This is a genomic window from bacterium (genome assembly GCA_041649255.1).
Lineage (GTDB): Bacteria > Hydrothermota > UBA3073 > JACQXS01 > JAQTXJ01 > JAQTXJ01.
Window position 1 is genome coordinate 57,672 of sequence record JBAZNK010000013.1, and the last position, 57,671, is coordinate 115,342.

Annotated in this window: 53 protein-coding genes and 3 tRNA genes (2 of these 56 cut by a window edge); 28 read left to right on the forward strand and 28 right to left on the reverse strand. The window is 35.3% G+C overall.

The window, feature by feature from the left end; translation table 11 throughout:
- Positions 1 to 1,883: the 5' portion of a DUF3160 domain-containing protein gene (locus WC614_09645; protein ID MFA5033272.1), read on the reverse strand. 112 nt of this gene lie to the left of the window's left edge; 1,883 of the gene's 1,995 nt are visible here — the first part of the coding sequence; it begins with the start codon at positions 1,881 to 1,883; its stop codon lies off the left edge, out of view.
- Between the two features lie 260 nt (positions 1,884 to 2,143).
- Between WC614_09645 and WC614_09650 the strand changes: the two genes are divergently transcribed.
- From WC614_09650 to lpdA, 3 genes are all read left to right on the forward strand, one after another.
- A complete protein-coding gene (locus tag WC614_09650; protein MFA5033273.1) occupies positions 2,144 to 3,361 on the forward strand; it encodes an OFA family MFS transporter in 1,218 nt (405 codons plus the stop codon).
- 86 nt (positions 3,362 to 3,447) lie between these two features.
- The gene (locus WC614_09655; GenBank protein ID MFA5033274.1) at positions 3,448 to 3,633 is read left to right on the forward strand and encodes a ferredoxin; all 186 of its coding nucleotides are present in this window, start codon (positions 3,448 to 3,450) and stop codon (positions 3,631 to 3,633) included.
- 76 nt (positions 3,634 to 3,709) lie between these two features.
- Positions 3,710 to 5,059 carry a dihydrolipoyl dehydrogenase gene (lpdA, locus tag WC614_09660; GenBank protein MFA5033275.1) on the forward strand — a complete coding sequence of 450 codons (1,350 nt, stop codon included), beginning with the start codon at positions 3,710 to 3,712 and terminating at the stop codon, positions 5,057 to 5,059.
- Between the two features lie 66 nt (positions 5,060 to 5,125).
- Here lpdA and WC614_09665 read toward each other — a convergent pair whose 3' ends face one another.
- The 6 genes from WC614_09665 to WC614_09690 are packed head-to-tail and all read right to left on the reverse strand — an operon-like array spanning position 5,126 to position 12,788.
- The gene (locus WC614_09665) at positions 5,126 to 6,529 is read right to left on the reverse strand and encodes a capsule assembly Wzi family protein (GenBank protein MFA5033276.1); all 1,404 of its coding nucleotides are present in this window, start codon (positions 6,527 to 6,529) and stop codon (positions 5,126 to 5,128) included.
- A gap of 43 nt (positions 6,530 to 6,572) precedes the next feature.
- A complete protein-coding gene (locus WC614_09670; protein ID MFA5033277.1) occupies positions 6,573 to 7,637 on the reverse strand; it encodes a zinc-dependent dehydrogenase in 1,065 nt (354 codons plus the stop codon).
- Between the two features lie 56 nt (positions 7,638 to 7,693).
- The gene (locus tag WC614_09675; protein ID MFA5033278.1) at positions 7,694 to 8,665 is read right to left on the reverse strand and encodes a glycosyltransferase family 2 protein; all 972 of its coding nucleotides are present in this window, start codon (positions 8,663 to 8,665) and stop codon (positions 7,694 to 7,696) included.
- Positions 8,641 to 10,197, reverse strand: coding sequence for an oligosaccharide flippase family protein (locus tag WC614_09680; GenBank protein MFA5033279.1), 1,557 nt, complete (start codon positions 10,195 to 10,197; stop codon positions 8,641 to 8,643). The genes WC614_09675 and WC614_09680 overlap by 25 nt, the downstream gene beginning before the upstream one ends.
- A 60-nt stretch (positions 10,198 to 10,257) precedes the next feature.
- Positions 10,258 to 11,319, reverse strand: coding sequence for a glycosyltransferase family 4 protein (locus tag WC614_09685; protein MFA5033280.1), 1,062 nt, complete (start codon positions 11,317 to 11,319; stop codon positions 10,258 to 10,260).
- Complete coding sequence (locus WC614_09690) at positions 11,316 to 12,788, reverse strand: oligosaccharide flippase family protein (protein MFA5033281.1); 1,473 nt, start codon at positions 12,786 to 12,788, stop codon at positions 11,316 to 11,318. Before WC614_09690 ends, WC614_09685 begins: the two co-directional genes overlap by 4 nt.
- 362 nt (positions 12,789 to 13,150) lie before the next feature.
- On the opposite strand from WC614_09690, the gene WC614_09695 reads away from it, so the two are divergent.
- Positions 13,151 to 14,920 carry an asparagine synthase-related protein gene (locus WC614_09695; GenBank protein MFA5033282.1) on the forward strand — a complete coding sequence of 590 codons (1,770 nt, stop codon included), beginning with the start codon at positions 13,151 to 13,153 and terminating at the stop codon, positions 14,918 to 14,920.
- Positions 14,921 to 15,027: 107 nt separating this feature from the next.
- On the opposite strand, the gene WC614_09700 is transcribed toward WC614_09695, so the two are convergent.
- The 8 genes from WC614_09700 to WC614_09735 all read right to left on the reverse strand — a co-directional run bounded on the left by WC614_09700 (position 15,028) and on the right by WC614_09735 (position 24,376).
- Entirely contained in the window at positions 15,028 to 16,767 is a 1,740-nt protein-coding gene (locus WC614_09700; protein MFA5033283.1) for a formate--tetrahydrofolate ligase, read from the reverse strand.
- Between the two features lie 47 nt (positions 16,768 to 16,814).
- Positions 16,815 to 17,702, reverse strand: coding sequence for a tetrahydrofolate dehydrogenase/cyclohydrolase catalytic domain-containing protein (locus tag WC614_09705; GenBank protein MFA5033284.1), 888 nt, complete (start codon positions 17,700 to 17,702; stop codon positions 16,815 to 16,817).
- A 170-nt stretch (positions 17,703 to 17,872) separates the two neighbouring features.
- A complete protein-coding gene (gene rodA / locus WC614_09710) occupies positions 17,873 to 19,075 on the reverse strand; it encodes a rod shape-determining protein RodA (protein ID MFA5033285.1) in 1,203 nt (400 codons plus the stop codon).
- 79 nt (positions 19,076 to 19,154) lie between these two features.
- Positions 19,155 to 20,096 (reverse strand): UDP-glucuronic acid decarboxylase family protein, encoded by a 942-nt coding sequence (locus tag WC614_09715; GenBank protein ID MFA5033286.1) that lies wholly within the window; start codon positions 20,094 to 20,096, stop codon positions 19,155 to 19,157.
- A complete protein-coding gene (locus tag WC614_09720; protein MFA5033287.1) occupies positions 20,093 to 20,845 on the reverse strand; it encodes an MBL fold metallo-hydrolase in 753 nt (250 codons plus the stop codon). Before WC614_09720 ends, WC614_09715 begins: the two co-directional genes overlap by 4 nt.
- A gap of 2 nt (positions 20,846 to 20,847) precedes the next feature.
- Positions 20,848 to 21,057 carry a membrane protein insertion efficiency factor YidD gene (yidD, locus tag WC614_09725; GenBank protein ID MFA5033288.1) on the reverse strand — a complete coding sequence of 70 codons (210 nt, stop codon included), beginning with the start codon at positions 21,055 to 21,057 and terminating at the stop codon, positions 20,848 to 20,850.
- A gap of 125 nt (positions 21,058 to 21,182) precedes the next feature.
- Positions 21,183 to 23,039: a tRNA uridine-5-carboxymethylaminomethyl(34) synthesis enzyme MnmG gene (gene mnmG, locus WC614_09730; GenBank protein MFA5033289.1), complete on the reverse strand. Its 1,857-nt coding sequence runs from the start codon at positions 23,037 to 23,039 to the stop codon at positions 21,183 to 21,185.
- 152 nt (positions 23,040 to 23,191) lie between these two features.
- Positions 23,192 to 24,376 carry a 2,3-bisphosphoglycerate-independent phosphoglycerate mutase gene (locus tag WC614_09735; GenBank protein MFA5033290.1) on the reverse strand — a complete coding sequence of 395 codons (1,185 nt, stop codon included), beginning with the start codon at positions 24,374 to 24,376 and terminating at the stop codon, positions 23,192 to 23,194.
- Positions 24,377 to 24,547: 171 nt separating this feature from the next.
- Between WC614_09735 and WC614_09740 the strand changes: the two genes are divergently transcribed.
- The gene (locus WC614_09740) at positions 24,548 to 26,038 is read left to right on the forward strand and encodes a T9SS type A sorting domain-containing protein (protein MFA5033291.1); all 1,491 of its coding nucleotides are present in this window, start codon (positions 24,548 to 24,550) and stop codon (positions 26,036 to 26,038) included.
- A gap of 122 nt (positions 26,039 to 26,160) precedes the next feature.
- Positions 26,161 to 26,232 (forward strand) — tRNA-Thr (locus WC614_09745).
- 1 nt (position 26,233) lies between these two features.
- On the opposite strand, the gene WC614_09750 is transcribed toward WC614_09745, so the two are convergent.
- Both WC614_09750 and WC614_09755 read right to left on the reverse strand, forming a co-directional pair.
- On the reverse strand, positions 26,234 to 27,010 hold the full coding sequence (locus tag WC614_09750) for a TatD family hydrolase (protein MFA5033292.1): 777 nt from the start codon (positions 27,008 to 27,010) through the stop codon (positions 26,234 to 26,236).
- Positions 27,010 to 27,684, reverse strand: a complete 675-nt coding sequence (locus tag WC614_09755) for an HAD family phosphatase (GenBank protein MFA5033293.1) — start codon at positions 27,682 to 27,684, stop codon at positions 27,010 to 27,012. The genes WC614_09750 and WC614_09755 overlap by 1 nt, the downstream gene beginning before the upstream one ends.
- Positions 27,685 to 27,799: 115 nt before the next feature.
- Here WC614_09755 and WC614_09760 point away from each other — a divergent pair, with 115 nt between their 5' ends.
- Genes WC614_09760 through purD form a run of 8 tightly spaced genes read left to right on the forward strand, consistent with a single transcriptional unit; the run spans position 27,800 to position 33,856 of the window.
- Positions 27,800 to 28,381, forward strand: coding sequence for a riboflavin synthase (locus WC614_09760; GenBank protein ID MFA5033294.1), 582 nt, complete (start codon positions 27,800 to 27,802; stop codon positions 28,379 to 28,381).
- Entirely contained in the window at positions 28,371 to 29,636 is a 1,266-nt protein-coding gene (locus WC614_09765; protein MFA5033295.1) for a bifunctional 3,4-dihydroxy-2-butanone-4-phosphate synthase/GTP cyclohydrolase II, read from the forward strand. The genes WC614_09760 and WC614_09765 overlap by 11 nt, the downstream gene beginning before the upstream one ends.
- The gene (gene ribH / locus WC614_09770; protein MFA5033296.1) at positions 29,633 to 30,097 is read left to right on the forward strand and encodes a 6,7-dimethyl-8-ribityllumazine synthase; all 465 of its coding nucleotides are present in this window, start codon (positions 29,633 to 29,635) and stop codon (positions 30,095 to 30,097) included. The genes WC614_09765 and ribH overlap by 4 nt, the downstream gene beginning before the upstream one ends.
- A complete protein-coding gene (nusB, locus tag WC614_09775) occupies positions 30,098 to 30,511 on the forward strand; it encodes a transcription antitermination factor NusB (GenBank protein MFA5033297.1) in 414 nt (137 codons plus the stop codon). It abuts the gene before it with no gap.
- A 6-nt stretch (positions 30,512 to 30,517) separates the two neighbouring features.
- Positions 30,518 to 31,240 (forward strand): metallophosphoesterase family protein, encoded by a 723-nt coding sequence (locus WC614_09780; protein MFA5033298.1) that lies wholly within the window; start codon positions 30,518 to 30,520, stop codon positions 31,238 to 31,240.
- 43 nt (positions 31,241 to 31,283) lie between these two features.
- Positions 31,284 to 32,237, forward strand: a complete 954-nt coding sequence (locus WC614_09785) for a GDP-mannose 4,6-dehydratase (GenBank protein MFA5033299.1) — start codon at positions 31,284 to 31,286, stop codon at positions 32,235 to 32,237.
- Between the two features lie 9 nt (positions 32,238 to 32,246).
- Positions 32,247 to 32,606, forward strand: a complete 360-nt coding sequence (locus WC614_09790; GenBank protein MFA5033300.1) for a sulfite exporter TauE/SafE family protein — start codon at positions 32,247 to 32,249, stop codon at positions 32,604 to 32,606.
- Positions 32,603 to 33,856: a phosphoribosylamine--glycine ligase gene (purD, locus tag WC614_09795; protein MFA5033301.1), complete on the forward strand. Its 1,254-nt coding sequence runs from the start codon at positions 32,603 to 32,605 to the stop codon at positions 33,854 to 33,856. Before WC614_09790 ends, purD begins: the two co-directional genes overlap by 4 nt.
- Positions 33,857 to 33,860: 4 nt before the next feature.
- Here purD and WC614_09800 read toward each other — a convergent pair whose 3' ends face one another.
- Genes WC614_09800 through WC614_09815 form a run of 4 tightly spaced genes read right to left on the reverse strand, consistent with a single transcriptional unit; the run spans position 33,861 to position 37,454 of the window.
- Positions 33,861 to 34,622, reverse strand: a complete 762-nt coding sequence (locus WC614_09800; GenBank protein MFA5033302.1) for a PASTA domain-containing protein — start codon at positions 34,620 to 34,622, stop codon at positions 33,861 to 33,863.
- The gene (locus WC614_09805) at positions 34,598 to 35,611 is read right to left on the reverse strand and encodes a glycosyltransferase family 9 protein (GenBank protein MFA5033303.1); all 1,014 of its coding nucleotides are present in this window, start codon (positions 35,609 to 35,611) and stop codon (positions 34,598 to 34,600) included. Before WC614_09805 ends, WC614_09800 begins: the two co-directional genes overlap by 25 nt.
- Positions 35,586 to 36,014, reverse strand: coding sequence for a dUTP diphosphatase (dut, locus tag WC614_09810; GenBank protein ID MFA5033304.1), 429 nt, complete (start codon positions 36,012 to 36,014; stop codon positions 35,586 to 35,588). Before dut ends, WC614_09805 begins: the two co-directional genes overlap by 26 nt.
- Positions 36,015 to 37,454, reverse strand: a complete 1,440-nt coding sequence (locus tag WC614_09815; protein ID MFA5033305.1) for a carboxypeptidase-like regulatory domain-containing protein — start codon at positions 37,452 to 37,454, stop codon at positions 36,015 to 36,017.
- A gap of 193 nt (positions 37,455 to 37,647) precedes the next feature.
- Here WC614_09815 and WC614_09820 point away from each other — a divergent pair, with 193 nt between their 5' ends.
- The 10 genes from WC614_09820 to WC614_09865 all read left to right on the forward strand — a co-directional run bounded on the left by WC614_09820 (position 37,648) and on the right by WC614_09865 (position 49,740).
- The gene (locus tag WC614_09820; protein ID MFA5033306.1) at positions 37,648 to 38,265 is read left to right on the forward strand and encodes a hypothetical protein; all 618 of its coding nucleotides are present in this window, start codon (positions 37,648 to 37,650) and stop codon (positions 38,263 to 38,265) included.
- Positions 38,262 to 39,239 (forward strand): tRNA (adenosine(37)-N6)-threonylcarbamoyltransferase complex transferase subunit TsaD, encoded by a 978-nt coding sequence (gene tsaD / locus WC614_09825; GenBank protein ID MFA5033307.1) that lies wholly within the window; start codon positions 38,262 to 38,264, stop codon positions 39,237 to 39,239. The genes WC614_09820 and tsaD overlap by 4 nt, the downstream gene beginning before the upstream one ends.
- Before the next feature lie 15 nt (positions 39,240 to 39,254).
- Positions 39,255 to 42,059, forward strand: coding sequence for a T9SS type A sorting domain-containing protein (locus WC614_09830; GenBank protein MFA5033308.1), 2,805 nt, complete (start codon positions 39,255 to 39,257; stop codon positions 42,057 to 42,059).
- 50 nt (positions 42,060 to 42,109) lie between these two features.
- Entirely contained in the window at positions 42,110 to 42,868 is a 759-nt protein-coding gene (locus WC614_09835; protein MFA5033309.1) for a polysaccharide deacetylase family protein, read from the forward strand.
- A 27-nt stretch (positions 42,869 to 42,895) separates the two neighbouring features.
- A complete protein-coding gene (locus WC614_09840; GenBank protein MFA5033310.1) occupies positions 42,896 to 43,351 on the forward strand; it encodes an Hsp20/alpha crystallin family protein in 456 nt (151 codons plus the stop codon).
- A gap of 111 nt (positions 43,352 to 43,462) precedes the next feature.
- Complete coding sequence (locus WC614_09845; protein ID MFA5033311.1) at positions 43,463 to 44,155, forward strand: class I SAM-dependent methyltransferase; 693 nt, start codon at positions 43,463 to 43,465, stop codon at positions 44,153 to 44,155.
- 490 nt (positions 44,156 to 44,645) lie between these two features.
- Positions 44,646 to 45,629: a class I SAM-dependent methyltransferase gene (locus WC614_09850; protein ID MFA5033312.1), complete on the forward strand. Its 984-nt coding sequence runs from the start codon at positions 44,646 to 44,648 to the stop codon at positions 45,627 to 45,629.
- A gap of 6 nt (positions 45,630 to 45,635) precedes the next feature.
- Positions 45,636 to 47,126 (forward strand): glycosyltransferase family 39 protein, encoded by a 1,491-nt coding sequence (locus tag WC614_09855; GenBank protein MFA5033313.1) that lies wholly within the window; start codon positions 45,636 to 45,638, stop codon positions 47,124 to 47,126.
- Complete coding sequence (locus WC614_09860; GenBank protein MFA5033314.1) at positions 47,127 to 48,257, forward strand: glycosyltransferase; 1,131 nt, start codon at positions 47,127 to 47,129, stop codon at positions 48,255 to 48,257.
- Entirely contained in the window at positions 48,226 to 49,740 is a 1,515-nt protein-coding gene (locus WC614_09865; GenBank protein MFA5033315.1) for a hypothetical protein, read from the forward strand. The genes WC614_09860 and WC614_09865 overlap by 32 nt, the downstream gene beginning before the upstream one ends.
- Here WC614_09865 and rplA read toward each other — a convergent pair.
- The 7 genes from rplA to WC614_09900 all read right to left on the reverse strand — a co-directional run bounded on the left by rplA (position 49,737) and on the right by WC614_09900 (position 52,892).
- Entirely contained in the window at positions 49,737 to 50,423 is a 687-nt protein-coding gene (gene rplA / locus WC614_09870; GenBank protein MFA5033316.1) for a 50S ribosomal protein L1, read from the reverse strand. The two genes, WC614_09865 and rplA, sit on opposite strands and share 4 nt — an antisense overlap.
- Entirely contained in the window at positions 50,420 to 50,848 is a 429-nt protein-coding gene (gene rplK, locus WC614_09875; GenBank protein MFA5033317.1) for a 50S ribosomal protein L11, read from the reverse strand. The genes rplA and rplK overlap by 4 nt, the downstream gene beginning before the upstream one ends.
- A gap of 4 nt (positions 50,849 to 50,852) precedes the next feature.
- Positions 50,853 to 51,374, reverse strand: coding sequence for a transcription termination/antitermination protein NusG (gene nusG / locus WC614_09880; protein ID MFA5033318.1), 522 nt, complete (start codon positions 51,372 to 51,374; stop codon positions 50,853 to 50,855).
- Positions 51,371 to 51,553, reverse strand: coding sequence for a preprotein translocase subunit SecE (secE, locus tag WC614_09885; protein MFA5033319.1), 183 nt, complete (start codon positions 51,551 to 51,553; stop codon positions 51,371 to 51,373). Before secE ends, nusG begins: the two co-directional genes overlap by 4 nt.
- A 134-nt stretch (positions 51,554 to 51,687) precedes the next feature.
- On the reverse strand, positions 51,688 to 52,701 hold the full coding sequence (locus tag WC614_09890) for a GNAT family N-acetyltransferase (GenBank protein MFA5033320.1): 1,014 nt from the start codon (positions 52,699 to 52,701) through the stop codon (positions 51,688 to 51,690).
- Between the two features lie 30 nt (positions 52,702 to 52,731).
- A tRNA-Gly gene (locus WC614_09895) sits at positions 52,732 to 52,804 on the reverse strand.
- Between the two features lie 6 nt (positions 52,805 to 52,810).
- A tRNA-Tyr gene (locus WC614_09900) sits at positions 52,811 to 52,892 on the reverse strand.
- A gap of 206 nt (positions 52,893 to 53,098) precedes the next feature.
- Between WC614_09900 and WC614_09905 the strand changes: the two genes are divergently transcribed.
- The 4 genes in view from WC614_09905 to metG are tightly spaced (at most 18 nt apart) and all read left to right on the forward strand, a layout consistent with a single transcriptional unit that may run on beyond the window.
- Entirely contained in the window at positions 53,099 to 54,169 is a 1,071-nt protein-coding gene (locus WC614_09905; protein MFA5033321.1) for a peptidoglycan DD-metalloendopeptidase family protein, read from the forward strand.
- Positions 54,166 to 55,110 carry a DNA polymerase III subunit delta' gene (holB, locus tag WC614_09910; GenBank protein MFA5033322.1) on the forward strand — a complete coding sequence of 315 codons (945 nt, stop codon included), beginning with the start codon at positions 54,166 to 54,168 and terminating at the stop codon, positions 55,108 to 55,110. Before WC614_09905 ends, holB begins: the two co-directional genes overlap by 4 nt.
- Positions 55,111 to 55,128: 18 nt before the next feature.
- Positions 55,129 to 55,875 carry a regulatory iron-sulfur-containing complex subunit RicT gene (gene ricT, locus WC614_09915; protein MFA5033323.1) on the forward strand — a complete coding sequence of 249 codons (747 nt, stop codon included), beginning with the start codon at positions 55,129 to 55,131 and terminating at the stop codon, positions 55,873 to 55,875.
- Positions 55,872 to 57,671, forward strand: partial view of a methionine--tRNA ligase gene (metG, locus tag WC614_09920; protein ID MFA5033324.1) — the 5' portion only. The gene runs 189 nt beyond the window's last position; only the first 1,800 of its 1,989 coding nucleotides appear in the window; the start codon lies at positions 55,872 to 55,874; its stop codon lies off the right edge, out of view. The genes ricT and metG overlap by 4 nt, the downstream gene beginning before the upstream one ends.

Below are 57,671 nucleotides of genomic sequence, written 5' to 3' on the forward strand. Positions count from 1 at the left end.
TCATAATAAGAGAACACTCCACCCATAAGCGTGGATTCATCTGCTTTATCCGGAGCCGAAGCAGGTAATCTAACATAAATGGTATTTGCATACCCGACTGCTTCCTCGAGAACCTGTCTCGAGTTCGGGTCAGTATGCACATCCGCAATTATAGCCATTTCATCATCTGTTCCGGAAGTAATTTGTTTCATAATTTCATCGGGAAATATCGTCATGCCTTTGAGCGTACTTCCAATATTCCATATAAGGTCAGACTCTTTTTTCGTTAATGGTTTTCCGGTCAATTCTTTTTCTGAAATTTCGGATAATTGTGTTAATATATCGGCGTAATTGGTTAGTTTATTTTTTATTTTCGTCGGATAATCCGTTATAGTTGAAAGTTTGGTTATCATATCCGAAAGTTCTTTATAAACTTCGGGATAAGGTTCAACCCAGCCTTTAGTAAATTCAGGAGTCCTTGGCATTGAGGTAGTCATCAAAGTATAACTTTCTTTTGCATAAAGTATTGCATCATGTTTAAGTTCCGCCCAACTGCCGAGAACAGAATTGAGTTCTTTTAATTCCCATTCATTAGAAAGCATAAATGACGGACAATTAGAGTGTTTATCATTTAAAAGCAACCTGATAGAGTATAACCATTGGGAATACAGGTTTGATTTCCATTCCGGCACGGAAAGATAATCAAAGTAATTCTTCATCTTTACGGATTGTTCTTTATAATTTTCATAGTTTGCATCACCACTATTGTAAATTATGCTTGCTGCAGTTTTGCTACCAAATACAGACATTAAATCAAGCCCTCTCGGGAAACATCTCGTTATTCCGACAGGTGTTTTTTCGGCAGTAAAAGGAAGAATCGTATCCGTTGCCTTTTTTTGTTTATTTGGAAGATATTTGCATACTTTAGGATAGACAAGATTCTGGAATGCATACGTATCAAAAATAAATCTTTGTCCCATTAACCTGAAGTTTTTCAACTCCAGAGAATCGTCACTCTCCGTTACAATCGAGACAATTTTAGGAGAAGCAAGTTTGTTTGCTTTTGCTATAAATAGGAGTATGGATTTATCTTGCGGGATATTAACATCTTTTATGAGTTTAGAATAATCTTCAATGGTAAGGTCATCTGCTTTCCCAACAAAGGATATGGTAGGTTTATAAATTTCTTTCCATAATCTCGTCAGGTTGCTTGATGCTTTAATTGTTTTTGTTATAAGGATAGCACTTCTTGTAAGCTTAATGCCTTCTTTTACCGGGTCTATAAGCATATCATCAGGATACATAGAGGGATGCGGTTTCAGATAGAATCCGATTCTACCGTACCACATCATTGTTTTGAAATAGTTTTCAAATTTATAATTTCTTGTATAATGGCCCCGTGGAACATATTGAGTATAGTCTTCTTTGTATCCGAAAATGGGAGATTCCCTTATACCCCTGTGTTCTTTGATTAATTTTAATTCGCTATTTATTTTTTCTTTTACTTCATCCGGAATATTATCGGGTATTTCTAATTCCAACAATTTTGCCGCTACTCCAAAGAATGCTACATTATCGCTGAGAGCCGATTTCATTATCTCGTTTTTTGCCTGTTTTAGTTGATTGAGATTGGCATTTAACATTCCAAGGGTAAGAGTATCGAGTTTAGGGAGCAAAGATGTTATTTCTGCTGTTCTTAAAGAGTAATCGTAAGCTAAATGTGTAGTATGGAATATAATGTCAGTAGTAACAACAACAGGCTGATTAGCTTTTTTACAATGTTCATAAATATCGTAAATATTTCTTTCACTGCTGGGCACTATAACAAAACCCGACGAATCAAGTTTGGCTTCAAGCTGCGGAGACAATCTAAGTACAATTGAAAATATTAATAAATTTAACATATATCCCTCCTAAACAAATATAGGTTTTGAATCGTTATTACATCTTTGTATAAAATCTTATACCTTAATTGTCAATGAATTTTGCTAAATTTGTTTGTTTCGTACCGAACCTCCAATAGAATAGTTAATACGAAGTTGTTACCGATTTATTTAGTTAACTTCGTTGGAATTATTCCTTGACAGATAACATTTAAAGTATAATTTCAGGATAATTATTTTAAAGTTTTTGTCGGTACAAAATTTAGCAAGGGAGGAGAAAGATGAATAGCGATAAAAAAACGAATCGCTGGTCGGTAGTTGTAGGTGGAATTTTAATTCAAATGTGCCTTGGAGCAATATACACGTGGAGTGTATTCCGCAAACCGTTACAGGCGGAACCTTTTAATTTTTCTTTAACACAGGCAAGTTTACCATTTGCATTAGTACTTGTATTTTTTGCCCTTTCTACAATCGTCGGGGGAAGGTGGCAGGATAAAAAAGGACCGAAAGTCGTTGCTACGACGGGAGGTATTTTATTAGGTATTGGTCTTATTTTAGCAGGTTTATCCAAAACCATCGTTGGCATTGCCATTTCTTATGGAGTAATTGGCGGTATTGGTGTAGGTCTTGCTTATGGGTGCCCAATAGCTACCGGTGTAAAATGGTTTCCCGATATGCGAGGTTTAATTACCGGGATATCGGTATTTGGTTTTGGCGCAGCATCTCTTGTTTTTGCGCCTATCGCAAAGTCTCTTATTGCATCTCAAGGAGTCGGCTTTACATTTATTACACTCGGCATAATTTTTCTTATAATTGTTATTATCGGGGCTCAATTCTTAAAGAATCCTCCTGTTGGTTGGCTTCCGGAAGGGTTCAAACCATCTGCAAAAACCGGTGTAACAAAGCACGATTTTTCTTTCCAGGAAATGTTAAAAACAAAAGAATTTTATCTTATCTGGATAATGTATTTCATAGGTTGCGCAGCAGGACTTATGATTATAGGACAAGCTTCACCGATTGGCCAGGATATAGGAAAACTTTCGGTAAGCCTTGCTACGGTTGGAGTAATGGTACTTGGAATATTTAATGCCGTCGGTAGAATATTCTGGGGAAAAATATCTGATTCTATCGGAAGAATTAAGGCTTTGTTTTTAATATTCATTATTTGCGGGATAACAATACTTTTATTAAATATCATTCCCGTATTTCCTGCTTACTTCTGGATTGGTATTTCATTGGTTGGTTTATGTTTTGGCGGGTACTTAGCTATTTTCCCTGCAATTACTGCCGACTATTATGGGACAAAAAATTCGGGAGTAAATTATGGCTTTGTATTCACTGCTTATGGTTTCGGCGGATTGCTTAGCAATCTTTTTGCACCAAAAGTTTTGCAGTCAACAAACAATAATTACTCGTTAATATTTGTTGTCGTAGGAGTTCTATGTCTGGTAATCGCAATGTTAACTTTTTTGGTAAAGCCACCTGTGTTAAAAAAATAAGAAAGATGGTATATAAATAAAACTTGACACTTATAATTCTTAATGCTAACTAAATGCAATTAAGTTTAGAAAAATAGGGAGGAAAGATGCGTATAGGAATAGATAAGGAAACCTGTACAGGATGTGGAGTATGTGAGTCTTTATGTCCGGACGTTTTCCAGATACAGGAAGATGAAAAAGCACACGTAATCAATTTGGAAGCTTGTAACGAAACCAACTGCAAAGAAGCCGCTGATTCATGCCCGACACAAGCTATCATAATAGAAGATTAAATACCTTCTAAAAAGATTAACAGGCTTTAGTTTTACATAATAACCCCGATATAGTCGGGACAAAAACATCAATTTTATGCAAGAGTTTGATATTGCTATATTGGGTAGTGGTCCCGCAGGTTATGTCGCCGCACTTAAAGGCGCTCGACTTGGTAAAACAGTCTGTCTTATAGAAAAAAAAGACATTGGTGGGGTTTGCCTTAATCAGGGATGTATCCCAACTAAAGCAATTATCGCTTCCGTAGATGCATTACGAACGGTAAAAAATGCTCAAAGATTTGGCATAGAATCCGGAACGGGAAATTTCGACTTTCTTAAAATAATACAACGGAAAGCAGGAGTTGTAAAAAAATTGGTTTCCGGAGTCAATTTTTTACTGAAGCAATATAAAGTAGAAGTCATACAGGGGACCGGAATAATAAAAGAGCCGGGATGTATTACGATTGGAGACAACGAACTTAAAGCAAAATCTACAATAATCTGCACAGGGTCAAACCCTTTTCTTCCATTTAGTATAGACCACATAAACACACTGGACTCCGAAGACACATTAAATTTACAAGCCTTGCCGCAAAGTATAGCGATTATAGGGGGCGGTGTAATAGGAATAGAATTGGCAAACATTTTTTGCGGGCTTGGAACAAAAGTCACGATAATAGAAATGCTGCCTAAAATACTACCTGAAGTAAAGGACAATGATATAACTATGTTAGTAAAGAAAAAATTAGAATCCCAGGGAGTAAAAATATTTGAAGCCACGAAAGTAGAAAGCATTTCTCAAAACGATAAAGAACAGGTTTGCATTCTTTCGAACGGAGAAAAGGTAAATGCAGAAAAGGTATTTGTAGTTTGCGGAAGAACCCCAAATACGGAACAATTACAAAACATAGGACTAACATTTAACAGAAAGAGTGTAAGTGTTGACGAGTATATGAGAACAAATATTCCCGGAATTTATGCAGCGGGAGACGTTGCAGGACAGCCTTTACTTGCGCACAAAGCATCGCAGGAAGCCGTCATTGCGGTAGAAAACATATGCGGAGAAAACAAAAAGATGGATTACAGCGCAGTTCCCAATTGCATATTTTGCAGTCCTGAAATAGCATGCGTAGGGAAATTTGAAGCTGAAGTAGAAGGCGGAAAAACGGGTAAATACAATTTCCAGGGAGTAGGAAAAGCATTATGCAGTGATGATACTGAAGGTTTCACCAAAATAGTATCTGATAAAGACGGGATAGTAAAAGGAATGCAGGTCATCGGGCCGCATGCATCGGACCTCATTATGCTTGGAGTAATAGCAGTGCAAAAACAATTAAAAGCAGCTGAATTGGGAGAACTAATATATCCGCATCCTACTTTGTCGGAATGTTTAAAAGAAGCCTTTGAAGATGTTTCTCAAAAAGCAGTTCATAAGTTCTACAGATAAACAAGCTTATCCTTTGTTCTTCTTCAAATAATACTCCAAATTTAGACAAGCCTTTTGAATTAGATACTACCGTTTATTAAATGATGCATTAATGTTTCCGCCAAAGATTGTTTCTTTGTTAGTTCTAAGCTCGCAAATTTCCGTATCTACTTTCAACTGCCATTTGTGAATGTTTCTTATAACGGTTGTTCCCGTTTTTATATTTAAGCATTTACTTATGGGACTTAGCATAAAGTTATTACTCGGGAATTTTTCATTTTCTACTCTTGGAGCTTCAGTAATAGGCCAAGTATCGTTTATTGAAGCGGCTCCTTTTGTCGTATACGTTACGCTTGTATATAAGTCAAGGGATGGTTTTGCATGGAATGTGAATTTCGCAAACAGTTCTTCAATGTCCGGGCCCGAGGGATAGCCTAACGGGTAGCCCCGGTATTCATATCTTTGCCAGGGGTGAAAGTGATTATATGCCCATCTACTTATCTTTACGTATTCTAACTGGAAAAATGTTTTCTTCATTTTCAGAGGGTCGACTCCCCTGACTCCAACAAGTCCACCGATATGATTTGGTTCGCCCTGTTCATCTTTCCCATACTGAAAATCATCCATTAGAAATTCACCGTATACGGCAAAAGAGTTGAGATTTATCTTCATATCTATATCCCATAATATATTGTGGTCCATTTCCGTGTGAATAAATTCGTAAGGATAGCTTAAAGCCACCGGATTAAGGTAATATAAGTCAGGGATTGCATTTTCACCACCATATATAACTGCTTCCGTAAACCCAATTTGCACTCTTCTAAACGGAGCGTATTCCAACCTTCGCATTGACATAAAGCGTCTTGCATTCAAAGTATCACTGTGAATGGTATCCCCCATAAAACTCAAATTTTCATCAATAATATTATCAAGTCTTGAAAACAGAAAGGAGAGTTTAAATCTGCCGCCGTTATAAGCCATAAAAAAAGCATCTAAAGAAGGTGCATTTCCTGATAACAACAAATTATATCTTGTAGATGGTCCCATCGCAAATCTTTCCCTGCCGAATGTAGCTTCAAAAACAGAGTTATCAAATTTTATAAAAGCCCTTTCATAATCTGCCGCAAATTTATCTTTGAATTTTGCCGTAGGCCAGATATTTTCATTCCCAAGTTTTATGATAGGCTGGACAATCATACTGAAGGGTGGTTTCTCATAGGGGATGAATAACCTTATCTTTGTATAGTTTATACTATCTTTAGTAGATTTAATCGTAAACAGAGGCTGAGTTATTCTTGATTTCAGCCAATCGGGAGCTTTATCCATTGCGGATTTTTGTATGAAGTAATTTTTTATATCCGATGAAGAGATTAAATTAAACCCCCTGAGTTTCAATTCTTCAACGGTCTCTACGGTAGATTCCTCTACTGGAACATATATTCCGAATGCCGAAGACACATTTATCAATAATACTATGATGAAAATCGTCATTTTATTCACTGCTCCTCCTTATCAATTTTCTTATACAGCAAACTTACGGTTTGATAATTACTTTTATTGATTTTCTTGCATTATTTACCAACTGAAATCCTTTTAGCGTTTGCTCTAATGGTAATATGTGAGTTATCATATCTTTAACATTAATTTTATTATTTTTAATGATTTCTATTGATTCTTTAAAATCCTGTTCTACTGCGGCATAAGTGCTAACCATAGTTACATCTTTATTCCATAAATCAAAAAGCGGAAATGGGATTTGTACACCGGGCTCGGGAGGCGCAAAGAATAGAATCCATCCCTGTTTTTCAACACATTGAAGTCCCTGAACAAAAGCGGAAACACTTCCTGCGCAAATAATAACCCTGTCGGCAAAGTTATTATTATTTTCTTTAAGTAATATCTGAGGAACATTTTTCTTCGCATTTATTACTACGTCTGCACCAAATTTTTTTGCCATTTTCAACCTGTATTCGTCTACATCCGTTGCGATAATTCTTTTAGCGCCTTTTAGTTTTGCCAGTTGAATATGGAGCAACCCTGAGATTCCGCTACCTATGACAATAACGGTATTTCCTTTTTGAACATTTGCCATACGCTGGCCTCGCATAACACAGGCTAACGGCTCGATAAAAGTTGCATCTTCAAAGGTCATTTTATCGGGTATAACATATACTCCTTTGCATTTGATATTTATCTGCGGAACTCGTATGTATTCGGAAAACCCACCCGGATCAAAATTTGTAGTTCTGAGAGTTTCACACAGCGTATGATGTCCGCTGAGACAATATTTGCATTTATAACAGGGAATATGATGGGATACAAAAACTCTATCCCCCTTTTTGAATTTTTGAACCCTCTTCCCCACCTCAGTTACGATTCCTGATATTTCGTGTCCTAATACTCTCGGGGCTTTTTTGATTCTATACCATTCCATAACATCGCTTCCACAGATGCCACTAGCGATTATCTTTACGAGAAGCTCATTTTCGGTTATTTTTGGGATAGGTAGTTTTTCTATTCGAACATCGTTATTGTTATAATACATTGCTACACGCATGGAACATCCCACCCCGGCGGTGATAGTTGTTTGTTTATCCATATTTATTATACTAATTAACTAGCATTAAATGTCAAAGAAAAAACAGGAGAGAATTTTCATGATAGGAGTCCGTCTCTAAATGCCCGCATATAAGCGTATATTATATTAGATTTTAATTTCCTATCCCGTAGAAGCTCGTAAACCCTAATTGGAAATAACCTGAAAATATATGTACCAAAAACCTTAAAGAAAACTTTTTTTTCAAAATGTTTTCTTAAAACCCAAAGCCAATTTCTATGCCAGTAATAGATTAAATCCGTATTACTCTCGGAATATTCATTTATCTTTTCCGTAAGCAAACGGAAACTTGTTGATATTTTGTGCCAGATAACGGATTCAGGCGAGACACAAACTTTGTAGCCTGCTTCTCTTGCGCTTAGGCAATAATCATCATCCTCGTGTATCAGGAAGAAAGATTCATCCATAAGCCCGATTTTTCTTATTACTTCCGTCCGTATTAACATACAACATCCGGGGATACTTTCTACTTCTTTTAGATCATCGTATTGCTCATTATCCATCTCATTACATCCTATAAGTTCCGTACCGCAATAAGGGACTTTTGCTTCCCGTATTATTCCTGCAACAAATCTTATTCCTATTGCCCATATTTTCTTTAATGAATTGAAATAATATATTTTAGGGCCGACAATGCCTATCTTTGAGTCTGATTCGGCTAAATCTACCAGTTTATTTAAGAAATTTTTATTTACTATTATATCCTGGTTAAGCAATAGGACATATTTTGAATTATCTTTAATTGCTTCTTTTATTCCAATATTCATTCCACCTGCAAATCCAAGATTAGTTTTGTTCTCAATTATTTGTACGGAAGGGAATTTTTCAACAATAAGCCGCAATGAATTGTCAGTAGAGGCATTATCTACAACAAGAATTTTGCCCCACGTTTCGCCCCGGGATATGTAATCCGGGGATGATGCCAAAGTAGAATTGAGTGAATTCAAGCACTCAATAGTATCATTCTTCCCGTTCCAGTTTAAGATTATGATGAAAACTTTCGTAGCCATATATTTTTAAGGAAAGTTATTTCTGATTTGTTAAAATAATTACTTCTTAATACGATATACAAATAAACGCCCATAAAAACAATGCCGGATACTATAAATATTTCAAACCCTTTCAAACGGGAAAAAAATTCCAAATAGAAGAGAAGCGTTCCCATACGACCAAGATAAGTAACCAATCCCGCAACTATAGTAGCAATTAGTGGTATTGCTATCGTATGTTTAAAGAAGAAAAAATTACTAATGTTCAGCCATTTATTAAAAAGGGCAATAAATACTATAGAGCCGATAAAAACAGCAATAGCGCCTCCAACTATTGTTCCCCAGAATCCGTATTTTATTATCAAGGGGATAGACAATCCGATATTTAAGGTTAACATAACAAGTCCGGATTTCAACGGGATATCAGGTTTCCCGACACCGATAGCAATATTATATCCCATAGCAGTAATAAAATTAACGGTCATACCTGCTATCAGGATACGCATTACACCAATAGGGATACGGTGATTAGGTCCAAGTGAATATCCCATCCACAAAAACATAAACATTCCTGCGGTAAGGAACAAAAAAAGCATACAGGGAAAAATTATAAAATTAAAATATCTTGTTCCTTTAATGTAAAAATTAACCAATTCTTCTTTTTTATGCGAGGTAGAAATTTCCGAAGTGGCTGGCATAATTGGTGCAATAAGACAAAATAACAAGCTTCTGAATTTATTAACTGCCCTTTGTCCAATTTCAAAAAAACCTACCATGTTTATAGAAAGGAAATGACCAATCAATAATTTATCAATAGAGTCGTTTATAAAACCTGCTAATTCCGTTATTCTAACAACGATACCAAAACTTAATATTTTTTTGAAAACATCTTTATTTAAAGAGCAGGAAAACAATTTTAAGGGAGGATAAATTTTTATAGAAACAATTAAGACTATCAAACTGTCAATTATGGTAATTATTAAAGCGTTTAGCATAATTCCTTGGAGTCCATAACCCTTTTCTAGGAACAGTATAGTTCCTGCAATATTTAATATCGATACATAAATATTAATCTTATTAATTATGCCAAATCTTTGTAACCCAACCAATAAAGTATGAAAAACACTAAATAAATTTTTTATACCAAAAGCAATTAGCCCTAATTTAAACGCGAAAAAGGCATTAGCTTTAAGTTCCGGGGTAATTTTGAAAAAACCAAGAATAGGATTTACAAGTAAAAGCCCGACAACAAGAATAAGTATTGATAAAAGCAAACAGATAAGAAAAACAACATTTATTATTTTATTTATTTCGTAATGTTCTTTTTTTGCGTGAAATTCGGCAATATATTTAATAAGAGGCTGGTGAACGGCAACATCAGCCAAACTAAAATAGGATATTACTGCTCCGATAATTGCCCATATACCAAAATTTGCTACTCCAATATTAATAATAATATACGGCGTAAGGAAAAAACTAACAAGAAGACTCCAGAAATATCCGACAGTATTAAAAGCAGTATTTTTTACGAGTTTTCTTATTATTTGAGTCATAGTATGAAGTTTTTCATCACTGTCAAGGTTACCAGCAGATTTATGCAATGGTCCATTTTTTCATTTATTTTTATACTTCTTTATTATGTCAAGGAATGCTGATTCTACTATTCCCATATTTTCATATCTATCACCATATCTTCTTATAATTTCAGTATTTTTAAGAGATGCTTTTTCCATTAACAAGGGATTAGAAAGCGCTTTAATAATCTTGCCTGCGAGTTTTATCGGATCATTTAGAGGTGTCAGGTAACCATTAACGCCATCTTTAATCCATTCTTTATTACCTATAATATCCGTTACAACCGGGAAAGCGCCACAAGACATAGCTTCCAATAAAGTAACGGAAGTAGAATCCGAAAAAGAAGTAGATACGTATACGGAAGCCTCTCCTAACAGCTTTGCGAGTCTTTGTTCTGAAAGAAAGGGCACAAATTCTATTTTAGATTCAATCCCTAATTTTTTAACAAGAGAAAATATTTTATCTCGATAGGATCCCATATCAAGCATTACGGGTTTAACGTTGCACTGAGAGATCACGGCAGGAAGCGCATTAACAAAGAGTTCTGGGTTGCAGACATATTCAAGCCTTCGCATATATACGACTTTAGGAGGCAATGTTTTTTTAAGTGGCTTAAAAACAGGCGTATCTATACCAATAGGGACATTTAAGATGCGGCTATACGGAATACCAAATTTATTGACAGCATCTTTGAGAATTTTCCCATCAGTAGTAACAAGGTCGGCCTTATTCAGTGTGTATTTTATTCTTGCTTTTCTAAAAATTCCCTTACGAGGCGGCTCAAGAACATCCGAGCCAAAGCAGGAAACAACAAGGGGTCTATATCCAATAATAGCGGATACGAAACCATAATTGGGAACAAAGTGAGCATTTATAATATCCGGGTTAATAGATTTAATAAGAGAAGCAATTTTACCAATTGATAAAGGGTATTTAAGAAATCCGGGTAATTGTTTTGATGGGATAGTATGCTCTATTCCGGATGTCCCGATACTTTTTTGCAAGGAAATCAGATAAACTTCTGCCCCACGACTCTTAAAATAATTCACCCAATTCCCGGCGTGAGGATAACTTGCATCTCCAAGAACACATAGTTTCATGGCAAAAAGCTTTTGAACAAAGAGCGCATTTGTTGTTTTTCCAAAGAAGAGAATAGTGAGGGATTAAGAAGAAATAACCCGTAGGATACGGTTACAAAAGCGCTTAGCATAATAAGTTCTATTTTATGGTCACTAAAATAAGGCACTCTGAAAGTAAAATAGGTTATTAACCCGATAATAACGCCAGTCCCTATTATTTTATAGAAAAATAGGGGATTAAATTTCAACGAAGTATGGAGTTGAGCTACCCATACAATATTATATATTAAAGTAGCAAAAGTAGCTATCAAGTAAGCCATACCCACGCCTGCGATTTGGAATTTTTGGATTAAAATCGTAACACATATTATGTATACCAAAACCCATATAATGGAGGATATCAAGTTAAATATAATTTTCCCGGTAGCCCTCATAGCCGTAGATATTGGAGCATATACAGCGGAAAGAAGGATAGAGATTCCCAGGAAACATACGGTAGAAAAAGCGCCTGAATAAGCTTGAGTAGATAAGGTTCTTAAGATAAGTTTTCCTCCCGTTAAAATTATGATTACAAATATTATACTTATAACGAAAAGTAATTTTATAAGCAATTCTAATTTTTGTCCCAGAACACTCTTTTCGCCCTGTTCCCAGTAGTAGGTAATTTCCGGACTTGCAGCTTCCAGTGGGATATCTAGGATTCGCCTTGCAAAACTTGTCACTTTATCTGCCATAGCAAACATAGCAACAAATTGCATACCAAGAAAATACCCTATAATTAATCTATCCAGGAAGTAAGTGAGAGAAACCAAAAGTCCCAGAAAGATAGCATATTTCCAGTAAGGAAGTATTTCTTTTAAGGATGATGCAGGATTAAAAGACAAGCATTTAATTTGATTAAACAATAAAATCAATCCCAGTACAATACTAATGGAAGATGCAAACATATAAATCATAAGTAAAACATGGGAAGACAAATAATTACGGAATAAAAATATCAATAACGTTAACGATAGTAGATAAAACAAATTTAACAGGGTAGAGTAGTGCATCTTTCGTAATCCATTAAAGGCAGTAAAAATAAGTGTAAAATAAGCGACCACTGAAAAAGCAATATAACTAAAAGCGAGATATGTTCCTATTGTGACATCCTTGTAAATGAAAAGCCCTAATCTATACCCAAAGAAGAAGAGTATTATATATACCAAAAGAGTGATTAAAAGATAACATCCCGACAAAGAAATAAACAGGGAAGACAGTTTTTTCCTATCCTCTATAGCATGGAATTTAGGTAAATACCGGACGAGGACAAAAGGAATACCGAGAAGGAGAATCCCTGAAATAAGTTGTCCGAAAGCGCTAAGGGTAAAAAACGTGCCTAATTCGTTGGGACTAAGATAGAGCGATAAGATTTTGATTTGTAAGAAACCTAGAACGGCACTTAAAATAAATGAAATATATAAGAAAAAAGTATTACGGGCAACTTTCATAAAAAGAATTTATAAAACCTAAAAATAACTGTTTAGAATAGCTATAAAAATAAAAAAGTCAATAGGTTTCTTTATTTCTTTAGAGAAGGAAGAAAATTTGTTAAAATAATAGAGATATCGGGACATTAGAACGAAATACTATATACGGAATTAAAAAACTTGACTTACTTAGTTAAACCATTATTTTTACTTGAAGGAAGCTAGTTTATTACCGAGGATTAGTAAGTATTACGCTTAATTTGAGTTTATAAGAAAATATGCCCAAAAAAATCTATTTTAATGAATAAATAGTTTAGATAAAACTTATGCCGGGAATTGTTGGAATTTTCTCAAAAAAAGATGAAAGAACAAATTTCAACAAAATGATAGATTTGTTGAAACATGAGAATTGGTATAAAACAGACAAATATGAAGAAGGAAATATATATATTAGCAGAATTCATTTCGGAGTATTTAATCCCTCCCCTCAACCCGTATTTAACCAAAAAAGGGATATAGTTTTGTTTTTGGATGGTAAAATTTATCCCGGCACCGAGAATGATGCCGAGTTTTGTTTAGCATCGTACGAAAAGAATGGTATTGAATTTGTAAAATCCTTAAACGGAACATTTTTTATCGCAATTTACGAGTTAAAAAGTAAAAAAATAATTCTTGCAAACGACAGGTATGGGTTTTTTCCTTATTATTATAGTTTACAAGGAGAGAGATTTGCATTCTCGCCGGAAGCAAAATCAATTTTACAAGCAGGTTTAAATAGAACGATAAATATGGAAGCGTTGGGGGAATATCTTTCTTTTGGAATGTTTTTGGGAGACAAGACTATTTTTGAAGGGATACATCTTTTGCCTGCCGGAACAATACTTATTTACGACAAAAATAAGATTCACCTAAAAAAATACTGGGAGTTTAAGTATCAATGCGATTACAACATTTCCGAAAAAAGATATGTTGAAGAGTTAGTAGAAACTTTCCGCACAGGCATAAATATGCAATTAGAGGACAACCTAAGGTACTGTATGGAGCTTAGCGGAGGATTGGACTCAAGATGCATTGTAGGAGCAATAAACAAAGAAAACAGGGAAAAAGTTTTCGCTCTTTGTTTTGGCGAAAAATCATGTGACGAGATGGTTATAGCAAGAAAAGTAGCAGACAAGTGCAATCTAAAATTTATAACAGAGAACGTATCCCCCCAAAGCATCATAAATAATTCTGAAAAGATAGTTTATTTAAGTGAAGGGCGGCAGCATATTGGTGTAAGTTATTTTTTTCCGATATACGATAGAATAAAAAAGATATCGGATGTTTACATAGGTGGTTTCGCAACGGACATTCTTTTGAGTGGTAGATTTTCGCGACGCGCACTAAAAGGGTGTGAATCGCATCCGCAATTATTTGATAAGTTATTCAATTGGTCTCGCTTGTTTGATCAGCACGAAATAAACAAATTATTTAATTCCACTTATAAAAACAAAATTAATGAATCAGTGCATTCATCTTACAAAGTAGAATGGGAAAAATCCTATGATAAAGATTTGACAAATACTGTCGACAATTATTTTTTCCGAACAAGATTTACTTATTCCAACAGCCGATTGATGGAGTTCTCTTGCCCTTCGTCGGATAATGCGTTTGTAGATATCGCATTAAAAGTACCTCCGGAAACCAGATTTTACCATAGGCTTTATCGGAAATTTATGGAAGTTCTGTCTCCGGATTTATCGAAAATAGCATATCAAAAAACGATGTTGCCTCTTTACTTCCCAACATATTTATGGAAACTTGGCTTATCATATCAAGTCGGGAAACAGAGAGCAAAGAATCTTATATGTAACCTATCTTCCGGGAAAATATCTTTGCCAAACCATCACGGGTATGTATTTTTCTCTGACTGGATAAGAAACAACGAAAATTTTTCTTCCTTTTTAGAAAAAACGGTGCTTAATAAAGAAGCAAGGATGAACGAGTTCTTTGATAGGAAATATATTGAAAATTTATTTTATTTACATAAAGCAGGGAAACAGGATAATTCTTCTAAATTGCTCTTTTTAGCAACGATAGAATTTTTGCTTCAAATCTTTTTTGAAAAAGACAGAGAATTAGAGGATTATATATTTCATACAAAACCGCTATAATAGATTATTTGAGTTTATCCTTCATTTTATCGTCCAAGAAGTTCACATAATAGAAAAGGGGAAAAGTAAACTTTTCCCCTTTTAAACTGTATAGAGCAACTTTATTTTTAAAATAATCCCTGTATTCTTCCTGTTTTCAGGTCAACATCGACTCTTTTGAATGCCGGGTCAGACGATAAACCTGGCATAGTCGGGAAATTTCCCGTAAGCGGGTATAAAAATCCTGCACCAACACAAGCTTTTATATCGCGCACTTTTAAACGCCATCCTTTAGGAGCACCAAGAATAGATGGATCATGGGTTAATGAAAGATGTGTTTTAGCCATATTAAGAGTTAATTTATTGTATCCGAGTTCAGTATACAATTTAATTTTCGTTTCGGCAGCCGGTTCATAATCAACACCATCAGCGCCGTAAAGTGTTTTCGCAGTAGCTTCTATTTTTTCCTTTATAGAAGCTTCTTCCGAGTATAGGAATTTGATTTTCGATGGTTTATCTGCGGCTTTGATTACTGCTTTGGCCAAATCAATAGCGCCTTCTCCGCCTTCTCCCCATGCATTATGTGGAACTGCATCGTCAGCACCTAATTCAATGGCAAGTTTACGAATCAATTCAACTTCTTTATCAGTATCTGAAGTAAACTTGTTAATAGCCACTACAGCATTAACCCCATAAGATTTAACTATATTTATATGGGCAGCAAGATTGGATCTACAACCTGCTTCAAGAGCGGGTAAATTTTCTTTTTCAGCAAATTCTTTAATCTTGGAATAAGACATTCCCGGTCTCATGTGGAAAGCACCGCCATGTTGTTTAAGAGCGCGGACAGATGAAACGATAACTGCGCAATCTACTGTTAAACCCGGGGTTTGGCGTAATTTTACATCCATTAATTTAGCAAATCCGCAATCTGCGCCGAATCCACTTTCACTAACTACATAATCACAAAGTTTTAAGCCGACAAGACTGGCAAGCGCGGAATTGTTCCCGTGTGCTACATTAGCAAATGGGAATCCACTACAAATAACGGGATGATTTTCCGTTGATTGAACTAAATTCGGTTTAATCGCATCTACCAGCAATGCGGTCATAGCTCCTGCGACTTTTAAGTCTTCACAAGTAACCGGTTTGCCATCATAAGTAAAACCAATAACTATTCTTCCCAATCTTTTTCTTAAATCAGCTAATCCGCTAGTAAGAGCATGAATAGCTGCGGTTTCAGTAGCTACAGTAATAGAATACCCTGTTTGACGAGGATATCCATTAAGTTTTCCACCAATTCCGACTATTATATCTCTTAATGCCCTGTCATTAAGGTCAACACATCTTGGCCATGTTACACTCAAGGGGTCAATATTAAGAGGATTTTTTAATAAAATACTTGTATCTATTGCCGCAGCGCATAAGTTATGAGCTGTTTCAACGGCATGAATATCACCCGTAAAATGAAGATTAATATTTTCCATGGGAAGCATTTGAGAGTATCCTCCACCGCAAGCTCCGCCTTTAATACCAAAAGTTGGTCCCTTGGAAGGTTCGCGCAATGCATTGCATACATTAACTCCAAGTTTAGCCATAGCCTGTCCGATACCAAGACTTGTAACCGTCTTTCCTTCCCCAAGTGGAGTAGGCGTAATTGCCGTTACCGTAATAAATTTTCCATTAGGTCGATTTTTTAATCTTTCCAGAACCCCAGCGTAATCAATTTTTGCCATATATTTTCCATAAGGCTCAATTTCATTATCTTTAATCCCCATCTTCTTTGCAATATCTATTATTGGTAAGAGTTCTGTTTCCTGTGCGATATCAATATCACTTGGCACAGGATATCTTCTTTTTACAGCCATCTTTCCTCCTAGTTATATGTTCCTAAAACGTATAATAAAATGTTCATTTAAAGTAAACCTGCCGTTCTCTCAGCGGATTCTACCGTATTCATAAGCAACATAGTAACGGTCATTGGGCCGACGCCTCCGGGCACCGGTGTAATAGCTTCTGCTTTTTCCTTCATTGCTTCAAAATCGCAATCTCCGACAAGTCTAAAGCCTTTCGTAGCAGTAGGATCAGGAACTCTATTTACTCCAACATCAATAACTACGCAACCTTCTCGAATCATATCTGCAGTTATTGCTTTGGGGACACCCATAGCTGCAACCAAAATGTCTGCCTGTTTTGTAAAATAATGTAAATCCTTGGTTCCCGTATGACAAATCGTTACCGTAGCATTAGCGCCTTTTTTCTTTTGTATAAGGAGAGCTGCGAGTGGTTTTCCGACAATATTACTCCTACCGCAAACCACTACGTGTTTTCCTTCCGGACTATATCCACTTCTTACGAGTAATTGTAAAACTCCATAAGGCGTACAGGGCAAGGGGCAAGGTTCTCCTCTTAATAATTTGCCAACATTTATCGGGTGAAACCCATCCGCATCTTTTTCAGGAGAAATAAAATTAATTATTTTATCGGTACTAATATGTTTAGGCAAAGGCAATTGAACTAAAAAACCATTAAATCTTGGGTCTTTATTAAGTCTATCAACGGTTTTTAAGACTTCTTCTTCAGGGACATCTGCGGGGAAATTAATAGTTTGTTCAAAAATACCGATTTCGGCAGAACCTTTTGCTTTTGCGGTAACATAAGAGACGGAAGCCGGATCTTCGCCAACTAATACAACTCCCAAGCCCGGGGTTATGCCTTTTTCTTTTAATTTTTGAACTCTTACTTTTAATTCTTCTCTGACCAGAGCCGCCACTTCAATGCCTTTTATAATTTTTGCTGACATCTACGCCTCCCTTCTTTACATATAATTAATCTACGTTATAAAGTATCTTCAACATAAGCAAAAGAACGAATATGTCAAGTATAAAAAGACTAGGGGATTTTTGTTATTCCTGGATAATTCTTATAATTTCAAAAGGGCAAATACAATATGAATTATTTATTGAAATATTGTTAATATTCATATCTATGGGCATAGATATTTAGCATTAACCCAATCATTGCAAGGGAGACTAACATATTCGACCCCCCATAACTTACAAATGGCAATGGGACACCTACAACCGGCATAACACCGGCTGCCATACCTGTATTTACTATTACCTGAAAAACGATAATTCCTGCTATACCTATAGCAAGATACCGATTAAAATTTGAACGAGAAGCTTTTGCAATTAGGATACTTTTTAGCACCAACAAAAAGAAGAAAAAAAGCAATGCGAAGCATCCAACAAAACCAAATTCTTCAGATACAACCGCAAAAATAAAATCAGTATGCGCTTCAGGTAAAAAATCAAATCCTTTTTGTGTGCCTTGCATAAACCCTTTTCCTAAAAGTCCACCCGAACCTATGGCAATTTTAGATTGTTTTATTTGCCACCCCATACCCTGTGGATCTTTAGAAGGCACAATAAAACTCTCTATTCGCATTTTCTGGTACGGTTTTAAAAAATGATTCCACACAATAGGGGTTAAACTTCCGCATATTAGGTTAATCAAAAATATTGTAATAATTTCATTTAACGGAACTCTCCTCCAGTATAATATTAGTAACATAAGAATTAAATATATTGCAAGAGATATCCAATGTGCGCCTGCAATAATCGCAATAACCGGAGACACAAGAGTAAAAAGATATAACCATGGCGTCCCTTTATAAAAAGGCAGAAACCCGGCAAGAAAAATAAAAACAAGAGAACTACCAAGGTCCGGTTCTATTAATATGAGCAAACAAGGTAGCAAACAAAGAACTATGGGAACAATAAGGTTTCGTAATTTTTTTACCTCAAATTTTTTATTTGACATAAAACTTGCGATCAAAAAAATAGTGCCAAGTTTTGCAACTTCAGAACCTTGAAGCTGAAAAAAGCCTAATTTGAGCCATCTGTGAGTTCCACCTGGGCCACTTCCTACAAGACGAACAACAATTAATAAAAAAATTGAAGCAACGTAAAATATACTCGAAAACATATTTAAATATTTTAGCGGGAAAAGGTAAAACGCCAAACAGCCTATAAGCCCAACACTTACCCATATACACTGTTTGTAGAAAAGAGTTTGATTTGCACTATAAACTGTAGTTAATCCACTTCCAATTATTAGAAAACTTAACAATAAGAGAATGAAATCAAATTCTTTTAATCTTTTTAGAAACATTCTTGGCGAAACAAGTTGAAAGGTTATTTTTTTATAAGTTTAAATTTTTCCGATAAAAAAGATAACAAAGGGAATTAAATTATTTAGTACCGTTTTGAACTCTTTGAAAATACTCAATAGTATTTTTTAATCCCTGTTCCAGTAGCACTTCAGGTCTCCAATTTAATTTTTCTTTTGCAATGCTTATATCCGGGCGTCTTACTTTAGGATCATCTATCGGCAAATCGCAATAAGTAATTGAACTTTTTGATTTTGTAAGTTTTAATATAATCTCTGCTATATCCGTCATATTTAATTCATTCGGGTTTCCCAAATTAACGGGATCGTTGATTTGAGTATTCATTAATTTCCATAATCCATTAACAAGATCACTGATATAACAAAAACTTCTTGTCTGTTTGCCATTACCATAAACCGTTAAGTCTTCACCTTTAAGCGCTTGACTTATAAAATTAGGGACAGCCCTTCCATCTTCTATTCGCATTCTTTCTCCAAAAGTATTGAATATACGGGCAATTCTGGTATTTAATTTATGAACTCTATGATATGCCATTACCATAGCTTCCGCGTATCTTTTTGCCTCATCATAAACTCCACGAGGTCCTATAGGATTTACATTTCCCCAGTAAGATTCCGGTTGAGGGTTGCACTCAGGGTCTCCATATACTTCGGAGGTAGAAGCCAATAAAAATCCCGCTTTTTTAATTTTTGCGAGACCGAGAGAATTATGGGTTCCGAGCGCACCTACCTTTAAAGTCTGTATAGGATAACGATTATAATCGACCGGTGACGCAGGTGAAGCAAAATGCAGTACCCAATCTACCGTTTCGCTTATGCTTAAATGTTTTGAGACGTCTTGTTCTACAAGTTTGTAATTCGGATTCGAATGAAATTCGGCAATATTCTCACGTCTCCCTGTAAGAAAATTATCAATACAGATTACTTTGTGTCCTTCTTTTAAGAAGAACTCGCTTAGATGAGATCCGATAAATCCTGCCCCACCCGTAATTACTATGTTCATAGTTCTATCCTCATTCCATCATTTGCAGCCACAACTTTAACACCCAGCTCATTGGAAATTTGTTCCGCAAGCAACCATGGTTTGGCTTTCAACATTGTCATACCAAAATGAGTAAGTATGGTAAGTTTTGGCTTGTTTTTTTTTATTATCTTTATAGCATCATCTAAGCACAAATGATATACGATCGAAGAATCTTTTCTCGCAACATTTAGTATAAGAACATCCCCTTTGTAATAATCGGGCAATAAATCAAAATAATTTGTATCCGTTACATAAGAGATTGTATGTTTTTTTCCAATAAAGTTTATACCGTAGGTATCTTCAGCATGCAGATGTTTCACCGGCGTTTCAATGGAAATATTCTTTAATGCATATTTTCCCTTTTCAATCAATATCTGTATGTCTTTAACATATCCCCGAATATATCTTAATATTACAGGATCCTCTTCCAAAGCATTAAATGGAGCAAAAACAGTGCCGCGTACATTGTACCCTCCATCTGTCATTGCTTCTATCATTACATTTATATCTGCAGAATGGTCAAGATGACGATGAGATAATATTATGCCGTCAAGTTTTGTAGGGTCAAGTTTTGGCCTACTTTTCACACATTTTACGAGAGAACCGGGTCCCGGATCAACAAGGAGTTGTGTATCATCAAGAGTAATCCAAATCCCACCGGAGGCTCGTAATTGTTTTGCAACAGTTACTCTTGCTCCTGCTGTTCCGAGAAATATAATTTGGTCCATTATTAAGGTACGGGGTCACAACCTCCAATATGCCAGGGGTTACATTTTAGGATTCTCCAGATGCCTAAACCAAATCCTTTTAGTACTCCATATTTTTCTATAGCTTCGATTGTATAAACCGAACAAGTCGGATGAAACCTACAGGAATGTATCAAGAATGGGGAGAAGTATATATGATAAGCTTTAATGAAAAATATAAATATTTTACGCATTAATTAGTAAAAATTAATATACCCTATTTAAGAAATTGCAACTTATTTTTTATAATAAACTCTGATTTTATGGTTTTTGTAGGATTTACCTGCTTCGTAAGATAAGTTAAGTTAATTTATTTTAATTAATGAGATTTTTTTAACGTAAAAAATAATCGAATTATATCTGCCGACCGAACCCCACCAATCCGTTTTGCCTGTTCCAACGTCACAGGTTTAATTTTTGATAATTTTTCACAGGCTTCCCGCGAAAGCCCATTTACTTTATAGAAATCAAATCCTTGGGGTATCTCGTAAGATTCTGATTCATTGAATTTTTTTACCAACGCGTATTCTCTTTTTATATAGCCTTCATATTTTACAAGGAATTCAAGTCTTATCTTTTCGTTACCGGTAAGTTTTTCTATAAATTGTTCGATCATTTCTATTTTTATTTCCGGTCTTTTTAATATTTGAAATGCAGATGAGGATTTCGTTATCGGCATAGAATCGTTTTCTTTTAATACGGGATTTATAGACTCCGGTTTTAATTGTGTAGATTTAAGTTCGCGTAATTTAACTTTAACGCTTTCCACTAATTTTTGAGTTTTATTATATTCTTTTTTAGGGATAAGTCCAAACTCCAGGCCATATTTCATAAGTCTTTCGTCTGCATTGTGTTCTGGGAGGATAAGTCTATGTTCTACGCGTGATGTAAACATTCTATACGGTTCCAAAATCTCTTTTGTAGATAAATCATCTGTCAAAACTCCAATATATGCTTCGTAACGAGGCAGTATAAATTGTGGTTTACCTTTTACTTTCAATGCTGCATTTATTCCTGTTATAATCCCCTGTGAAGCGGCTTCTTCATAACCGGATGTTCCGAGTATTTGTCCCGCAAGGTACAAGTTTTTTATTATTTTCGTCTCAAGAGAAGGGTATACTTGTACGGGGAGAACAAAATCATATTCAATTGCATAACCGGGTCTTATTATTCTCACTTTTTCAAGTCCCGGAATTGTATGCAAAAAATCTAATTGTACGGCTTCAGGCAAAGAAGTTGATACTCCATTCAAGTAACATTCATTAGTATCCACACCGTCAGGTTCTATAAATACCTGATGCGAAGTTTTCTCTTTAAAACGAACACATTTATCTTCTATAGAAGGGCAATATCTTGCTCCAATCCCTTTAATTATTCCACTATATAAAGGAGAGGATTTAAGATTCTGTAAAATTATTTTTTGAGTTAACATATTTGTGTGGGTAATGTAACAGGGACAAGCTGTTGGGTTATTCTTTTTTGTTCTATGAGAAAAGCGATGGGCTCCTTTATCGGGAGATTGTTCAATCATTTTATCAAAATCTATAGTCCTGATATCAACTCTTGCAGAAGTTCCCGTTTTTAGTCTTCCCAATTGAAATCCCAACTTTTTTAATGAATCGGATAATTCTGTGGAAGGCAATTCCCCCATCCTGCCGGATGGATAGTTTTTTAGGCCAATATGTATAAGTCCCTTCAAAAAAGTTCCCGTTGTAATAATTATGGTGTTTGCAAAATATTCCATACCGGAAGCGCTTACTACGCCTATCGCGGATTTTATTGTCCCCTTTTTTGATACGATAATTTCAGTTGCTTCTCCTTGTTGAACGTATAAATTTTCAGTATTTAGGATAATTTTTTGCATTGTTTCACGGTATTTTTTTCTATCTACCTGAGCACGGAGTGATTGAACGGCAAGTCCTTTTTTTGTATTAAGCACTCTATAGCCAATAGAAGCGATATCCGAAACAAATCCGATTTCTCCACCAAGCGCATCCACCTCAAAAATCAGTTGTGATTTACCAAGACCGCCCATTGAAGGATTACAGGAAAGTTGACCGATAGTATCAAGATTAAGCGTCAGCATTAAGGTATTTAGCCCCATTCTTGAAGCAGCGAGAGCTGCTTCACAACCTGCATGCCCTCCGCCGACAACTATACAATCAAACTTATTCATAAACTTGCCTGACAGCAGTCAGGTAATTATGGAACTTAATGCGAAACCTTGAAACTGCAACAAAAAAATAATTCTTTTGTTTGTGGAGATAGTATTAACTATTTTATCTTTATTCCCGGAATATATTTAGATATTCGGACTTAAGAATAAGGTTACGCCCCGAATTTACTGAGTTTTAATGCGTTAGCCAACATTAACGGCAATGCCTGAACGGCACCAAATCTACCGAGCAAACCTTTTGCGCATTCGATTTCGGTAAATCTTTGTGCCGCATCCGGAATTACCCATTTAGAAGAAATTAAAAATGGATTTGGATGCCAGGAATGAGCTTTTAACATTGCGGGCGTAGAATGGTCACCTGTTATTACAAGCACATCGGGCTTAAGTTCTAAGAGTTGTGGGATATACCTATCCACTTCCTCTATTATTTTCACTTTTGATTCAAAATTTCCATCCTCGCCATAAGAATCCGTTTTTTTGATATGCACATAAAAGAAATCATAACTTTGCCAGTTGCTTTTTAGAACATTTATCTCATCTGCAATAGTTGAACCTGTTTCAAGGACATCCATTCCAACTAATTTTGCTAATCCCCGATACATAGGATATGTAGCAATTGCCGCGGGCGTAATTTTAAACCTTTCCCCCATAGTTGAAATGGCAGGTGGCTTGGCAAATCCCCGCAAAAGCACCATATTTGCGGGTGGTTTTAAAATAGATTTTACCTGGAGTACAAAAGAATTTATCACTCTCGCAGTTTTTTCCGCTTCAGGAACAAGTGGTTTACACTCAAGAGGCAGAGCCCCTTCTTTTTGAGGGTCAGTTTCCGTTATCCTGTCATCAAGTCCTTCGCCTCTTAACACAAGAACAAACCTATGTTCTTTTCCGGCAGTAACTTCAAACTTTACACCTTCTACCGGTTTAATATTTGATTGTAATAATGCGCATATTTTTACATTTTCTTCGGTTGCTATCCTACCTGCTCTACGGTCAGTAATTAATCCTTTATCATTAACCGTAGCAAAGTTTCCCCGTGTTGCCACATCATTTGGAATCAACGTTATACCTACGCCAAGAGCTTCAAGAACGCCCCTGCCAATTTGATATTCTACCGGATCATATCCAAACAATGAAAGATGTGCAGGCCCAGAACCGGGTGTGATACCAGGGGAAACAGGGTCAGTAAGTCCTGTCATTGCATTCTTAGTAAGCTTATCAAGATTTGGGGTTTTCGCAGTTTCAAGTTCAGTTTTACCATTTTGTGGGATGCCACCCACACCATCAAGAACAAGCAATAAAATCTTCGAATCTGTTTTTATAGTTAATTTTTCTATCATAATAAGTGTATTTACAATACTCTGGTTACAATGTCAAGGAAAAATCAAATTAGGATTTCCTCTCCAAAATTAACATTTTAAAATAGTAATAACAATTTTTTTATTTCGCTTGACAAACTGGCATATTTAACACACATATGGTACTAGAAATGGTAGGATAGGGGGGGGAAAATGAGAAAAGTTATAGCTATAGTTATTGTTATGTTTTTTATGCTATCAAACGTTTCTTACGGAAGGACCGTAAGTTTTGATAGGATAACGGTTGATTCTTTACAAAACGGTCCACATGGAACGTGGGCAGGGAACATAGATGGGACAAGCTCTCAGTATGAACAAGATATTTTTGCAACGATTGGTTCCGACGGCAAATCTGTATGGTATGGAAATAGCGGAGCAGGTATAAGTTGGTCAACTCAAAATCTTATCTGGGACCCGTCTTATTTTGACTATGAAATAGCAGGTTGCGATATGGATAATGACGGCGATATAGATGCAGTTTCTTGTCAGGTTAAAACTTCCGGAAGTGAAGACGGAAGTATTGCCATTCATAAAAATAATGGGAATGGAACATCTTGGGCTACAACAACGTTAATGAATGCTAATGGTCGCTTCAGGCAAATGCGTGTTTACGATATAGACGGGGATGGAGATTCGGATATTGTTGCCACCATAAACAGCGCACAAAGTTTATTTATTGCTGAAGACCAGGGATTATACTGGTTTAGAAATGCGGGTGGAAGTTTTACTTCTTTTTATATAGGGCAGGCAAACTGCTGGAAGGTTGATTGTTTTGATGATGATGGGGATGGACATATGGATATAATAGCAGGGGAGTTTTATCATGGTTATGTTGCATCCGGGACTTCTGCACCTTGCAGACTGCTTTTATATAAAAACAACGGGGCTGAAAGTTTTACCGAAGTTGTAATAGATAATACTTTTCCTAATGGCACTGAAGCCGGGGTATCCGGTGTAAGATGTTACGATTTTGATAAAGATGGGAATACGGATATCGTATGTGGAGATGTAACAAATGGAATTTTCTATCTCTATAAAGGCACAGGGGGGGGCAATTTTACAAAAAACACCATAGAGAGTACTTGTGTTGGAATTGACGGGATTGACGTAGGAGATTTTAATACTGATGGGAAGATGGACATAGTAGTTGCCGGACGTAATTATTGGCTTAGATGGTATGAAAATGATGGCTTTGCAAACTTCACAAGTCACGCCATTGATGCGCAATACCAATTGTTTGACCTGCCTTATGTTTCTTATTTCGATGGGGATACCTGTCCGGATATAGTATTATCGGAAGCATCAAGTTCTGTCGGCCACATATTTGCCTACCTGAATCCCTGTATAGGTGGAGCGGTGGAAGAAAATACAAAAGCGAAAACATCTACTCTTGCCGTAAAGCCTAATATTGTAAATCAGAATTCCAATATAAAAATTCAGTTTTCGGTAACGGATATTTCTCCTGTAAATTTGAGTATTTATGATATAACGGGAAAAACAATGAAGATACTGATTAATGAACACAGAACTCCGGGATGCTATGAAACTAATATAGACGCAAAAAATATAGCAAACGGCATTTATTTTGTAAAACTCAACTCCGGCAGTTATCAAAACATACAAAAGTTAATCATAGTTAAATAAGGTTTACTTTTTGTATACCTGACTGCCATTAGGCAAGTAAGATAAAAGTAACATCAAGAATAAGGAAACTAAGAATTAGTTGACAACTCTTATTTCTACTATAAATTCCAAATTCATTAGTTGCCAGGGTAGCTCAGTGGTAGAGCAGCGGTTTTGTAAACCGCAGGTCGGGGGTCCGATTCCTCTCCCTGGCTTTTAAATTTTAAAGAATTCAGAAGCGTTCCGAGTTGTTATCTTTGACACAATATCTTCCGAAAGACTTTTTATTTCAGAGATTTTCTTAACGGTAAAAACTAAATTTTGAGGTTCATTTCGTTTGTCTTTTTCTGGTCCAAGGACAGGGGCGTCGGATTCCAACATAATTCTATTTATATCAATTGATTTTACAAGCTTTTGTTTCTGGGTTGAATTTACTATGGAAGGCGGTATCGAAAAATAAAAGCCCTGTTTTGCCGCTTCCAATGCCCAACCTACTTTACCATCATAACTATGCATCAACACATTAGAATACTTTTCTTCTAATAGTATTTCAATAGCATATTTCCCTGCACTTCTCGAATGAACTATTAACGGCAAATTCATTTCTTTCGCAAAATTAATCCATAATCTGAAAAACTCTTTTTGTTTTTCACGCTGTTCTCCCTCTATCCAATAATAATCCAATCCTATTTCGCCTATTCCCACAATATCTTTTTTTTTCTCTCTTATAAAACTCTGAATTTGTTCTATCAGCGTCAGGGCAGAATGTTCCATTTCTTTTTCATCCACTATACAAGGATTACACCCCACAGTCATATAAACAAAACCTTTATACTTGGAAAACATTTCCATTGAGATTTGGGCATCTTTTAAGTCAAGCGTGGAGGTTATAATTTTTTTCACGCCGACTTTTTTTGCATTTTCAAGCACATCTTCCCTATCGTTATCAAATTCTTTATCCTGTAAATGCGAATGAACATCTATAAGTTCCATCAGTTATCTAACTTCAACAGATTTTTTATCATTTGTTCGTTTATATCTTTTAAGCTTTTAACAATAACATCTGCGGATGAGAAATCTATTCCTTTATTGTATTTATTTGGAGCTGCGATACATTTAATTCCTGCTCTTTTAGCCGCTTCCAAGCCAATAATTGTATCTTCAAGAATAATACATTCGCATTTTTTTAGTTTCAATCTCTTGAGCGCCAAAAGAAAAACATCGGGTTCCGGTTTGCCGCAAGAAACTTCATCCCCACTCGCAATCGCATCAAATTCATTTATTATATTCAACTCGGTCAATGCGCTTTCTACCCATTTACGGTGTGATGAAGACGCAACTGCTTTTTTTAGCCCCAATTTATTTACCAATTTCAGCACATTGAATATTCCGGTTACAGGTTTTACGCCATATTTTTCTAATAGTTTTTTGCATAATTTAGTTCTTTCTTTTAATAATTCCTCGGGTGTTTCAGTAAAATGCAAAGTTTCTTTCATCAGTCTCATACTAAGTATTCCACCCCTGCCCATAACTTCTCTTTTGAGCTCCATCGTAAATCTTTGTCCTCTTTTTTTTGCCATTGTATTCATTGCTTCAAAATAGATAGGCTCCGTATCAACAATAACGCCATCCAGATCAAATATAAAACCGTAATTACTTGTCTTCATAAGTATTCATTGTTTCATATATGAAACATAAGCAAATGTCAACGAGTTTTCCAACCTTATGGTTTATTTTATCTTGACTAAATTCATATCTTGAATATATATTCAAGATAAATAAATGTTTACAGGTTTAGTGGAAACAATAGGACAAATAAAGAGTTGTATCTCTTTTAATGGTGGAAGAACTTTTAAAATCTATACACCTGAAGGTTTTGCCTCTAAAATAAGTGAAAGCATTGCAATAAACGGAGTATGTTTTACCGTAACAAAACAAATGAGAAACAATGAATTTGAAGTTTTTGCAAGTCCTAACACTTTATCAAAAACTAATTTTCGCCTGTCCCGCACAGGACAGTTTGTTAATATTGAGCGAGCATTAAAACTAAGTGATAGAATCGGGGGACATTTAGTCCAGGGACACGTTGAAGAGGTCGGGAAAGTAATTGCAAAAAAAGTGAAAACCGGCATAACGATGTTTACCATAAAAGTTGCTCCTGAAATATCAAAATATATCGTTAAAAATGGGAACATAGCCGTTGAAGGAGTAAGTTTAACCGTTATAGATACTAAAAACAACGGTTTTGAAATAGGATTGGTTCCTTTTACTTTAAAAAACACTACTCTTGGGGAACTGCATATAGGTTCTTTAGTTAATATAGAAACAGACATCCTTGGGAAATACCTCAAAAATGAAAACTAAACAGAAGAATTTTTGCTCGAAAGCAAACCAAGAAAATAGAAATATCTTCACTTCCATAGAGAAAGCAATAGACATTTTGAAATCAGGACAAATAGTAATATGTGTAGATGATGAGAATCGTGAGAATGAAGGAGATTTTATATGTGCCGCCGAAACCATAACACCAAAACATATAAATTTTATGGCAAAATACGGTCGTGGATTAATATGTTTGCCTGGAACTCCCGAGAGATTGAAAAAATTAAAATTGAATTTAATGTCTAATGAAAACACGGCCTTGCATGGCACCGCATTTACAGTGTCCATAGACGCAAAAAAAGGGACTACTACGGGAATTTCGACTCATGACCGCGCTACTACCATAAAAAAGTTTACAGATTCTAATGCTGTTGCGGAAGATTTTGCCATACCGGGACATATATTCCCTTTGATGGCACAGGAGGGTGGAGTACTACGGAGAGCCGGGCATACCGAAGCTTGTGTTGATTTAATGAGGCTTGCAGGACTTTACCCGGCAGCTGTATTATGCGAAATTATGGATGAAGATGGCCGTATGGCAAAATTACCTTCGCTTGTTAATATCGCAAAAAAATTTGGTCTAAAAATAATAACTATAGAGTCTTTGATTCTATACAGACAAAAACAAGAGAAACTTATAAAAAAGGTTGTTACTACTTCAATACCTATGCATTTGGGTAACTTTACCGTCCATCTTTACGAGGAATTATTGACGGGCGAACATCACATTGCCCTTGTAAAAGGTACTGTGAAAGGCAAAAAAAATGTTCTTGTTCGTGTCCACTCACAATGTTTAACCGGAGATGTATTCGGCAGCTTAAGGTGTGATTGTGGGGAACAATTAAAGAAATCACTAAAATTAATAGAAAAGGAAGGTTGTGGAGTTTTTCTTTATATGCGACAGGAAGGCAGGGGAATCGGGCTCAAAGCAAAAATAGAAGCATATCAACTCCAGGATAAGGGATTAGATACGGTTGAAGCGAATCTGGCATTGGGCTTTCCTGCAGACTTAAGGGATTATGGGATAGGCGCTCAAATCCTTGTAGACCTTGGATTATCAACTATTCGACTTTTGACAAATAATCCCAAAAAATTAATTGGGCTTGAAGGTTACGGATTAACCATAACTAAGCGGGTACCAATTGAAGTCGCTTCAAATCCTAAAAATCGGGATTATTTATTTACAAAGCGCTCAAAGCTTGGTCATATTTTAAAATTAAAAGAGGGGGGAAAGTGAAAACATATGAAGGCGAATTTTCGGCAAGCGGAAAAAGATTTGGGATTATAGCTTCCAGATTTAATAGTTTTATCACTGATAAACTTATTGATGGAGCTGTAGATTGTTTAATCCGTCACAATGCAAAATCTGACGCGATAGAAATTGTCAAAGTTCCGGGAGCATTTGAGATTCCACAAGTATTAAAAGTTTTAGTTTCCGGGAAAAAAAGATTTGATGGTATTATATGTCTTGGCGCAATAATAAGAGGAGAAACCACCCATTTTGATTTAATTTCTAAGGAAGTAACGAAAGGCATTGCTCAGGTATCTTTACAAACAACAACACCAATAGGTTTCGGTATAATTGCCGCCGATACCGTAGAACAAGCGATTGACAGGGCAGGCGGGAAACACGGCAACAAAGGTGAATCTGCAGCAATGACGGTAATAGAACAGATTAATTTAATTGCAAAACTATAAATGAAAAGTCGTAGAAAGGCTCGAGAACTTGCTATGCAGGTACTTTACAGAAAAGAAATGGGAGTTCAAGCAGAAAAAGAAATTTTGTATGAGTTGTTTTCTTCAAATTTTTATTCAAAAGAAATACAGGAATTTGTAAGAGCATTGGTAGAGAAAACGCTTACCAATATTAGAGAAATTGACAGACTTATATCCAACAATGCGAAAAACTGGAAAATAGCAAGAATGGCAACTATAGACAAAAACATATTAAGGCTTGCAATATGCGAATTACTTTATTTCTCTGAAATACCGCCTAAAGCATCCATAGATGAGGCGATAGAACTTGCCAAGAAATATTCTACTCCGGAATCCGGGAAATTTGTAAATGGCATACTGGATAGTATTATGAAAACATATAGGAAGGAGAATTAGAAAAATATGCGATATGCGATATTAAGCGATATTCACTCAAACATAGAAGCTTTAGAAGCAGTAGTAGTTGAATTACGGAACAGAGAAATATCTAAAGTTATATGCCTTGGAGATACGGTAGGTTACGGAGCAAATCCTAATGAATGTTGTAATTTAGTTAGAGAAATTTCCGAATGCGCAATACTGGGCAATCATGATGCAGGGTCAATAGGACTTACCAACTTATCACACTTTCACTCTTTAGCAAAAGAAGTATGCGTATGGACATCTAAAACCCTAACGCCAGAAAATATATCATGGTTGAAAAGTTTACCATTTCAAAAAAATTACAACAATTCTCTTTTGTCTCACAGTGCACCATCTAAACCTGAACGCTGGCATTATCTTTCATCTATGAATGATGCAATTAATGAATTTCCTGTCTGCGGACATATTTGTTTTGTTGGGCATACTCATGTTTCTGTTACTTTTGCAAAAGTAGATAATAAATATAAAATCATTACAAATCCTAAATTTTCTATAAATCCTGATTATAACTATATAATAAATCCGGGCAGCGTAGGACAACCAAGAGATAGAAATGCTAACTCTTCTTTTGCCATTTATGATTCTGAAATAGGGGAAATTGAAACTGTGCGAATTTCTTATGATATAGATGCGGCGCAAAAAAAAATAATAAATGCCGGGTTGCCAAAATCTTTAGCTGAAAGATTGTCATCAGGGACATAACTCCATCTTACTGACAAGGCAATTTTTACAGTGGGAGGAAAAAATGAAAGTGCTTGTTACTGGAGTAACCGGCTTTGTAGGTTCATGGATGGTAGATTATCTTCTTACTATGCCAGAAGTAAAAATATTCGGAATTAAACGCTGGCGTTCAAGAACAGAAAACATAGAACATTTTAAAAACAAAATTACTATGTACGAATGTGACTTAAAAGACTCTACTTCCGTCAGGGATACAATAGAAACGATAAAACCAGACCGCATATTTCATCTTGCTGCACAATCTTTTGTGCCATCTTCGTGGAATGCGCCTTCAGAGACCCTTGAAGGAAACATTTTTGGCGAACTCAACATATTTGAAGCCATTAAAAAAATAGGCATAAACCCTTTAATTCACATAGCTGGTTCATCGGAAGAATACGGATTTATTTATCCAAATGAAATCCCGGTAAAAGAAACAACTCCCCTAAGACCTTTATCCCCCTATGCAGTATCCAAAGTTGCTCAGGATATGCTTGCTTATCAATATTTTATGAGTTATAAATTAAGGGCAATAAGAACAAGGGCATTTAATCATACAGGGCCGAGAAGACCGCCTAATTTCGTTTGTTCGGAAATCGCATATCAAATAGTTCAAATAGAAAAAGGCATTACCCCGCCTGTAATTTATCTTGGAAATACTGATACTATTCGTGATTTTACTGATGTTCGGGATATTGTTAAAGCATATTGGTTATTATTAGAAAAAGGAGTACCCGGGGATGTTTATAATATCTGTTCCGGGAAAGGGCAAAAAATAAAAGAGATTCTTTCAACTTTAATTGATATGTCCGGCGTTAAAGTAGAAATAAAACAAGACCCGGCAAGGCTGAGACCTTCTGATGTTCCTGTACTTATCGGAGATCCAACAAAATTTAAAAAACTTGCCGGATGGGAACCTCTTATTCCATTTGAACAAACACTAAAAGACATTCTAGACTTTTGGAGAAAAACAATATAATTAAACAATATGTCTTTAATTTTATATATTGCATTAGGGTTAATAGCCGGGATTATCAGCGGATTGATTGGCATTGGCGGCGGGATTATTGTTATTCCTGCTTTGGTTTATATATTTAAGATGACACAACATCAGGCTCAAGGCACCACACTCGCTTTTCTGGTACTGCCAATCGGATTGCTTGCGGCCATTGTTTATTATAAACAGGGCTATGTAGACATACGAGCAGCTATGTTTATATGCATTGGGTTTTTTATTGGAGGATTATTCGGTGCAAAAATGGCAATTGGCATATCGGACATAGTTTTAAGAAGGGTTTTTGCCGTAGCATTATTTTTAACATCCGTAAAAATGTTTTTCTCAAAATGAAAATTCTTGTAATAGGTAGTGGTGGTCGCGAACATGCTCTTGTGTGGAAACTTGCACAATCATCTCTTGTTGATAAAATTTATGCGGCACCCGGCAACCCGGGGATAGCTGAATTAGCAGAATGCATCCCCATAAAATCAGAAAATACAGGTGAGTTAATAAAGTTTGCAAATGATGTTGACATTGTTGTAGTCGGTCCAGAGACTCCTCTTGCAGAAGGGATTGTAGATGAACTCCCCAAGAACAAAGCATTTGGTCCTACAAAGAGAGGGGCTATGATAGAATCCGACAAGTCTTATTCCAAAGAGATAATGAGAAATACAAATATCCCTACTGCAGACTTTGAAACGTTTTACAAATTAGAAGCGGCACAAAAATTTATAAAATCAAACAGGACATATCCTATCGTGATAAAAGCTTCCGGGCTTGCTGCCGGCAAAGGCGTAATAATAGCAGAAACAGAAAAAGAAGCAAATACGGCATTAAGTAATATGATGAGTGAAAAGACGTTTGGTGAAGCAGGGGATAAAGTAGTTATAGAAGAATATCTTGAAGGAGAAGAAGTGTCCGTTCTTGCTTTTACTGATGGGAAAGATTTTATTCCGTTAATCCCCTCTCAAGACCACAAAAAACTTATGGATGGAGACAACGGACTTAATACGGGTGGAATGGGAGCTTATGCAAGAGCGGTATTAACGGAAAAAGAGGTTGGAAATATCGTTGAAAATGTATTTGCTCCTTGTGTTTGGGGAATGAAAAAAGACGGAATAACTTACAAAGGCATATTATACGCAGGTCTTATGATGACATCCATAGGACCGAAAGTGCTTGAATTCAACTGTAGATTTGGTGACCCTGAGACCCAGGTCATATTACCATTAATAGATTCGGACTTGATGGAACCGATTCTTGCCACAATAGAAGGTAATTTAAAATCCGTTAAAGTAAAATTCAAGAACGAATATGCAATATGTGTAGTATTGGCATCTTCCGGTTATCCCGGAAATTATGAAAAAGGAAAAGAAATAACCGGATTATCAAAAGTTCCAACTAATGGGTGCATAGCTTTTCACGCGGGAACATCAATGAAAAACAATAAGATAATTACCGCAGGCGGTAGAGTTATGGGTATAACCGGTTTAGGAAATACATTAAAAGCGTCAAAAGACAATGTTTATAGTGCAATTTCTAAGGTTTATTTTGAAGGAATGTATTATAGAAAAGATATTGGAGATAAGGGGTTAGATTAAGATTTCAATACTTTCGCGGACTACCAACAGTTAATTCCAAAGATTCCCCTTTTTTGATTATTGCCCCGGCAGGAGGTTTTTGAATTATTACCATACCGAGAGGTGAAGCCTTTGCGATAAAGTTGACGTCTGGTTTTATCCCTATTTTCCTGGCTTCTTCCTGCGCTTCTGCTAATGGCATACCAATAAAATTCGGCATAATTGTTTCCGGTTCTCCCTGACTTACAATTATGTTAACTTTAGAACCTTTATAAACCACTGCGTCAATTTTAGGTTCCGTTGCTATTACATTATCAGGAGTAGCCTGTGCAGAGTATTCATATATTACTTCACCTATTTCGAGGCCTGCGCTCTTCAATAGGTTTTGTGCCTGAGGTAATGACATACCTTCTACCCATGGTATCTTGATTTTCTCTTTGCCTCTTGAAACAGAAAGTTCTACTACCTTTTCTTTTATAACTCTTCTTGCAGGCAAAGGATATTGGGATATAACGATATCTTTAGGTAAGTTACTAAATTGTTGCGCTTTTATTTCAAACTTAAGACCTGCTTTGATTAGTTCATTTTTTGCTTCTTCTATAGGTCTTCCGCATACATCCGGGACGGTAATTTCTTCATTAACGCCTACCCATAAAGGCAGTGCAATAAAATTAAAAACCAATATTCCCGCAAGAGACATACTAAATAACATTATAAGAACCCATACAAAAGTAGGCAATTCCCTCTTTTGATATCGTCTTGTTAATTTTCTAAAATTTCTTTGCATGTATTTAATACTGTTTCTACTTTAATACTTTTTAATGCTCTACAGGTTGGGATATATCGTAATCTCATCCCCCAAAAAAAATTGCGATAAAAATGGAAACATGGAGCACATTTATTATTTGGAGTAACTACTCTTACTTTTTTCCCGGGCGGGCTAAAATTAACAGGATTATCCGCTCCATATATTGCTACTACAGGGGCTCCTATAGCAGCTGCAATATGTGTTGGGCCTGATGCATTTCCAATAAATAAATTACAATTTTTAATAATTGCTGCAGATTGAAGTATTGATATTTTCCCGGTAAAATCAATAATTTTATCAGAATAATCGGATAATTGTTGTTTTATATAATTAGATAGAATGATATCTTCTTTCCCTCCAATAAAAACTATCTTAGCATTATATTTACTTATAAGAACCTTTGCAAGTTCAACAAATTTATCCGTTCCCCATCGTTTATTTTTATTGCATCTTGCACCAGGATGTATAGCTATAATAGGTTTGGTTACATTTTTTAGTTCTTCCCTCCCAAACTTTTCATCCAGTTCACTAAGAAATACATTACATTCGGGTTTTTCTTTTGGCGCTATTCCATCTATTTTGGTAACCGTTTTGAGATAGTATTCATAAGAATGTAAATTATTTGAATCCACAGGATATAACCACCAGAATGGATTTCCATTGAAGCTTATCCTTTGTTTTATTCCTGCAAGCATAAAAAGAGGTTGCACAGGTTGTGAACATTGTATTCCTATATCATAATTTTTAAACTTCGCAACGAAATGAAAAATAGAGCCTTCTACAATATCATCTATAAAAGGATTATTTTTCAAGAGTTCTCTTCCTCCTTTTGACCAAACCAATGCTGTAATTTTTGCATCCGGTTTTTTACTCCGCAATGCCTCAAATACAGGCGTAGCAAAAACCACATCTCCCAGCCCGGGCCAGACAGAGACTACTATTTTACATCCCTGTTGAACCGAATCCATTTACGCCTCGTTTTGTTTCTGAAAGTTTATTTTCGGTTACCAATTTACAACGACATGTTTTAGAAATAATAAGTTGCGCAATTCTCATTCCTTTTTTTATTTTAAAATCTTCGGAACTCAGGTTAAATAAAATTATTTTTATTTCACCTCTATAATCTGAATCAATCGTCCCCGGGGAGTTCAAAATTCCAATTCCATAATTAAATGCAAGTCCGCTTCTCGGCCTTACTTGTCCTTCGTACCCTTTAGGTATTTCAACCACGATTCCAGTACCTACAGTTAGAAATCTTCCTGCTTTTAGTGTTTTATCTTCTATTGAATACAAATCTAACCCTGCAGCGCCTTCTGTTTGATATTGCGGAAACTTCGCCCTATTGGTTAGTCTTTTAACTTTAAGGGTCACTTATTTTTTCTTTCCTTTACCACCTTTTGAGGATGCCTGCATCCCTTCAGGAAGTAAAAGTATATTATTACGCAAAGTTTTTAAATTTTTAATATTAACTTTACGATATGTCATTGTTTGATAACCTTCTGCAGAAACAATTAAATTATATGTTCCACTGTGAACCCATATTCTGAATGCCCCTGTTTCGGGATCAGTAAGAACTTCGTTCCCTTTCTTGCCAGCTAATTTAACTGTAGCCGGAATACCTTTTTTAGTTTTCTTACTCAAGACTTTGCCTTCTATTGACCAGTTAACCTCTTTTCTTCTAAGGACAAAATCAGCATTCACGGTATCAAAATCCATAAGTTCAAATATTCTTTCCTGCCATTTATAATCGGGAGCCTCTATACCAAGCCTGTATGCTCCAGCTGCGCCAATCTTTATTATATATGAACCATCTTTCTTGCTTTTCATTTTACCACATTCAGGGCCGATGAATGCAAGACTTATTTGAACCGGTTCAAGAGATATAGAATCAATAGCCTTACCTGTAATCACTATGTTTTTAGGTGGTGGTGGCACAATAGGAAAAGTATACCCTACATTCAAAGAGGCCATAGTTCCCGGATATTTCTGAATTGAATCATATGCGTCAGGGACCCAGTCAAAATTATTCATAGGAAATGCAAGGCCAAAATTAAGATTTACTATACCCAACGGCAATTTCAATTGGGGGACAATTGCAGTAAATGTATCCTCTTTGATATATTCTATGCCCGGATGAAAATAAGGCCAGATCGTTAGTTCATATCCCGCAGTTATCCCTACAAATGTAAACGAGGAATCTCCTACTAGTTTTTTTACTGATGCAAAAGTAGCCCCGCCACTTACATAAAAATTACCAACAGGAAACTTCGCTCCAAAAAGTCCCCGTCCCCCCATCTCATAAGCTGTCTTTTGAGTAGGTAGAAAATCATGCGCGATTATAGGTGGATCTGTAACTCCACTTTCTCCCCCAACAATCCAATACGCTCCATGCATTATTGCACCAAAAGATAACTTTTTATCCGGGGAAGGAAAGACAATTTTCATACCTCCCCACACTTGCGGATAAGGAGCTATCTTCCTTGTATCAACTCTGTATAATGGATACGGTATCGTCCATAAATATTTTACAAAGGTTTGTCCTCCTACAAATAATTCCACTTGAGACATAGGTGTAACACCTAACATTTCTGTTCCAAAAACATAATAATGTAAATCTCCTGTATCATTTGCAGTGGGTGGGTTATACGCCCTATCAGGTTTATGCCCATAACCAAGAAATGGAGTAAGTTGTAAATATACCGTATGTTTTGGTGGAACAAATGGTGCAGCTGTAAATAATAACCCTTGAGCGTCTGTATTTACCCAATTTGTATGAAAAGGATATATAAGAAACAATAAATATATCATCATTTTTCCTCCCTAAAATTAAAATAGCCTTATATTAATTAAGATAAGTATATAAAATTATATGTTTGTCAACAAAAGTTTTCAGAATTATTGTAATTTTAAGATAATAGTGATGATAATTATATTTCCTTTGTAATAATACAAATTAATTTTTTTCTTGCAATTTTAAATTATCGTATATAAACATTAAGATAAAATGTTTAAATCAATAATTGCTAACAAAGGATTAAAAATTTTTTCTTTTCTAACCGCAGTATTATTATGGTTTTATGTAGCCACAGAAAAGATATACGAGAAAGAAGTACAGATACCTGTATCTTACACTAACTTAAAAACCGGACTTTCTGTAGTAAAACTACCGCCTCAAGAAGTTCAAATTACACTCAAGGGTAGTGGCAAAGAACTATTGTGGGTTGATAAAAGATTAAAAATAATATTAGATTTAAGTTCTAAGGGAATTGGCTGGCATAGAATTGACCTCAAAGAGGATAATATCAATATACCAAATGGATCTAAAATTATCATCAAAGAACCTCCTAACCCGGGAAGTTTTGTTATACGAATAGATAAAAAAATTAACAAACAAGTAAAAATTATTCCCGACATGAAGAGTAATTACACAATCGAAATAAAACCTCCTTTTGTAGAAATTACAGGTGGAAGTGGAGATGTTTACCCTATATCTGCCATACTTACAGAACAAATTCCTTTTGTGGAAAATTTTCCCGAAACTTTACATTTAAAATTGCTTATCCCCGAAGACGTAACGAGCAATATTGACTCAGTGATTGTAATTTTAGGTCCTAGATTATGATAACGCTTGGCATAGATACGTCTTGCGACGATACAAGCGCATCGTGTGTAAAAGATGGAAAAGTTCTATCCAATGTTGTATTTTCACAGATTTTCCACTCAAAATATGGTGGAGTAATGCCTGAGCTTGCCGCAAGAGACCATCTTAAAAACATCACTTTTACGGTAAAAGAAGCAATTAAACCAATGGGTTTTAATAATCTTGATAATATATCTGCAACTTACGGACCGGGACTTATAGGATCATTACTTGTTGGGCTTTCCTTTGCAAAATCTTTAAGTTATGTAAAAAACTTACCTTTTTATGCTGTAAACCATATTGAAGGTCATATATCTTCTTTGTTTATAGAAAATAAAATATCTTGTCCTTTTATTTGCCTTGTTGTATCCGGGGGACACACAGAACTAGTGTATGTAAAAAAAATGGGAGACTATGAAATAATGGGGAGGACTTTAGATGACGCTGCGGGAGAATCGTTCGACAAAGTTGCCCGTATGCTTAAATTAACCTATCCTGGTGGACAAGTTATTGAGAAGCTTGCAGAAAAAGGTAATTCCATTGCAATAAAATTTCCTTGTTCAAAATTAAAAGATTATAATTTTAGTTTTAGTGGAATTAAAACAGCAGTACTTTACTATCTAAAAAACAATCCAAATGCAGAAATAAAAGATGTTGCAGCAAGTTTTCAGAAAGCAGTTATAGATTCTCTAATAAATACAACTTTTGAATGTGCTTTAAAATTAAAAGTTAACTCTGTTGCCATATCCGGTGGCGTATCCAGAAATAACAAATTAAGAGAAAGGTTTACAGAAATCAGCAAACAACACGGAATGAAATTTTATTGTCCCGAAAAAGGGTTTTGCACAGATAATGCAGTTATGATAGCTCTTTGTGCCCAACATTACTTTAAAAAGGGAATAGTTTCGCCATTTAGTATCAAAGCAAATTCGCGAGCTAGTTTAATAAAAAACTAACAAAAGGGAGGAAATATGAATAAAAGATTTTTTCTCTTGGGAATGATATTTTATTTTTTAATTGGGCTATCTGTAACATTTGTAAAAGCTGAGACGTATCAAAAACCATTTAGCAAAATTAATGAAATTTACTCTCGTTATAATTCAAATATGGATAAAGAGAAAACGAGATACGCTAAAAACTCTAAAGCCCAATTTGCTACATATTTACAGTATAATTCATGGGTAGACCCATGCGTTGGAGCAAAGGGTTTTGCACTTTACTATGTAAATGCAGAAATCCCGGGCTCAAATAAGACTGATAAAAGTTATACAGGAGTCGTCAAATTAAAGGCAATTGAAGGCAGTCCCAATAATTCGGTTAAATTTTGCTTTGCCGACCCAAGTTTCTACTTCCTGCCCGATACCACAATGATAGTTGATTCAATTCTTTTGGACAAAGGCGAAGGGGCAGTATGGATTAGAGATTATGAGGCAGAAGATATAATTGTTTATGGGATATCTCAAGATTCACTAAAAACAACACACCCTTCGGTTTTTACATTTGATACCTGCGGTTTAATACCCTCAAGAATATTAATAACCGGTCCGAGTAAAATAAACGTAAACCCTGAAATGAGTGGTAGATATAGAGTTCGCCTTGTAGATGCATCGGGTAAAATTCTTACGGGTTCAATGGTTGACACATTTGTAACTGTAAGGGCAATTGAAGGGATAAAAAATAATTCAATAAATATGATAGATGCCTTAAGCAATCAACAAAGTGATAGTGCTGTAAAGTGTGTTCTTATTGGTGGCCAAGGTAACCTGTTTTTGACAGACATAGAATCCGAAAATCTCTCTCTTATTGCAACTCATAATTACTTTGGTTCTGACACCATTACAATAAATGTAAGGTCTGTTGATGAAGTAGTATATATTACACCTTTTTCTGTATCTGGAACATATGGAACACAAAATGTAAATAAGAGTTTTTTAGCACTCGCTATGACAAAAGATGGGCACCCTGACCCCACTAATAATTCCTCAAAGGTAGAACTTAAAATTTTAGATATAATTGGAACAACTTCGGCATCAATTGCACCTACGGGACAACAAACTCTTGTTTCAGGACTTTCAAGTTTTACTTTACGTGATACCGAAGCAGATTCAGGCATAATTATTAAAACAATATGTTCGGGGACTCCACAATTATCTCCCAACTGGATGGTTGGAGAAAAAACGGCTTATATGTTTAAACAACCGGGCAAAGCCATACTCATTCAAAACATTGGTCCTGCCACCGTAGTTGTTAATGATACTTCAACTATATATATATATGCCGTTGATGGAATAGGAACTCTGGATACTACTTATACCGGTTGGGTTAAGTACGAAACTAACGATAATAATACATCCTGTAAGCTTTTAGAATATGAGACAGGCACATCATTAACACTTGCTCATATTCAAAAAGGGGCAGCAAAAATATGGATAACAAATTCGGAAGCAGAAGAAATAAATATTGAATTTTCAGACGCTGAAGCCAAATATTTAAATGCGTATCTTGGTGGAAACGTACCGGACCAGAGCATAGATATTTCTTTTGAAAATCCTGGGGATAGCGCTACTAAATGGCTATTAGAAACAAACGGCAATCAATTTCTTGTTCATCAATTAATTTCGGGGACAATTAAAGCAGTAGATGATTCGGGGAAAATAGATACTACGTTTAATGATACCGCCATATTTACAACATCAGGATTTGCAACGCCTGAAAGCACTATAATTCCAATAGCAAAAGGGATAGGTACAATAGAAATTAAAGACGATTCGGCAGAGGTTTCAACAATCTGCGTGAAAGGAGCTGGATTAACAAAATGGGAAGAGGATATATCTTTTATAACAGGAGCTCAAGCAGCATACCTTGTCCCTTTATTAACTGAAGATATCATTGCAAATGATTCAATGCAGATAACTTTTCTTGCAATGACAGCTCAGTTTATATTAGATACTACATGGAATGGGGCAATATCTATAAATTATACAGACCCTTCCAGCCCAAGTATAAATTGGGACAGAACTCCGGATTCCATTCCAATAATTAAAGGAAATGGGCATATTAAAATTGTAAATTCTGAAGTTGAGAATATAGAAATAAAAATGAATTATAAAAATGGTTTGCCTGTTATTCCTGTTGCCAGCAGTACAAAATTACTACATTTTAAAGCAAGACTTGTTAGTTCTTTACCGGATACGGCATTTATTGGAGGAACGCAAGATACAATTATATTTAAAATCGTAGACATAAATGGCAATGCAACAACTCATAATGCATGGTTGCGGACATGGCATTTAGAGCAATATCCCGACACTTCTGTTACTATAGACGACAGCGTGCACATTATCAATGGGACAGGATATCTAAAGATTGAAGATAGTAAACCCGAAAGCATATGGATTTATGCATCTTCCTCAGATTCTTTAATTGTGCAAACGAATGAACTTATGGGAATGATAACATTTAAGGCAGTAGGGATTGAAACACAACCAACAATCCCAATAAAATTTGATTTATCTAATGGTTGTCCCAACCCCTTTACAAATAACACGCTTATTCATTATGCAATACCTATAACCAGTAAAGTGTCTTTAAAAATATACGATATCACCGGAAGAACAGTCTGCACTCTTTTGAATGAACAAATAAAACCCGGATATTATACAATAAATTGGAACGGGATGGATAATACCCATAAAAAAATAGCAAACGGAATCTATTTTTATAAATTCGAGACTGATAATTTTAAATCAACAAAAAAGATAACTTTACTGAAGTAGGGATTTTATTAGCAGAGAGGGAGAGAAAGACTTCTTCTTGCTATTTTATAATGGCTCCAATCTTGCTTTATCATAAAGTATGTAATTTTGACCCCAGCGGCACATGGGTAACACCTTCACAATTTGAACAACAGATGAAATACTTATACGAGAATGGGTATTCCACAATAACTCCTTATGAAACTTCCGAAAAGAAAGAAAAAACAGTCATTATAACTTTTGATGATGCTTATGAAGATTTCTACTATAACGCATTTCCTTGCATGCTAAAATACGGTTTTAAAGCAACGCTTTTTGCAATTTCTAAATATGTTGGGCAAGATAATTCATGGGATGTAAATTTTGGGGTAAAGAAAAAACTTATGAATTGGGAACAATTAAGAGAAGTTATGAAATATGGGTTTATAATTGGTTCTCACACCGTTACTCATCCGGAATTAACACGAATACCCATAGAAAAGGTAAAAGAAGAACTATTGAATTCAAAAATAGATTTGGAAGACAAATTAAATTCTAAAATAGATTTTATATCCTACCCCTTTGGAAGTTATAATCAAAACATTGTCAAAGTTGCTCAAGAAACAGGGTACAAAATGTCTTTTACTTCAAGTCCATTTATTAAAGAAAACATGGTCATTGGGAGGATGGGTATATACATAATTGATACAATAATAGATTTCAAATTTAAACTTAATAAAGGGAATAATATACCCTATTTGTTTGAAGCAATAAAATCGCACACTATTAATATATTTTCTCACGGGACATGGATATGGAAAAATTTTGAATCCTTTTTAAAACCACACTAATCTAATATTATATAGGGGGTGATACATATGGATAAAAAAAATTGGTATCCACTAAGTGAACAACTGGATAAAATAGGCGATATCGTAGACAACACAATGCATAAAGTATTTCGTGAAGAATTGCCTACACGGTGGGATAAATTATTTGGAGGAGAGGGATATTTGGCATGTGACCTTATAGACAAAGAAGATCATTTGTTGTTAAGAGCAGAGGTTCCCGGATTAAAGAAAGAAAACCTTGAAATATCTGCAAGTGAAGATAGCGTTACCATTAAAGGAGAAAGGAAACAAGCTTCCGAAGAAAAAGGGGAGAATTACTATAGGGTAGAGAGGAAATTTGGCACATTTTTAAGAACAATTGGTTTACCCGTGGAAATAAAACCAGATATGATAGATGCCACATTAAAAGATGGAATTCTTGAAATAAAAATGCCCAAAAAAGAGATTAAAAAGTCAAAAAAAGTGCAAATCATAGTTAAATAAGCGTGATAAAGCAATAGAGCAGGTATTCCGCTGCTACAGCGGGGTGCCTGTTCTATTATTTAGGTTGACAGTTTGCAACTTTAGTAGCATTTTTAATCTTAAATTACTAAAATGCAATTAAAAGCCCAAAACAACAGTATCCTATGTGATTCACAGAAATTTGAAAAACTTGCTAAAACAAAAACTTATGAATATATAAAGTGTATAAAATGCGGGTTAATATTTACCAACCCTTTACCCATAATGGAAGAAGACGAAATGAATAAATTTTACGAAAAATCATTTTATTCTACTTGTAAAGACATGAACAAATTCAATAAACATAATTTCAATCTTTTGTATCCCGTATATGAAAAACAATTTAATATATTCAATAGATATCTAAAAGGAAACAACATATTAGATTTCGGTTGTGGAGTAGGGTATTTCTTGTTTGCGAGGGGAAAAAAAGGATTTAACTGTCTTGGAATTGAAATATCCAAAGAAGCAGCAAAATACACACAAAATCAATTAGGAGTAAAAGTATTAACGAGTGAAAAAGAAGCAGAGGCTTTGCCGTCCGATTATTTTGATGGGGTAAGGATTGCCCATGTTTTGGAACATCTTTCAAACCCTGTAGCAACTTTAAATAAAATAAACCGTATATTAAAAAGAAATGGAATTTTAGAGATTCGCATTCCAAATCCATATTGTTTATTAACCCATTTGACTAATTTATATCACAGAATTACAGGTAATTACAAGACAAATAAATACTCTTGCACTGTCTGCGTATCCATCTCATATTTATGCGTTTCCGTATAAAACTATTATTTTACTTATGAAAAGGACAGGGTTTCATATTTTACAAATAGATAGTATTGGAATTGAGAAAACAACAATTAATTCGTCAGTAAAGTCATTTAATAGAGCAATTCCCATAATAATTGAATTGTTAGGTAGTATATTTTCCAGCACATCTGTTTATCGTATTTACGCAAAGAAGATATAGTCTATTCGAACAAAATCTTTTATAATACATTTTTTATTTAATTAGTTTAAATTTTCCAAAATTCTAACTTTGTAAACAGATTTATTACTATTTTATTAATTATCCTCTCTTTGACTTAAAGCTTCTAATTTACTCCTTGAGGCTTCAGCTTTTGAGGGATCCATAAAAAACAAAAATATTGACAATACGCACCTTTCAAACTATTTTAAAAAGATAAGAAATTAAGTTATGATTAACATTTATGAAACTACTGGTTGTCAATTACTATTAGGAATTACAATATATCTCTAGTTAAATGTTATAATGGAAATTTTATGTCCTATATGTAATAATTTGATAAATAAGGAATTGACAGCTACTATTCCTATTTGTAATTCCCAAAAATCACTTCACTCCAATAATTACAACATTATTGAATGTACTAAATGTGGATTATTACGACTCAATCCATTACCAACTAAAGAAGATATAAGTAAATTATATTCTAAAGACTATTATTATGGCAATGAAAAGAATAGGCGATTTCAGGAAATAATAGAGTTTTTCATATATTTAACTCATTTAAGATTATCTAAAGAAATTTCAGGACTTAGAAAAAATAAAGGAAAAGTATTAGATGTCGGATGCGGGAAGGGTTGGTTTCTAGCGGGATGTAGAGCTTTAGACTGGGAAACATATGGGACAGAGATAACTAGTAGCACTTCGGATTTTGCTACAAAAGAACTACATCTGGATGTGCTTTCTAAAGACATATCCGAATGCAATTTCCCAGATTCATATTTTGACATAATAACTTGTTTGCATTCATTTGAACATCTGTCTCAACCGGTAGAAACTCTAAAAGAGATAAGACGTGTACTAAAAAAGGATGGTTTGTTGCTTCTCACTTTACCCAATATAGATAGCTTTCAATTCAAAATCAGCAAGTATCGCTGGTTTCATCTTGGCATTCCTTACCATTATTATAATTATTCAACAAAAAATATTTCAACTCTCCTGAAAAAAGCAGGGTTTATACCATACCGAATAAGCCACTTTTCTTTAGGATATAATGCTTTTGGTTTTTTACAAAGTCTTTTTAATTTATTAATTAATGAACCAAATTTCCTTTACTATTTATTTAAAGGTAATTATAAAATGGAAAAATTAACGATAGAATATTTATACAGTTTTGTTTTAACATTTCTATATTTTCCTTTGTTCACAGTTATATCATTAATAGGATCCTTTCTGGAATCAGCAGGGCATCATGGTGGAACTATAAAAATAATTACAATAAAGTCCTAAAGAATAATGCTTATTTCAAAAATAAAAAATTACCTTATACTGGGGTTAATCGCTTTTGGAATATTTTACTTTTTTAAACCACCTTTTATTGGCGACTGGGATGAATTTGTATATGTGTATGATAACATTATATATCATAAATTTACTACACTTTGCAGTGGAAGAATAGGCTATTTCTGGATTTGTATGCCAATCTGGGATTTTTTCCATTTTTTAAAGGTGCCTGTAAGCGAAGCATGGCGTGTAATAAGTGGAATTTCATTGTTAGGGGGTGCCGGACTTATACTTGTTTTCTATAAATTCTGTAAGGACTTAATCAATGAAAAAATAGCTTTTCTTTCCTCTTTGTTTCTCATTTTTTCTCCGGCCGTTATAATCTATTCCGGAGCTTGTATGTCTGACATTCCTGCCACTTTTTTCTTATATGCAGGGTTAATGTTTTATTATATCTCTATTAAAAAAGAAAAATGGTATTTATACTTACTTTCCGGGGTTATTGCCGGGTTTGCAGTCCAAATGAGAGAGCAGACTTTGTTTTTTATTCCTTTGTTTCTCTATCTTTCTTTTGTTGATGGGAAAAATAACAAAAGGTTAAAAGGAATACTCTTATTTTTTACAACATATATCATATTCGCCTTAATTGGACATTTAATATTTCCAGAATTATATCTAACTTATATTAGTGAGAGATTACCCACATTTTATGGTAATAGTTCAATAAAATTTCTAATAAAAAAAATAACGAGCATGGGATATCAATTAAATATTTACTATACGATAATACCTCTTTTATTAGCCGTATTAGAATTTTTAATTACTATTTTTAAGGAAAAAAATCATAGAAAAGTATGGCTGATTGTCTTTTGGTTAATTATTCCTATTTTACCGTTAATACCAATACAGCTTTATCCTGTACGATACTATATATTTGTTTTCCCAGCACTTGCTTATTTGTCTGCATCTGCAATTGCAAGACTGTCTTTTAACTGGAAGATTATTTTAGTAATTACTCTAATTATAAACATATCAGGATTTGGATTTATACAGAAAAAATCTTCCAATCTTACCGATCTTGCATATCGCAATCCTCCTAATGGAATTACTCATTTTGTCCATTTGCTAAAAACCCGTAATAAAGAGCTTCGTTACGAGAAGGAATATGGAAAAGCTTTATACGAGGATTTTGCTGAAAATTCTGTTTTTCTAACAGGAAGCTATATTTTTCTGACATCTTTATATTACCAACAAACCGGGCTACGATCGGATTGGATTATAATTTTTCCGTGGATGAGTAATAATGAAATCATTACAAAGACAAAATACTATTTACAACTAAATCGCCCGGTTTTTATAGACACAGAGCTTGTAAAATTAGCCTTAAATGAGAGTAATTATGACTTTTTGAACAAATTCGAAGATAACTTTTCTCTTAAAAAACTTATCTTCAAAAACAGAAAAGAAATAAACACCATTTTTCAGGTATTTCTTAAAAAATAAATGCGAATATGTATAATTTCTCGTACTTTTCCACCGACTATATGTGGAGTTGGAGATTATTCCTACTGGCTAGCTAATACATTAGAATCATTGAACAATGAAATTACCGTTATAACAACAAATAAAACCGACGACGAAAAAATAAATGTTGTTTCCATAGGTGAAAACTGGAACATTTTAAAACTGCATAGGATATTAAGCATTATTCGTTCAGTAAATCCAGATTTTGTAATAATTCAATATGTATGTCAGCTATATGGAACGGCCGGTATTATTCCCAATATTGTTTTATTAGTTTTTCTCCTAAAACTCAAATTCAAATCAATTACACTCGTGATTACATTCCATGAATTATGGATTCCATTAACTTTCAAAGATTTTATATTAGGCGTTATTCAAAGATTAGAAGCAGGTTTTATTGTTTTAATGGCCGATACAAGCATTATAACAACAAACACGAGAGAACAGGCACTAAAAAAGTTATTTTCACGAGCAAAAATATATAAAATTCCTGTTGGTTCAAATATTCCAAGCAAAGGAAAATTGTCTTTATCGCTTCACTATTTGAAGAAAGATTTTACTTTGGGTACTTTTGGAAGATTGCATCCGGAAAGAGATTTAATTACAATCATAAGAGCTATAAAAATAATAACGGCTCGCAAATATAATGTTACTCTAAAAATTATAGGAAAAATAGACCAGGGGATAATTTATACTACATTATTGAGAGAAATAAAAGACTTGGGAATAGAAAAAAACATAATATGGACGGATAGTTGTAGTGCTGAAGAAATAGAAAAGCATATTACGAATTCAGATATCTACCTATCTCCAGAAATCGATGGAGCATCGGGAAGGAGAGGAGCACTAATGGCTGCACTTTCTCTTGGAGTGCCTATAATCGCATACGGGGGGAAAGACACTGAAAAAATATTCGAGAATGGAGAAAATATCATTCTAATCCCCCCAAGAAACCCAGATATTCTCGCTCAAAGAATAATAGAACTTGCAAATGATGAAAAAAGACGTATTATTCTAGGAGAAAGAGCACTTGACACTTTCCAAAAATATTTTAGTTGGGAAATAATAGGCAGGAATTATGAAGAGATTTTTCAATCTTTTTTCAAGTAAATTTGATTTATCTGATAGTAAAAAACAGCATCGTTCTATTTTGTTAGATTTTTCTAAAGAAACTCTACAAAAATGGGGATTCATATTTATAGTTATAATTAGTGTATTTTTTGTTTCCAACGGAATAATAAAAGGGAATATACGTTTACTTACCATAGTTTCTTTATTGTTTATTCTCGGCGTATGTTGTTTAAAAATAGAGTCCGGAGTAATAGGGATTCTTATATTTTTACCATTTATGGGAATACTTCGGCGTTATATTTATTACTTTAATCCTTATGTTACATTAGACCCCATTCTTATAATCTCAAGTATTCTTACTTTGTTTATGTTCGGTTATATTTTTGTATTTTATGGGGAAGAGATACTAAATTATTCTAATGAAAGTAAACTATTTAAATATGTTATATATCTTCTTATTTTATTTGTATTAGAAGCTTTCAACCCTTTTCAAGGGGGATTAGCCGTAGGCTTTAGTGGTATTATGTATATAGTTGTCCCCTTTTTATGGTTTTATTTTGGATTTTTTTTCCCAACAAATAAAATGGCAACTTTATTTTATATAATATCTATAATTGGCATCATAACATCTATCTATGGCTTACATCAAATATACTATGGGCTTTTACCTTTTGAAAAATACTGGATGGAATACGGCGGGTTTGGCTCTATAAAAATAAAAGGATTTTTAAAAGCATTTTCTACTTTTATGAGTCCACAAGAATTTGCCAATTACCTTTTGATTGCAAGTGCAATTTCCTTTATGTATCTTTTTAAAAAGATAGCTTTATATCCAATATGGATAATTGGCTTTATTGTTTTGATGTATGGGGTTTTTATGACCTCTACACGAAGCGCTATTTTTTATTTCTTTGCTCTTGTAAGTTTTTTTATTTCCCTCAAACTCAAAAGTTTTTCCAAAGCAATTATTGCAAATATAATTATTGTTTTAATATTAGTCGTAGGATTGCCGAAAATAAAACTTTCATCCGGCACTGTCAAAACAGCAAAGGAAGCTAATATGGAGCATCTAGCTAGTGGAGTAAAAGATCCTTTTGACGAAGAATCTACTTTTTGGCGTCGGGTAGATATGGCCCGTTGGACATTTAACGAAATGTTTTCGACACCGTTTGGACGTGGAATAGGAGCAATAACTCTAGGAAGTGGAAAATTTGGTGGGCAAGTAGTTGGAGGAATGGAATTATTTCAACTTGCCATCATAGGTGCTTGCGGAATTCCCGGACTTATACTTGGACTTATTATTATTTATTGGCTGATAAAAAATTCTATTTTTCTTATAAAAAAGGATTCCGATACTTATTTAATTCCTTGCGTGCTTACGGTATGGCTTATTATTACGGGAGAACCGAGACTCTATTCAATAGGCCCTTTCTTTTATTTATTATTAGGATGGGTAACAAAAGAATCCATTTGGGTTCAAAGGATAGAAAAAGAAAAAAAGAGACAGAAAGAATCTTTTTAGAATTTTAAGCTTGTGATGTTCAATTTTACGCCTGGTCCCATTGTGGAAGAAATATATACAGATTTGAAATAAGTTCCTTTACTTCCCACGGGTTTCGCCCCAAAAATTGCTTTTAAAAGATGAGTAACATTTTCGTTTAGTTTTTCTTCCTCGAACGATATTTTACCTACAGTACAATGAATACACCCACCTTTATCAAGTTTAAATTCAACTTTGCCGAGTTTTATTTCTTTTACTGCTTTTGCCACATCTTCTGTTACAGTTCCAGTTTTAGGGTTTGGCATCAAACCCTTTGGACCAAGTACTTTACCAAGTTTACTAATTTTTGGCATTAAATTGGGAGTTGCCACAACAGAATCAAAATCAAACCAGCCGTCTTCTATACGTTTTAACAGTTCATCGCTCCCCACAAAATCAGCACCTGCAGACTCAGCTTCTTTTATTTTTGCCCCTTCTGCAAAAACAAGGACTCGTTTAGTTTTGCCTGTTCCATAAGGTAAAATAGCCGTTCCCCTTACGTGTTCTTTTTGGTGATCTATCCCTAATTTGATGGAAATATCTACACTCTCATCAAATTTAGTTTTTGCAAGCTCTTTTACAAGTTTAACTGCCTCAGGTATTTCATACATCTGAGGTTGTACTTTTGACTTAAGTTCTCTAAATCTTTTTGAATGTGTTATCATTCTGTTACCTCTATCCCCATACTTCTAGCTGTGCCTTCAATTATTTTTAAAGCTTCTTCGATTTTATAAACATTCAGGTCTACCATTTTCTTTTTTGCAATTTCCTCAACCTGAGCTCGCGTTACTTTCCCCACTTTATTTTTATTCGGCACACCTGACCCTTTTGCTAAGCCTGCAGCTCTCTTTAATAACATAGCTGCAGGTGGAGTCTTTAGTATGAATTCAAAACTTCTATCACTATATATTGTTATAATTACAGGAATAATATATTCCTCTTGTCCCTTAGTCTGGTTATTAAATTCGCTACAAAACTTAGGTAAATTAATTCCATGTGGACCAAGCGCAGTCCCCACTGGTGGTGCAGGTGTAGCCTTACCACCTGCAAGCTGCAATTTTGCTTTAGCTACTATTTCTTTTTTTGCCATAGTTTTACATTACCTCTACTTCAAAAAATGATATTTCCACAGGAGTTTGTCTGCCCAAAATATTGACCATAAGTTTTAGTCTTTCTCTTTCGGGATATATTTCTTCTACTACTCCAGTAAAGTCAATAAATGGCCCTGTAGAAATTTTTACTGTTTCACCTTTTATAAAAGGAACCTCTACATTTTTACCTGGTTCTGGTTTGATATATCCAAACATACGTGACACTTCTTCTTCTGATATTATCTGTGGTTGTTTTCCTTTTCCTCCAAAGCTTCTTACCCCCGGAGTCTCAGAAATTAGTTTAATCAATTCTTCTTTCGGTTCTACTTGTAAAACCAGGTAACCAGGATAAAGTTTCTTTTCCATAGTTATGGTTCCTTTTTTTGTCAATTTAGACACTTTTTTTGTCGGCATAATTATTTCTATTTCTTCATTTGGTGCCGAAGTTGTAAATCTATTACGAATAACGTCCATTACTTTTTGTTCTTGCCCCGAATACACATGTATTATAAACCATTGTTTCATCTTAAAACCTTACCTATCATATACGAAAATAAAATATCCATTGCCCCTATGATTATTGCAAGCAACATACTCACCGCGATAACTATCCATGTTGATCCCCATAGTTCTTCTTTTTTAGGCCAAGATGCCCTTGAAAGCTCAACTCTTACTTCATTAAACAGTATTTTAATCTTTCCCATTTTTTCCGAAACCAAACAGGCTCCACCAAGCCTAATACTTCAAAAATTAATAAATAATTTAGATATACACAGAACCTGTATTACAAATTTTAAATTAAAATTAAGAGTAATAGATACACTTAGTATAATATTTGTCAAGAATATTTATGAAAAGGATTATTTAAAATATTACGTAAAGCGTCAAACATCATAAATCTGGAAGATTTTTTATAATAAAACCAATGACTTTCTTCCTTTGCCCCCCAGCTTTCTTTAAATTTTTTGAGACCTTCTGCCGATACGGGAGAACCACCAAAATTGAAATATTTGTATCCATTATTGCAGCCCCATTTTATAGCATCCCACACAAGAGCATTATTGGGTCTATATTTTAAATCTGCAGTATAACTTGCACCTGCCAACCAAATTATAGTATCTTTAAAAATAAAATACATTGTAGTTGCAATGTTTTTATTGTCTTTTCGAGCAATAGTCCATCTTAGAAGCTTTTTCATAGTATAAAAGACATTATGATAAAATTCCATAGTAAATTGAAGCTTATCCTCTCCATGTTTACGAGAAGTGTCTTCAAACATTTTATAACAATCTTGTATTTCTGCTTCATTATTTACAAACTTAACGTTTACTTCATAATTTTTAGATTGTTTTATTTTCAATTTTGTAGAATTTGCAAACTGATCCCATATAGTTTTTTCGTTACCCGTAAGGGTTAATAATTGAGTTTTATATTTTAACTTTTTATATCCTGAGCTTTCTAATTGGCATTCTTCAAGTTCACCATAAAAATCCGATAATCCTAGAATACCCCAGTTTTTTTTAATTAGTTTATTGAGCTTAGCAATAAGTTCTAATTTTTGGATTTTAGAGTCTGCACTTTTAGTGTTAATTATTACTCCTCCATAATGCCCATAAGGCATAGAATAATAGTTTGTAAATCCCAATTTTTTTATTTCTATTATCGGCAATCCTGCTGAAAACTCATCATTATTTTCTGTTGCTAAAAATACAGCCTTTGTGTTAGGAAAACTTGTTTCGCACAATTTTGCCCATTCAAGTGTATTAAAAACTGAACTATTATGGGATTTGTTCAACAACTCATTCCATTTGTTAATATCCAAATTTTTACTGTCGAATATTTTTATTTTCATTCGGGTATTGGGCGAAAGGCAATGATTTAAAGCGGAGGACGGGACTCGAACCCGCAACAATCGGCTTGGAAAGCCGAGACTCTACCAATTGAGTTACCTCCGCATAATCTGGGCAGGGAAGGAGTCGAACCTTCGAAGGCTATGCCAACAGATTTACAGTCTGCCCCCTTTGGCCACTTGGGTACCTGCCCCCTACATTCAAAAAAACTCTGTTAAGCTAATCATATAAATATCGTTATGTCAAGATTAAAATAACTTCTAAACACATAAATAAATATATTTTTGATTGCTTTTTGACTCTCTACAAATAATTTCTTTCTCAAAATACAAATTTTATACCTTATCTAAAATTTTATTTGACAAAATCACTATTTTTGTAGCATAATTCAAATTAAATATGCGATTCGGAATTATTTTATTTTTTCTCCCTTTTTATTTATTCGCCTGGCCAAAAGACAATTCAAAGGAGATTCAAAAAAAACTTACTACTGCGGAAAAAGAGCACTCTGCGCTTAAGGAACAGGCTAGAAGTATTTTGAAAGAGCTTCAGCGAATAAACAAAGAAATCGCAAATTCAAGAAAAAAGATACTCTACCTTCAATACGAAGAACAAAAAATAAAAAACGAAATAGACGCATTAGACATTGCCACGGGGGAAACTCAGACTCAACTCCTTCAGAGAGAAACTCTCTTAAAAAGCAAACTGGAGCTATTATACGAAGAAAAAATTATTACTCCTGACATTACAAATTCGCCCAATTCCGAGCTTGATAATTTTTACACCTCCGAGATACTTAAAAAAGAAAAAACCACAACTAATGCTCTCTCAAACCAGGTGGACACGCTTTCTTCGAAAAGCACTCTGGCAAAAGAAAAATTCGCACAATTATCCGAAACAATGGACCAGCTTGAAAAGGAATACTCAAAAGTTTTGCAAAACCGCAACAACAAAGCTTCCATATTAAACACGGTAAAGACGAAGGAATCCGAAAAAGCAAAGCTCATAGAAGAATTAAAAAGCGCCCGCGCCAACTTAGACAAGCTGATTTCCGATAAATCCCAAAAACAAACTACCGAAAAACTAACAGACATTCTCTGGCCCGTCAAAGGTCGCATAATCTCCAAATTCGGAACAACTATCGACCCCAAGATCGGCACTCAACTTATCAATAAAGGAATAGACATTTCCGCCCCATACGGAACCGATGTAATCGCAAGCAGCAACGGCAAAGTCATACACGAAGGCACGTTTCTCGGGTACGGCAAAATAATTCTCATTGACCACGGAAACGGATTCAGCTCTTTATATGCGTACTTATCCGAAACGCTCGTAACGAAAAACGACAAAGTTTCAAAAGGTGAAATAATAGGCAGAGTCGGCTCTAGCGGATTAATAGACGAACCAACTTTACACTTCGAAATCCGCAAAGCAGGCGTAGCCATTGACCCGTTAACCACACTACCATGAGCTTTAAAAACATTACAGGACAGGAAGTAGCAAAGAAGTTGCTTCTAAACACCCTTAAAAACGGACACGTCGCGCCTAATTACCTTTTTCACGGTCCCGAAGGCGTCGGCAAAAAATCGACCGCCATAGAATTCGTCAAAGCGCTAAATTGCCGACAATTTACCGAACTTTCCGACAATTGCGATAAATGCAAAAACTGCGAATCCATATTCTTAAACAACAATCCCGACTTTGACATCATCGAACCCCCAAAAGAAGGCAGAAAAGAGCAAATCAAAACCATAAAAATCGAGCAAATCCGCAACATCCAGTCCAAATACTCTTTCCGCCCCGTATGGCTGAAATACAGGATCGCCATCATAAACAAAGCAGAATTACTGGAAGAAGAAGCTGCAAACGCTTTTCTCAAAATCCTCGAAGAACCCCCAGAATTCACCCTTTTCATACTCATCACTTCCAATATTAACGCCATTCTCCCCACCATCAAATCGAGATGCCAGTCCATCAGATTCCGAAAATTAAATACCGCAGAAATGAAAAATATATTGGACAAAAACATTTCTGATGATATTCTTGAACTTGCCAACGGGAGTATATCTCGTGCCGTCAAGCTATTGGAGCCTGATTACGCCGAGTTCAGGAATAAAATAAATAAATTCTTTTCGGCTTTAACGGAAGACAGAATAAGCTCCTTGGCGGAATTGGAAAAAATGGAACTGCAGGAAATAATAATTTACGGTCAGCATCTGTATAAAAAAGAATTGTCCAAAAGATGCGCCGATCCAGCTTCTATAAAAAACCAAAAATCCTTTATCCGCTTTCTCGATGCAATTAATACTTGCGAAAAAGCGTTTATCGCCTTAAAACAAAACGTGAATAAAAAAGTTATTCTTTTCTGGCTCGCAAAACAATTGCCAAGCTTACAAAATATCAACCGATAAATATCCAAAAGGAATAAAATGATTTATAAACTTAAAATAGGTGAAATAGAAGCGGTTTTCGCCACCGCTCCGCAAAACCTCTCGTTCGACAAAGACGAACTCGTAGTCGTTAACGCTCGCAGCGGCGATGAAATCGGCACCATACTCGAAATCCGCGAAAAAACCGATAAAAAAATCTCCGCCAAAATAATCCGCAAACTCACTCCCGAAGACCTTGATACTTACAATAAACTCCTCGAAGAAAATACGAAAACTAACGACCTTTGCAAAAGCAAAGCCATTGAATTCAACCTCCCTATCAAAGTCATCGAAACACGCATCCAGTTTGATAATCACACCCTCCACATATACTACGTTTCCGAACAAAAAGTCAACCTCAAAACGTTCTTGAAAGAAGTTTCCAACGCCTATAAAGGAAAAATAGAAGTTCATCCAATCGGCTCGCGCGAAAGCGTCCGCCAGTATAACCCCTACGGTATATGCGGTAGACAGGTCTGCTGCAGCAAATTTCTCGCCGAGTTCACCCCAATCGGTACCGATTTAATCGAACTCCAGAACCTCAGCTGCGGTAACACAAAACTCACCGGCGTCTGCGGAAGACTCATCTGCTGTCTCGCTTACGAAAAAGAATATTATAAAAAAGAAGCAATTCAAAAAGCGCAAGCCGAAAAAAAGGAGCAGGCCGATAAAGAAGAAGCCGAAAAACAAGGCATCGCGCCCAAAGAAACCAAAGAAACACCCGTCAAAAAAGAAGGTCACAGATGAAAAGAATACTCGTAACTTCAGCTCTCCCCTATGCAAACGGCCCTCTCCACATAGGCCACGTCGCCGGAGTTTACCTCCCCGCCGACATTTACGTTCGCTACCAAAAACTCCGAAATAGAGACATCATCCACATCTGCGGCACAGACGAACACGGTGTCCTCATCACCATCAAAGCAAAACAGGAACACACCACCCCGCAAGCCATCGTAGACAAATATCACACGGACATAAAATCAAGTTTCGATAACCTTGGAATAAAATTCGATAACTTCTCACGCACCTCCAAACCCATACACGAAAAGAATGTACAGGAATTCTTCCTCAACCTCTACGACAAAGGTTTCATCACACCCAAAACCGAAAAACAACTATATTGCGATAATTGCAAACAATTTTTACCAGAACGATTCGTTGAAGGCACTTGCCCGTTCTGCGGAAACGATAAAGCACGCGGCGACCAGTGCGAAGCCTGCGGTAGATGGCTCGAACCGACGATGCTTAAAGAACCAAAATGCCAGATCTGTCACAACACTCCAACCCTGAAAGAGACTAACCACTGGTTTCTCCGACTCGACCTGTTGCAGGAAAAATTCAAAACCTGGATTTCGTCAAAAACCGATTGGCGCGAAAACGTCCTCGCTCTCTCGAATAACTGGCTCAAAGAAGGTCTTGAACCTCGAGCCATCACACGTGACATAAACTGGGGCGTGCCCGTTCCTCTTCCCGAGGCGCAGGGAAAAGTCATCTACGTCTGGTTTGAAGCGCTTCTCGGATACATCTCCGCCACGAAAGAATGGGACGAAAAACGCTGGGCTGATTACTGGCTCTCCGAGGATACTCAACTCGTTCACTTTCTCGCGAAAGATAACATCGTTTTTCATGCAATCGTTTTCCCTTGTATGTTAATGGCTCACGGCGATTTCATTCTCCCTTCCGAGATTCCCGCGAACGAATTTATGAATCTCGAAGGCAAAAAAATATCCACATCGAGAAACTGGGCGGTCTGGATTCCCGAGTATCTCAAGTCTTTCGACCCCGACCCGCTCAGGTACGTCCTCACGATTAACGCCCCCGAAAAAGGCGACGTGGACTTCTCCTGGGACGATTTTATGACGAAAAACAATAACGAACTTTCCGATATTCTCGGCAATCTCATCAATAGAACGCTCGGTTTCATTAATAAATACCTTAATAATAAAATACCCGCTCCCAAAGATTACACCCTCGAAGACACTGAACTGCTAAGCCAAATCATTATCACAAAAGAAAACGTCGAAAAATTTATCGAAGGTTTCGAATTCAAACTCGCGCTGAAAGAAGTTATGGCGCTTGCAAAAGAAGGAAACAAATATTTCGATTACCAGCACCCCTGGGAACATAACGAACGCACACCCACAGTCATTTACATAAGCACCGTCCTCGTTTGCAATCTCGCCGCACTGCTCAGTCCGTTCCTGCCTTTCACCTCCGACGCCATAAATAATATGCTCGGATTCAAAGTCGACTCCTGGGATAACATCGGAAAATTCGCCGTCCCGTCGGACATAGACATCAAAGAAGTCAAAATACTTTTCAAAAAACTCGACAAAGCGCAGATGGAAAAAGAAAAATCCAAACTCGGAAAAGCGCTTGAACCCGAAACTCCCGCAGTCCCGGAAAAACCGACAATCTCTTATGATGATTTCAAAAAATTGGATATCCGTGTAGGCGAAATAAAAGAAGCCGTTCCCGTAGCGAAAAGCGAAAAACTGCTCAAGCTCAAGGTTCTCGTGGGAGACAAGGAAAAACAAATTCTT

What these genes read in the sequence shown, in the direction of transcription:
- WC614_09650 (MFA5033273.1), top strand. Translation starts at nt 2,144, where the DNA reads ATGAATAGCGATAAAAAAACGAATCGCTGGTCGGTAGTTGTAGGTGGA.
- WC614_09655 (MFA5033274.1), top strand. Translation starts at nt 3,448, where the DNA reads ATGCGTATAGGAATAGATAAGGAAACCTGTACAGGATGTGGAGTATGT.
- lpdA (MFA5033275.1), top strand. Translation starts at nt 3,710, where the DNA reads ATGCAAGAGTTTGATATTGCTATATTGGGTAGTGGTCCCGCAGGTTAT.
- WC614_09665 (MFA5033276.1), bottom strand. Translation starts at nt 6,529, where the DNA reads ATGACGATTTTCATCATAGTATTATTGATAAATGTGTCTTCGGCATTC.
- WC614_09670 (MFA5033277.1), bottom strand. Translation starts at nt 7,637, where the DNA reads ATGGATAAACAAACAACTATCACCGCCGGGGTGGGATGTTCCATGCGT.
- WC614_09675 (MFA5033278.1), bottom strand. Translation starts at nt 8,665, where the DNA reads ATGGCTACGAAAGTTTTCATCATAATCTTAAACTGGAACGGGAAGAAT.
- WC614_09680 (MFA5033279.1), bottom strand. Translation starts at nt 10,197, where the DNA reads ATGACTCAAATAATAAGAAAACTCGTAAAAAATACTGCTTTTAATACT.
- WC614_09685 (MFA5033280.1), bottom strand. Translation starts at nt 11,319, where the DNA reads ATGAAACTATGTGTTCTTGGAGATGCAAGTTATCCTCACGCCGGGAAT.
- WC614_09690 (MFA5033281.1), bottom strand. Translation starts at nt 12,788, where the DNA reads ATGAAAGTTGCCCGTAATACTTTTTTCTTATATATTTCATTTATTTTA.
- WC614_09695 (MFA5033282.1), top strand. Translation starts at nt 13,151, where the DNA reads ATGATAGATTTGTTGAAACATGAGAATTGGTATAAAACAGACAAATAT.
- WC614_09700 (MFA5033283.1), bottom strand. Translation starts at nt 16,767, where the DNA reads ATGGCTGTAAAAAGAAGATATCCTGTGCCAAGTGATATTGATATCGCA.
- WC614_09705 (MFA5033284.1), bottom strand. Translation starts at nt 17,702, where the DNA reads ATGTCAGCAAAAATTATAAAAGGCATTGAAGTGGCGGCTCTGGTCAGA.
- rodA (MFA5033285.1), bottom strand. Translation starts at nt 19,075, where the DNA reads ATGTTTCTAAAAAGATTAAAAGAATTTGATTTCATTCTCTTATTGTTA.
- WC614_09715 (MFA5033286.1), bottom strand. Translation starts at nt 20,096, where the DNA reads ATGAACATAGTAATTACGGGTGGGGCAGGATTTATCGGATCTCATCTA.
- WC614_09720 (MFA5033287.1), bottom strand. Translation starts at nt 20,845, where the DNA reads ATGGACCAAATTATATTTCTCGGAACAGCAGGAGCAAGAGTAACTGTT.
- yidD (MFA5033288.1), bottom strand. Translation starts at nt 21,057, where the DNA reads ATGCGTAAAATATTTATATTTTTCATTAAAGCTTATCATATATACTTC.
- mnmG (MFA5033289.1), bottom strand. Translation starts at nt 23,039, where the DNA reads ATGAATAAGTTTGATTGTATAGTTGTCGGCGGAGGGCATGCAGGTTGT.
- WC614_09735 (MFA5033290.1), bottom strand. Translation starts at nt 24,376, where the DNA reads ATGATAGAAAAATTAACTATAAAAACAGATTCGAAGATTTTATTGCTT.
- WC614_09740 (MFA5033291.1), top strand. Translation starts at nt 24,548, where the DNA reads ATGAGAAAAGTTATAGCTATAGTTATTGTTATGTTTTTTATGCTATCA.
- WC614_09750 (MFA5033292.1), bottom strand. Translation starts at nt 27,010, where the DNA reads ATGGAACTTATAGATGTTCATTCGCATTTACAGGATAAAGAATTTGAT.
- WC614_09755 (MFA5033293.1), bottom strand. Translation starts at nt 27,684, where the DNA reads ATGAAGACAAGTAATTACGGTTTTATATTTGATCTGGATGGCGTTATT.
- WC614_09760 (MFA5033294.1), top strand. Translation starts at nt 27,800, where the DNA reads ATGTTTACAGGTTTAGTGGAAACAATAGGACAAATAAAGAGTTGTATC.
- WC614_09765 (MFA5033295.1), top strand. Translation starts at nt 28,371, where the DNA reads ATGAAAACTAAACAGAAGAATTTTTGCTCGAAAGCAAACCAAGAAAAT.
- nusB (MFA5033297.1), top strand. Translation starts at nt 30,098, where the DNA reads ATGAAAAGTCGTAGAAAGGCTCGAGAACTTGCTATGCAGGTACTTTAC.
- WC614_09780 (MFA5033298.1), top strand. Translation starts at nt 30,518, where the DNA reads ATGCGATATGCGATATTAAGCGATATTCACTCAAACATAGAAGCTTTA.
- WC614_09785 (MFA5033299.1), top strand. Translation starts at nt 31,284, where the DNA reads ATGAAAGTGCTTGTTACTGGAGTAACCGGCTTTGTAGGTTCATGGATG.
- WC614_09790 (MFA5033300.1), top strand. Translation starts at nt 32,247, where the DNA reads ATGTCTTTAATTTTATATATTGCATTAGGGTTAATAGCCGGGATTATC.
- purD (MFA5033301.1), top strand. Translation starts at nt 32,603, where the DNA reads ATGAAAATTCTTGTAATAGGTAGTGGTGGTCGCGAACATGCTCTTGTG.
- WC614_09800 (MFA5033302.1), bottom strand. Translation starts at nt 34,622, where the DNA reads ATGCAAAGAAATTTTAGAAAATTAACAAGACGATATCAAAAGAGGGAA.
- WC614_09805 (MFA5033303.1), bottom strand. Translation starts at nt 35,611, where the DNA reads ATGGATTCGGTTCAACAGGGATGTAAAATAGTAGTCTCTGTCTGGCCC.
- WC614_09815 (MFA5033305.1), bottom strand. Translation starts at nt 37,454, where the DNA reads ATGATGATATATTTATTGTTTCTTATATATCCTTTTCATACAAATTGG.
- WC614_09820 (MFA5033306.1), top strand. Translation starts at nt 37,648, where the DNA reads ATGTTTAAATCAATAATTGCTAACAAAGGATTAAAAATTTTTTCTTTT.
- tsaD (MFA5033307.1), top strand. Translation starts at nt 38,262, where the DNA reads ATGATAACGCTTGGCATAGATACGTCTTGCGACGATACAAGCGCATCG.
- WC614_09830 (MFA5033308.1), top strand. Translation starts at nt 39,255, where the DNA reads ATGAATAAAAGATTTTTTCTCTTGGGAATGATATTTTATTTTTTAATT.
- WC614_09835 (MFA5033309.1), top strand. Translation starts at nt 42,110, where the DNA reads ATGGCTCCAATCTTGCTTTATCATAAAGTATGTAATTTTGACCCCAGC.
- WC614_09840 (MFA5033310.1), top strand. Translation starts at nt 42,896, where the DNA reads ATGGATAAAAAAAATTGGTATCCACTAAGTGAACAACTGGATAAAATA.
- WC614_09845 (MFA5033311.1), top strand. Translation starts at nt 43,463, where the DNA reads ATGCAATTAAAAGCCCAAAACAACAGTATCCTATGTGATTCACAGAAA.
- WC614_09850 (MFA5033312.1), top strand. Translation starts at nt 44,646, where the DNA reads ATGGAAATTTTATGTCCTATATGTAATAATTTGATAAATAAGGAATTG.
- WC614_09855 (MFA5033313.1), top strand. Translation starts at nt 45,636, where the DNA reads ATGCTTATTTCAAAAATAAAAAATTACCTTATACTGGGGTTAATCGCT.
- WC614_09860 (MFA5033314.1), top strand. Translation starts at nt 47,127, where the DNA reads ATGCGAATATGTATAATTTCTCGTACTTTTCCACCGACTATATGTGGA.
- WC614_09865 (MFA5033315.1), top strand. Translation starts at nt 48,226, where the DNA reads ATGAAGAGATTTTTCAATCTTTTTTCAAGTAAATTTGATTTATCTGAT.
- rplA (MFA5033316.1), bottom strand. Translation starts at nt 50,423, where the DNA reads ATGATAACACATTCAAAAAGATTTAGAGAACTTAAGTCAAAAGTACAA.
- rplK (MFA5033317.1), bottom strand. Translation starts at nt 50,848, where the DNA reads ATGGCAAAAAAAGAAATAGTAGCTAAAGCAAAATTGCAGCTTGCAGGT.
- nusG (MFA5033318.1), bottom strand. Translation starts at nt 51,374, where the DNA reads ATGAAACAATGGTTTATAATACATGTGTATTCGGGGCAAGAACAAAAA.
- secE (MFA5033319.1), bottom strand. Translation starts at nt 51,553, where the DNA reads ATGGGAAAGATTAAAATACTGTTTAATGAAGTAAGAGTTGAGCTTTCA.
- WC614_09890 (MFA5033320.1), bottom strand. Translation starts at nt 52,701, where the DNA reads ATGAAAATAAAAATATTCGACAGTAAAAATTTGGATATTAACAAATGG.
- WC614_09905 (MFA5033321.1), top strand. Translation starts at nt 53,099, where the DNA reads ATGCGATTCGGAATTATTTTATTTTTTCTCCCTTTTTATTTATTCGCC.
- holB (MFA5033322.1), top strand. Translation starts at nt 54,166, where the DNA reads ATGAGCTTTAAAAACATTACAGGACAGGAAGTAGCAAAGAAGTTGCTT.
- ricT (MFA5033323.1), top strand. Translation starts at nt 55,129, where the DNA reads ATGATTTATAAACTTAAAATAGGTGAAATAGAAGCGGTTTTCGCCACC.